Below are 55,673 nucleotides of genomic sequence, written 5' to 3' on the forward strand. Positions count from 1 at the left end.
CAGCACCGAACGGAGGTGCGCCGCGAGCGAGCGCACCTCGGCGTCGGCCGTGGCCCCGGCTGTGACGACCACGAACTCGTCACCCCCGAAGCGCCCCACCACGTCGACTGCGGCGGTGGCGCGGCGCAGGCGCTCGCCGACGATTCGCAGCACCTGGTCGCCGACGGAGTGGCCGAGGGAATCGTTGATGATCTTGAATTTGTCGAGGTCGAGGAACAGCACCGTGGTCGGGCTGACGCGGTCGCGGCGATCGAGCCGGTCGAGCACGAGCGTGCGGTTGGCCAAGCGCGTCAACGGGTCGTGGGTCGCGTCGTGCGCCAGGCGGGCGCTGATCGCGCGCCGCTCGGTGATGTCGGTGAACGACGTGACCACCGAGACGCCGGCGGGGTCGTCCGGGTTGAGCAGCCGCGACGTCAGCGCCACCCACACGTCACGGCCGTCGGCGCGGCGCAAGCGCAGGACTAGGCCATTCTGCGTGATCCCGGTGCGGCGCGTGGAGATCGATGGCAGCTCGTCCTCGGGCAGCCGGTGTCCGGACTCGTCGAAGAGCACGAGAGACGAGCACGGCACGCCGATCAGCTCGTCGGCCGGCACGCCGAGGATGCGGCTCGCCGCGGGGTTCACCGACTCGATCAGGCATTTCGGGCCCACGACCAGCACGCCTTCGTCGAGCGCGGCGACCACCGTGCGGTAGTGCTGCTCCGCTCGGCGGCGGGCGGTCTCGTCTGCGCACACGAGCACGTGGCCGTCATTCATCTCAGCTGCGGAAATGCGGATCGAGAGCGGAGCCCCTTCGCGATGGTGGTGCGTCTGCTGCACCACGCCTCCCGCGAGCTGGATCGCCGCGGGATCGGGATCGGCGCCGAGCACCTCGCGCGCCGGGCGGCCGACGGCCTCCCCGGCGGTCCACCCGTACACGGTCTCGGCCGCGGGGTTCCAGCTCGTGACGATGCCGTCCCCGGTCACCGCCACGATCGCGTCGCTCACCTGCGACACCAGAGCGGCCTGTGCGGCGGCGGCCCGGCGCGTGGCGACGTCGCGGATCACGACCTGGATCGCCGACGCGGCCTCGTCGCCGGTGCGCAGCGACACCGTCTCGACGGCGAACGTGCTGCCGTCCACCCGTTTCACGACCGTTTCGACCGGTTCGCCCCCGGGCTTCTCGTCGCGATCGCGTTCGGTCACCACGAAGTCGGTGACCGGCCGGCCCACGACCTCAGTAGTCGACTGCGCGCCGAAGAGATCGAGCGCCGCGGGGTTGGCGTAGGTGATCACGCCGCTTTCGTGCACGCAGGTGGCGTCGGCGCTCAGTTCCACGAGCCGCCGGTAGCGTTCGGCCAGCTCCGCGAGCTGCGCCTTGGCTAGGGCGTCGGCCTCCATAGTGCGTCCGGTCCCCCTGTATCGGCGTGTGGCCCGTCGATTACACCACCAAGGGATCTGTCGTGTATATGCGCCGGGGAACCTTCGTATATCACGTGCCGTCGGGGCCTGGCTCCGCGAATTCCCTAGGTGTCGCGCCCGGCAGGCGCCGATTCGCGCCGGGCGCGAAGCCGCGGGCCCCAGTAGAAGAGGCCGAAGTGCGCCGCGCACGCGTGGCCGAGCACGGTGACCACGGAATCGAGGCTGCCGGGCGAATCGAACACCCAGACCGCCGCGATGAACAGCTCCATGACCACCAACGCGACGATCCGCGGCCGGCCGCGCAGGAGGAAAACGAGCGCGCCCGCGGTGGTGAAGAAGCCGTAGCTCACGCCGATGTCGAGCCAGCGGCTCGCGGTCGTCGGCAGCACGCCGCCGCTGATCAGCAGCATCACGGGCACTTCCGTGGCGAGCGTGGCCAGCACGTGGCCGCTGAAGAACACGATCGCCGTGCGGCCCGGCCCGAATCGGCGTTCGAGCGGGGCGAGCGCGATGGTGAAGATGATCGCGTAGGCGAGCCAGCCGCCGTCTTCGAGCCACAGCGCGCTGCTGAGGAGGGAGACGAGGGGGCGGCGCCAAAGGTTGTGGGCGTCGGTGCTGGAGAGCTGCAGCAGCTTCGCCGTGACGACCGGGTCTGCGAAGCGCAGCACGAGCGTGGTGCCGAGCAGGACGATGAGGTAACCGAACGTGAACGGTGTGGACCGCGGGGTCGGCAGCGCCCGCGCAAAGCTGCGGACCACGGCTCGCCAGGTCAGCGTCACCCGGGCAGGCGCGGCCTCGCCCACGAGCCGGTGGGTCCACCAGTCTCGGAGGGTGACCGGCTGTCGGGCTCGCAGCAGCATTACTCCAGGCTCTCCGGGCATCCTGGGAGTTTCGCTAAGGGCAGCTGTGAAAGCGCTGTGATTCTCACCCGCTAGAGTGACGCACACTGCGTAGAACTTTCTGTCATTGTTCACCCGTTCGGTGGCCCGGTGCGGTATGAATGGCCCACTCCTGGTGAAAGGCCCGCTGGTGGACGAAGAGGTTTCGGTCGCCGAACTACTCGTGCGCGAAGGTTGGGGCGAACGTCTGCCACCGCCTTCGCGCTCGCGCTGGCGCATGGTCGCGGTGATGGCGGCCGTCGTCGTCGGGTGTGGCGCCGCGGCGATCCTGGTGTCGTTCGGCACCACGACGAACGACGAGGCCACGCGCCTCACCGAGATGAAGGTCATCGAGATGCCCGACCGCACCGACGGTGCGGGTGGCGTCTCGGAGTCGAGCCCGCCACCGGCCTCGATCGCGGCGTCCGGAGACGGTCAGGACTCGGACTCCGGTTCGTCGAGCGACGACGAGACCACCGAGGCCAGCGCCCCGAAGATCACGTCCATCATCGACCCGCTCAACCCGCGCGGCGGCGGCGAGCCCGGCACGACGTCGAGCAGTGACCCCGGCACCGCGACCAGCGGCTCCGACTCGCCGACCTCGCCCACCGACTCGCAGCCCGGCTCGGGTGGTGGCTCGTCGGACAACCAGCCGCCGCCTCCGCCTCCGTCGACCACGACGACGCCCAAGCGGCCGTGTGTACTGGGCATCCTCTGCATCTGAGTCCGTCTGCTCCGACGCGTCGATTTCGCAACTCCGCTGTGCGTCCCCGTGGCGCGGGAAGTGTTGTGGTGCGCGGAATCCGGCCGGGCGACCGCTCGTGGGTCAGCTGTCGTCGTCCGGCATCAGTGGGCGCATGAAGCTGCGGCGGTACCGCACGACGCAGCCCGATTCGTCGCGGATGCGGTCGGCCGCGACGAAGTCCGGGTCGACGCCGAAGAGCGCGCGGTACTGCTCGTACGCGGCGAGGCTTTCGAAGCTGAACAACGCCCTGGCCTCGTCACTCGCGCCCTCCGCGGGCAGGAAGTAGCCGTGGTGCACGCCGCCCTCGCGGGTGACCAGGCGCATCCACGCCTGCGCGAAGCGTTCGAATTCGGTGATCTTCGCGGGATCGATGACGTAGTCGATCACGCAGGTGATCACCGGCCCCACACACGTTCCGCGGTCGAGACGATGAGCTCGAGCTTGCGCAGCTGGTCGTCCGTGGTGAGCTCGTTGCCCTCCTCCGTGGAGGAAAAGCCGCACTGCGGCGAGAGGCAGAGCTGGTCGATGTCGACGAACCGCGCGGCTTCCTCGATGCGGCGCACCAGATTGTCCGCGTCTTCCAGTTCGGGTCGTTTCGTGGTCACCAACCCGAGCACCACGCGCTTGCCCGGCGGCACGAAGCGCAGCGGCTCGAACCCGCCGGAGCGTTCGTCGTCGAACTCCAGGAAGAAGCCGTCGACGCCGAGCTCGCCGAAGAGGGCCTCGGCCACGAACTCGTAGCTGCCCGAAGCCGCCCACGACGAGCGGAAGTTTCCGCGGCACAGGTGGGTCGTCACGCTCATGCCCTCGGTCCGGCCGCGCAGCGCCGCGTTGATCTGCTGGATGTTGCGCAGGTGCAAGGTGTCCGGGTCGCCGCCCATGCGCGCGACGAGCTCGCGCTGCGCCGGGTCGTTCAGGTACGCGAGGCTGGTGTCGTCGAGCTGCAGGTACGTGCAGCCGAGCTCGCCCATCGCCGTGAGCTGCGCCGCGTACGCCGTCGCCAGGTCGGCGAAGAACTCCTCCAGATCCGGGTAGACGGTCTCGCTCACCGCCGCCCGGCCGCCGCGGTAGTAGATCATGCTCGGCGACGGGATCGTGAGCTTCGGCGTGATGCCGGAGTCCACGTGGGACTTCAGGAACTCGAAGTGCTCGGCGAAGATCGGCTGGTCCAGCCGCACACGGCCGTCGACCTGCAGGCCGGGCGGGCTGAACTCGAGGTCGCCAGCGAGGTTGTGGAACTTCACGTGCAGGCGCTCGTCGCTCTGCGAGATGCCGCCGAGCGAGTAGATGAAGTCCATGTGCCACGACGCGCGGCGGAACTCGCCGTCGGTGGCCGAGGACAAGCCGGCGACCTTCTGCATCTTGATCACGTCGCGGATCGCGTCGTCTTCGACGGCCTTCAGCTGTTCGGAGGTGATCTCACCCGAGGTGTGCCGGCGGCGGGCGTCGAGCAGAACCGGCGGCCGCAGCAGGCTCCCGACGTGATCGGCGCGGAAGGGGGGACGCGGAGTCATCCTCGCATCGTCACACACAAACCGGCGGTATGCGTCGTGAGAAGATGCGCGATCGGATCCGCGTGAAAGGGCTGCCCCCATGACCAAACACCCGGTCGACCAAGGACTGCCCGCCGGGCGGCTGCTCCTGCTGGGCCTGCAGCACATGGCGATCATGTACACGGGGTCGGTCGCCGTGCCGCTGATCGTCGGCAGCGCCCTGAAGCTCGACGCGGCGACGATCGCGTTGCTGGTCAACGCAGACCTCTTCGTGGCCGGTATCGCCACGCTGGTCCAGTCCATCGGCATCGGCAAGCTCATCGGCGTGCGGCTGCCGGTGGTCGCGGGCGCGACGTTCACCGTGGTCAACCCGATGATCCTGATCGCCTCGCAGTACGGCCTCACCGCGGTGTACGGCTCGATGATCGCCTCGGGTGTGTTCGGACTCCTGCTGGCGCGGCCGTTCGCGAAGATGATCCGGTTCTTCCCTCCGCTGGTCTCGGGCACGTTGCTGCTGGTCATCGGCGTCTCGCTGCTCGGCCCGGGCGCGGCGATGATCGCCGGCCACGACACGGAGGCACCCGACTACGCCACCCCGTCGCACATCGCCATCGCCCTCGGCGTGGTGGCGCTGATCGTGCTGCTCACGCGGGTGTTGCGCGGGTTCGTCGCGCAGATCGCGCCGCTGGTGGCGCTCGCCGTCGGCCTGATCGTGGCGATTCCCCTTGGCCTGACGCAGTTCGGCGGTGTGGGGCAGGCGAGCTGGTTCGGGCTCGCGTCCCCGCTGCACTTCGGCGCGCCGACGTTCCCGATCGCCGCCGTGCTGTCGATGTGCGTGGTCATGCTGGTGACGTTCACCGAGTCCACCGCCGACATAATCGCCGTCGGCGAGATCACGGGCCGCCCGGCCACCGGCGCGGACGTCGCCCGCGGCCTCGCCACCGACGGCCTGTCGGCGATCCTCGGCGGCTTCATGAACTCCTTCCCCGACACCGCGTTCGCCCAGAACGTCGGCCTCGTCCAGATGACGCGCGTGCGCAGCCGCTGGGTCGTCGCCGTGACGGGCGGCCTGCTCGTGGTGATGGGCCTGATCCCGAAGGTCGGCGCCGCCATCGCCGCGATCCCCGAGCCGGTCGTCGGCGGCGTAGCGGTGATCATGTTCGCGATGGTCGCCGCGGTGGGCGTGCAGAACCTCAAGAAGGTCGAGTTCTCCGGCAACCACAACACGTTCATCGTCGCGGTAGCCCTCGGCGTCGGCCTCCTGCCCGCCTTCGCCACCGACCGCTTCGGCACGTCCATCTTCTTCCAGCACTTCCCCGCGTGGCTCCAGACCATCTGCGGCAGCCCGATCACACTGGCGTCGATCCTGGCGTTCCTGCTGAACCTGCTGTTCAACCACCTGGGGGCGAGGAAGGATCCGGATCTGCTGTCGGCGCCGTAGGGGTGCTTGACTGATACCCATGCGGCACAACGCGCAGCGGCCACCGTCGGTCGTGGAGCGGGTGTTGGACGTGCTGGGCGCGTTCACGTCCGAGCGACCGGTGTTGACGCTGTCCGAGCTGAGCCGGCGGGCCGGGCTGCCGTTGTCGACGACGCACCGGCTGGCGGGCGAGCTCGTGCGGCGCGGGGCGTTGCAGCGTGACGAGCAGGGGCACTTCCGCGTCGGGCTGTGGCTGTGGGAGGTGGCGTCGCTCGCGCCGCACGGGGCGCAGCTGCGGGAGAGCGCGATGCCGTTCCTCGAGGATCTCTACGAGGCCACGCACCAGAACGTGCAGCTCGCCGTGCTCGACGGGGCCGAGGTCGTGTACCTCGAACGCCTTTCCGGGCGCCGCGCGGTGAACGTGATCTCGCGCGTGGGCGGGCGGCTGCCGTTGCACGCGACGGGGGTGGGGTTGGTGCTGCTGGCGCACGCGCCGGCCGAGGTGCAGGAGCAGGTGCTCGGGCTGCCGCTCAAGCGCTACACCGGCAAGACCATCCACTCGCCCGAGCAGCTTCGCCGCGTGCTCGCCGACGTCCGGCGCAACGGCTACGCGGTGAGTGACGGCCAGATCGAGCTGCCCGCCCTCTCCGTCGCGGCGGCGGTGCACGGCGCGTCGGACACGGTGGTCGCGTCGATTTCCGTGGTCGTGCCGGCCGAGGGGACGGACCCGCTGACGCTGGTGCCGGCCGTGCGGGCGGCGGCGCGCGGTATTTCACGGACGCTCGGCGCCACGCTGCGGCTTTCCGAAGACGCGCATCGCGAGACGCACTGAGCCTGAAACCACGCTTTCTTCCACTCAGTGGAAGCCATGCTGTGCTGAAGGGTGCCGACGCAGCACCCTGAGGGCCATCCCGACGATGTGAGGAGGCCCGGTGATCACGCTCGACGACGACCCGTTCTCCGACGAAGTCCTCGCCGACCCCGTGCCGCTGCACCGCCGGCTGCGCGACGCCGGTCCCATCGTGCGCCTCGGCCGCTACGACGTGTGGGCTATGGCCCGCGCCGAAGAGGTCACGCAGGCGTTGAACGATCCCGAGACGTTCTGCTCGTCGGCCGGCGTCGGGCTCAGCGACTTCCGCAAGGAGACGCCGTGGCGCCCGCCGAGCCTGCTGCTCGAGGCCGACGCGCCGGAGCACGACCGGGCCCGCCACACCGTGACGAGCGTGCTCACGCCGAAGGTCGTGAAGACCTACCGGGACACCTTCGCGCGTGAAGCGGAGAAGCTCGTGGCCGCGCTTGTGGCGCGCGGCGAGTTCGACGCCGTCTCCGACTTCGCGGAGGCCTTCCCGCTCAAGGTGTTCCCCGACGCCGTCGGCCTGCCCGCCGAAGGCCGTGAGCACCTCCTGCCGTACGGCGCGATGGTGTTCAACGGCTTCGGCCCCCGCAACCACCTCTTCACCGAGACGATGGAGCGCGGCGCGGTGGCCCGCGAGTGGATCGCCGAGCACTGCCGGGCCGAGAACCTCGCGCCGGGCGGGCTCGGCGCGCGGATCCACGAAGCCGCTTCAGCGTTCACCGAGGAAGAGCGCGCGCTGCTTGTGCGCTCCTTCCTGAGCGCCGGCGTCGACACGACCGTCCACGCGCTGGGCAACGCCGTGCTGTGCTTCGCGTCGTATCCCGGCCAGTGGGCCGCCCTGCGCGAGAAGCCAGAACGCTCGCGCGCGGCGTTCGAAGAGGTCGTGCGGTTCACGTCGCCGGTGCAGACGTTCTTCCGCACCACCACGCGCGACGTCGAGATCGGCGGCGTGCGGATCCCGGCGGGGGAGAAGGTGCTGCTCTTCCTGGCCGCCGCCAACCGCGACCCGCGGCGCTGGCCCGACGCGGACACGTTCGACATCACGCGGCGCGCGGCCGGGCACGTCGGGTTCGGCTCGGGTGTCCACGCGTGCGTCGGCCAGATGTTCGCACGGCTCGAAGGCGAGGTGCTGCTCGCGGAGCTGGCCCGGCGCGTGACGACGATCGAGCTCGCCGGCGAGCCGCGGCCCCAGCTGTCCAACACGCTGCGCGGCCTCGCCTCGCTGCCGGTGCGGGTCCGGTGACCGGGATGCCGAAGGTCACCTACGTACAGTCCGACGGGACCTCCCGCACCGTCGAGGCCACGGTCGGTCGCTCGCTGATGCAGGTGGCGATCGACTACGGCGTCGACGGGATCGTGGCCGAGTGCGGCGGTAACGCCATGTGTGCGACCTGTCACGTCTACGTCGACCCGGCGCGTCTCGACGATCTTGGGCCCTTGTGCTCAGATGAAGAGGAGATGTTGGACTGCACGGCCAGCCCGAGGGTGGCCACCAGCAGGCTGTCCTGCCAGCTTCCGGTGACCGAAGACCTCGACGGTCTGGTCCTGCGCTTGCCGGAGGAGCAGTTATGACCACAGGATCCTCGCCCGAGACCGTCCTCGTCGCCGGCGGCGGCCAGAGCGGCTTCCAGGCCGCGGCTTCGTTGCGGGACAAGGGCTTCACCGGACGGGTGGTCCTGGTCGGCGACGAGCCGGGTGTGCCGTACCAGCGGCCGCCGCTGTCGAAGGCCTACCTCAAGGGCACGGCGGGCGACGAGCAGCTGCGGCTGCGGCCGGAGGACTTCTTCGCGGAGAAGGGCATCGAGCTCGTGCCGGGGAGGGTGGCTTCGGTGGATCGGGCTGCTTCGCGGGTGGTTCTCGAGTCGGGCGAGGAGCTTTCCTACGACCACCTCGTGCTCGCCACCGGCGCGCGGAACCGGGTCCTGCCGGTGCCCGGCGCGGATCTCGACGGCGTGCTGATGCTGCGGACGCGGGACGACGCGGATCGGCTGCGGGCTTCGCTGGAAGCGGCCTCGAACGTTCTGGTCATCGGCGGCGGCTTCATCGGCCTCGAGTTCGCTTCGCACGCCGGGCGGCCCGTGACGGTCGTCGAGGCGCAGGACCGGCTGCTGGCGCGCGTGGCGTCGCCGGAAGTGTCGTCGTTTTTCAAGGAGCTGCACGAAAAGGCCGGGCACACGGTGCTGCTCGGAACAGGCGTTACGGCTCTGCACGGCGACGGGCACGTCTCGTCGGTCGAGCTGGCCGACGGCTCGCGGCTGCCGGCCGACCTGGTGGTGGTCGCCGTGGGTGTGGTGCCCGAGACGACGCTCGCTTCGCAGGCCGGGCTGACGGTGACCAACGGTGTGGTCGTCGACGAGCACCTGCGTACCGAGGACCCGAAGATCTTCGCGATCGGCGACTGCGCCAACTTCCCGTGCGTCCACGCGGGCGCGGCGACGCGGCTGGAATCAGTGCAGAACGCTGTTGACCAGGCCCGATGCGTCGCCGCCGCGATCACCGGCGACGCCGCGCCGTACGACAGTCTGCCGTGGTTCTGGACCGACCAGACGGGCGCGAAGCTGCAGATCGTCGGCATCCTCGCGAACGCGGACAAGACCGTGGTGACCGGCGACCGGGCCGAGGGACGGTTTTCCGTGCTGTCCTTCCGCGACGGCGTGCTGATCGCCGTCGAGTCCGTGAACCGCCCGCCCGACCACATCGCCGCGCGCCGGCTGTTCACGGCGGAGCTGCGCCCGTCGTACGCCGACCTCGAAGCCAGCTCGTTCGATTTGAAAGCCCATGTGAAGTCGCGTTCCGCGGCTTGACGTTATTCGTTCGGAGGTACCCCCGTTGCGCACCCAGGTCGCTGTGATCGGCGCCGGCCCGGCCGGTCTGCTGCTTTCGTACCTGCTCCACTCCGAAGGCGTGGACGCCGTCGTGCTGGAGGCGCGTGACCGCGAGTACGTGCGGCAACGCGTGCGCGCGGGGGTCTGCGAACAACCGACGGTCGAGCTGTTGACGGAGATCGGCCTCGGCGACCGGCTGGCCCGGGAAGGCCTGCCGCACGAGGGTTTTTCGCTGCGGTTCGACGGCCAGGACCACCGCATCGCGCTGACGGAGCTCACCGGGCGGTCGATCACGGTGTACGGGCAGCAGGAGATCGTCAAGGACCTCGTGGACGCGCATGAGCGTCAGGGTTTGCCGTTGGAGTTCGAGGTTTCGGACGTCGCTGTGTCTGATGTGGACACTTCTCGGCCGGTGGTCCGGTATGTGGATTCCGCTGGTGTTTCGCAGGTTCTCGAATGCGACGCCATTGTCGGCTGCGACGGTTTCCACGGTGTGTCTCGTCCGTCCATTCCGGACGGTGTGTTGCAGTTCTTCGAGCGGGAATACCCGTTCGCGTGGCTGGGTGTCCTGGCGCAGACGCCGCCTTCGCACGAGGAGCTGATTTATACCCATCACCCGCGTGGCTTCGCCTTGCACAGCATGCGTTCTCCGGAAATCACACGCCTCTACCTGCAGGTCGACCCTGGTGAGGACCTCGCGGCCTGGTCCGACGACCGCATCTGGTCCGAGCTGTCCGTGCGCCTGGCGGTCGACGGCGAATTCACCCTGCGCGAAGGTCCGATCCTCGACAAGGGCATCACGCCCATGCGCAGCTTCGTCGCCGAACCCATGCGCCACGGCCGGCTCTTCCTCGCCGGCGACGCCGCCCACATCGTGCCGCCGACCGGCGCGAAGGGCATGAACCTGGCCGTCGCGGACGTCCGCGTGCTCTCGCGTGCTCTGGTCACCCTGCTCAAAGGCGACCCTTCCCTGGCCGACGCCTACTCCGACACCTGCCTCCGCCGCGTCTGGCGCGCCGAACACTTCTCCTGGTTCATGACGACCATGCTCCACGTCGACCCGGGCGCCGATGCTTTCGCCCGCCGGTTGCAGCTCTCGCAACTTCGCTACACGGCTTCGTCGCGTGCCGCGGCGACGAGCGTGGCGGAGAACTACGTGGGGTTGCCGTTCGGCGCCTGATGCCTCACCGATTGCGAACCACCCGCCAAGCGCGCTTGACTCTGACACCGTGTGAGACCCGAACGTAGGTGGTGTCATGTTCAGCATCGGAGAGTTCGCCAAGGTCGGCCGCGTGTCCGTGCGGATGTTGCGGCACTACGACGCGCTCGGGCTGCTGAGGCCGGCGCGGGTGGATCCGCACAGTGGGTACCGCTACTACGCGGCGGACCAGCTCGCGCGGCTCAACCGCATCCTGGCGTTGAGTGATCTCGGCATCGGGCTCAAGCAGGTGGCCGAGGTGCTCGACGAGCGGCCCAGTGCGGAGCAGCTGCGCGGGATGCTCAGGTTGCGCCGCGGGGAGCTGGCGGAGCGGGTCGCGGCGGAGACGGCGCGGCTGGCGCGCGTCGAGGCGAGGCTCCGGTTGATCGAAGTGGAGGACGCCATGTCCGAAGTGGACGTTGTGGTCAAGCCGGTCGAGGGCGCTCGTGTTGTTGCCGTTGGGGGGATTGCCGAGTCGTTCGAGTACGACGACATCGGGCCCGTGGTCAGCGGGCTGTGCGGGAGTCTCGCCGAACGGATGGAGCGCGCGGGCCTGAAGTTCGCCGGGCCGGCCATCGCTTGGTACGAGCCGGCCGACGATCGGGTGCACGTACAGGCGTGCGCGCCCTACGTCGGGTCGTCGGAGGGCGCCGGGCTGGACGAGGTGGAGCTGCCGAGCCTCGCCCACGCCGCGACGCTCGTGCACCGCGGCACGATGGCCACCATCGCCGAGTCGTACCAGGCTCTCGCGCGCTGGATCGACGACAACGGCTACCGCGCCGAACCGGGCCACGCGCGCGAGGTCTACCTGCACACCGACGGCGACGAGACGGGCTGGGTCACCGAACTTCAGATCCCGGTGACGCAGTTCGCCGCGACCTGACCTGGTCAACTGTGGGTTGACGACACCAGATCGTCAACCTACAGTTGACGGTATGACCTCTCCAGTGAAGCTCGACGACCTCATCAGCGCCATCAAGGCGAACAATGACAAAGACGCCCTCGCGCAGCTGTCCGACGCGGTGTACATGGGGGAGCACCTCGGTGAGCTGGCCGACCACCTCATCGGGCACTTCGTGGACCAGGCGCGCCGCTCCGGCGCGTCGTGGACGGAGATCGGGGTGAGCATGGGGGTTTCCAAACAGGCCGCGCAGAAGCGGTTCGTGCCGAAGGACGACGCGGCGGGCAACATCCAGCGGGTGTACGGGCGCTACACCCTTCTTGCGCGAAATGTGGTCGTGGCGGCGCAGAGAGCCGCCAACGAGGCGCGCAGCCCGGGAATCGACACCGTGCACCTCGTGCTCGGGCTGATCACGGAGCCCTCCGCGCTGGCTGCGGGGATCATCGTTTTTCAGGGCGTGACCCTGGAAGCCGTGAAGGAAGCCGCGGAGGCGAAACTGCCCGAACCGGTCGATCCGGTGCCGGACCCGATGCCGTTCAGTGCCGGCGCGAAGAAGACACTGGAGCTGACCCTGCGCGAAGGCTTGCGGATGGGCCACAACTACATCGGCACGGAGCACATCCTGCTGGCGCTCCTGGAACAGGGCGAAGGCGCCGGCTACGAGGTACTCACCGGGCTGGGCATCACGAAGGAACCGGCCGAAGCGAAGATCCAGGAGGCCCTCGCGGAGATCGTTTCCGCGCGGGAGCAGTGAGGTTCCTGCTTCTGGCGGTCATCGTCGCCGGTTTCCTGGTGACGATGACCGCCTGACCCCTAGGCTGGCGCGATGGCCGACCCGTTCATGGAGGAGTTCCGCCGAGCGTTCGAAGACGCCCAAGGCGACGGCCCTCCCGCCATCCAGAGCTTCGAAATCGTGGACACCCCGCCGCCGGACAACGACGAAGCCCTCGCCGCCGAAGCGAGCCGCCTGCTGGAGCCGATCGTGCAACAGCTGGCGCTTCTCGGCCCGCAAGGCTGGGAATGGTTCTCCGCCGAGTTCTCCTTCACCGTCTCAGCCGAGATCGCGCTCCTGCGCTTCTTCGCCGGCAACCAGCAGCGCGACGCCTACGTCCCCGAACCCATCACCGCCATGCTGCGCAACCAGCGCCACGTCGCCGCGCAGATGTCCGCCGGCCCGTGGTGGCGCCTGATCCTGAGCGTGCTCAACAGCGGACAGCTCAGCGTCACCTACGACTACGGCGACGAACCCTTCCCGCCGCACCAGCTCCTGCCGCCGCAGCACTACCGCGACGACCTCAAGACCTACCGCCGGCCGCAGGTCCCGCCCTGGCTCACCCAGTACACGCAATGAAAAAGGGACCCCTACCCAGAAACGGCGGGGGTCCCTTCACCAAAGATCAAGCACCGACCTCGTCACGAGAATCCGTGGCCCACAGGGTGTGGAACGAACCCTCGCGGTCCACCCGCCGGTACGTGTGCGCACCGAAGAAGTCACGCTGGCCCTGCACCAGCGCCGCCGGGAGCCGGTCGGCGCGCAGGCCGTCGTAGTACGCCAGCGCGGTGGAGAAGCCCGGCGTCGGGATGCCGAGCCGCACCGCCGTGGAGATGACCGAACGCCAGGAGTCCTGCGCGTCCTCGACGGCCTTGCGGAACGCGCCCGCGGTCAGCAGCGTCGGGAGAGCCGGGTCCTCGGCGTAGGCCGCGGTGATGTCGTTCAGGAACTTCGCGCGGATGATGCAGCCCCCGCGCCAGATCGACGCGACGGCGCCCAGGTCGATGTCCCAGCCGTACTCCGTGGCGCCGGCCTGGATCTGGTTGAAGCCCTGCGCGTACGCGACGACCTTCGACGCGTACAGCGCCTGCTCGACGTCGTCGGCGAAGGTCTCCAGCGCGGCGCCCTTCAGCGGCGTACGCGCCGGCCCCGCCAGCCCGCGGGCGGCCGCGCGAAGCGGCTTCGAGCCCGAAAGTGAACGTGCGAACACGGCCTCGGCGATGCCGCTGATCGGCACGCCCAGGTCGAGCCCGATCTGCACGGTCCAGCGGCCCGTGCCCTTCTGCTCCGCCGCGTCCTCGACGATGTCGACGAACGGCTTGCCCGAACCGTCGACGTGCTTGAGCACCTCGGCGGTGATCTCGATGAGGTACGACTCGAGCCTGCCGGTGTTCCACGTCGAGAACACGTCGGCGGTCTCCGCGGGCGAGTAGCCGGCGGCGCCGCGCAGCAGGTCGAACGACTCCGCGATCAGCTGCATGTCGGCGTACTCGATGCCGTTGTGGACCATCTTCACGAAGTGGCCCGCGCCGTCCGCGCCGATGTGCGTGCAGCACGGCTCGCCGTCGACCTTGGCCGAGATGTCCTCGAACAGCGGGCCGAGCGACTCGTACGACTCCTTCGACCCACCCGGCATGATGCTCGGGCCGTTGAGCGCGCCCTCCTCGCCGCCGGACACGCCCGTGCCGACGAAGTGCAGCCCGCGCTCGCGCAGCGCGGCCTCGCGCCGGCGGGTGTCCGCGAAGTGCGCGTTGCCGGCGTCGACGATCACGTCGCCCGGCTCCAGCAGCGGTGCGAACTCCTCGATCACGGCGTCGGTGGGTCCACCGGCCTGCACCATGATCACGATCTGCCGCGGCCGCTCCAGCGCGTCGACGAACTCCTGCGCGGAGTACGCCGGGATGAAGTCGCCCTCGTCGCCGAACTGCTCGACGAGCGTGCGCGTCCGCGCCTCGGAGCGGTTGTGCAGGGCGACCGTGTGCCCGTGCCGGGCCAGGTTCCGCGCCAGGTTGCGGCCCATGACCGCCAAGCCGGTGACCCCGATGCTCGCCTTCTTGCTCATCCGAACCCTTTCCGAAGTCTCTTCTCCGGTGCGAGCCTAGCGTCGTTCGGGCCGCGGCGAACCTGCGAGAACATTCACCGGGAGTTCGGGAATGGCCCGTCCTCGGCCGTTGTCGCCGGGGGCACGGTCTGTGCCCACTCGGCCCAGTCGGCCATCGCCTGGTAGATCCGGATCGCCGCCTCCACGGCCACGCGCATCGCCTTCGTCTGCGGGCTCGTGCCGAAGTCACCGCGGTCCTTGGCCGCCGCGTAGGCGCGCATGGTTTCGGCGGTCTCGCTGAAGAACTCGTGCTCGCGACGCAGGTGCTCGGTCAGGTCGTCCTGCTCCATCAGCCAGAAGAAGAACGACCGCAGCACCGACTCCGTGCGCAACGTGTGGTCGACCTCGCCTGCGGCCAACCACGCACGCACGGCAGTGAGCCCGGTCTCGGTTATCCGGTACGCCTTGCGCCCGCGCGGGCCGTGGCTGTCGACCTCGATCAAGCCGGCCTCGGCCAGCCGGGACAGCTCGGTGTAGATCTTCGGATGCTGCGCCGGCCACACCGGGCCGAGCGCCTCTTCGAACCGCCGGGCCAGGTCGTAGCCGCTGGCCGGCCCCTCGGCGAGCAGCCCGAGCAGCCCATACCGCAACGACAAGGCGACACCTCCGGCCCGGAGCCTACCTTGACATGTCCCTGGGGACATGTGGAAGATCCGTCGTGTCCTGGGGTACATGTCCTCGAGTACATGTGGAGACGGTGATGCTGGAACAGAAGGCATTGGTGACCGGCGCGACCGCCGGGCTCGGCCGCGCGGTGGCGCTGGCGCTCGCGGAGCAGGGCGTGCACGTCGTCGTGCACGGGCGCGACGCCAAGCGCGCCAACGCGGTCGTGGAGCGGATCGCCGAGGCCGGCGGCAAGGCCGAGGCGTGCCTCGCCGACCTGGGTTCGCTCGCGCAGGTGCGCGACCTCGCCGAGCAGGTGGGCGAAGTCGAGTTGCTCGTCAACAACGCCGGGGTCGGCGCGGGCCGGCCGCCGTACCGCAAGCGGGAGCTCAGCGCCGACGGCCACGAGCTGCGGCTGGCGGTGAACTACCTCGCGCCGGCGCTGCTCACCCGGCGGCTGCTGCCCGGGCTGGGCTCCGGCGCCCGGATCGTCAACGTCGGCTCGGTCGGCCAGGCGCCGGTGGACTTCGCGGACCTGCGTCTGGACCGTGGCTACCGCGGCTCGGAGGCGTACTTCCGCAGCAAGTTCGCGCTCGCCGCGTTCACCTTCGACCTCGCCGCCGAGCTCGACGGCAGCGATGTCACCGTCAACTGCGTGCACCCGGCGTCGCTGATGAACACGCACATGGTCCGCGAGTCGCTGATCCCGCCGATGTCGACCGTCGGCACCGGCACGAAGGCCGTGCTCAACGTCGCGACAGGCGCGGCCGGCGAGCGCAGTGGCCGGTACTTCGACGGACTGAACCCGGCCCGCGCGCACGAAGGGACTTACGACCTCGCAACGCGCGCACGGCTGCGCGAGGCCACAGCGGAGCTGCTCGCGTCTTTCCTGTGAACGTCAGGAGAAACAGCGGATGGGCGCGCCGTTGTAGGCGACCATGTCGGTGATCGCGGCGACCAGGTCGATCGGCGCGCCCCACTCCGCACCGTCCAGCTCGGCGTACGCGCGGTGCAGGTTGCCGGCCAGCCGTTCCTGTTCGGACAAGTCCGAAAAGGTCCCGAGGTCGGTCTCCTTCGCCAGCTGCAACGGGGAAAGCCCCGCCGCCTTGCCGCGTTCGGCCGTCTCCTGGACGAACTTCAGGTACGCGTCGACGACGTCCACCGTCTCAAGTCCGCACGGGCCGCCGTGGCCGGGCAGGATCAGCGCCGGCTCCAGCTCGCGGATCACGTCGAGCGCCGCGCGCCAGCCGGCGACCGAGCCCATCAACGCGAACGGGCTGCCGCCGTGGAAAACCAGGTCGCCCGCGAACAGCACGCGCTGCTCGGGCAGCCAGGCGAGCACGTCGTTGGTGGTGTGGGCGGCGTGGCCGGGGTGCACGAGCTCGATCACGGTGTCGCCCGCGTGGACGGTCAGCCGGTCGTCGAACACGACGTCGGGCGCCCGCAACTCCAGGTGGCCCCAGTCGTTGCCGACGAGCGCGCCTTCGTAGGTCTCGATGCCGGCGGCGAGCATCGCGTCGCGCGTCTTGCGCTGGCCGATGATCGTCGCGCCGCCGACGAGGTAGTTGCCGTTGGTGTGGTCGGAGTGGTGGTGGGTGTTCACGAGCGTGGTGACAGGTCCCGTCGTGGCCTCCGCGGCGGCCAGCAGAGCGCGCGTGCGCCGCTCGGTGGCACAGGTGTCGATGAGCACGGTGTGGTCACCGGCCGCGACGAACCCGCAGTTGTTGATGAACCAGGAACCGTCGGGCTGCACGTAGCCGAAGACACCGTCTGCGAGGCGCTTGACCTTCGCGGCGCCGGGGGAGCGATCGATCACGTCCGCCACTATGCCTCAGAACCGAGCGTCGCAGCACCGGGCGCCGATGTAGTCCGGATGGAGCAGTGCCAGTGTCCGAAAGGCGCTGGATAGCCTGGTCCAGGCGAGTGATACCCGGGGTGACTGGCTTTTCGGATCATTTCCTGGAACGCTGCGCGGTGTCATCATCGAACCCCGTTGGGTAAAGGTACTAACCTGGGTGGTTCGAACGTTCGCGCGTCGGCAGTGGTCGAGAGACTGCTACGGCGGTTAGTGGTCCGGGAGAGCAAGGCTGATGGCGAGCACCGTCACCTCGCGCCGGAAGCAGCTCGGAAACGAGCTCCGGCATGCTCGAAACGCCGCGCGGATGACACAGCAGCAGGTCGCCGAAGTTCTCGGCTGCACCCAGGGCAAGGTCAACAAGATCGAGTCCGGAGCAGTGGGGGTCAAGCTCGGAGATGTGCGATCGATGCTGAACGCGTTCGGGATCAACGGCGAAGAAGCCGACACCCTGATGAATCTGGCCCGCGCCGCCGCCGGGCAGCGCGGTCACTGGTCGGGCTACCGCTCGGTGGTGCCCCACTGGTTCCGCACCTTCACCGACCTCGAGCCGGCCGCCGCGGAGATCCTCACCTGGCACGGTGAGCGCATCCCGGGCCCGCTGCAGTCCGAGCACTACATGCTCAAGCAGTTCACGGAGGCGGGTGCGACCGACGTCACGTCGCTGGTGCGCAACCGGCTCGACCGCAAGGCCGTGTTCGACCAGCAGCAGCCGCCGTACTACCGGTTCATCGTGAGCGAGGGCGCGCTGCGCCGCGCTCCGGGCGGGATCGCGCCGGCGGTGATGCTGGACCAGGTCGAGCACATGCTGGCGCTCGACCGCTACCCCCGCGTGTACGTGCACGTGCTGCCCTTCGGCGCGAAGCTCGCCGCGGTGCCCAACGACTTCACGATCATGCGCTTCCCCGACCGCACGCGGGACTTCGTCTACATCGAACACTCCGCGGGCGGCCTCTACCTCGACGACGTCAAGGACTTCAACATCTTCGTCGACTCGTGGGACCGGCTGCGCGGTGCGGCGCTGGAGCGCGCTGAGACGCGGCAGTTCCTCAAGGAGCTCGCAGAGGGCTACCGGGCGCAGATGTCGCAGTGATTTCCAGCAGTGGCACGGTTTCTGCCGCGCCGGGCTGGCCGTTGATCTCCTCCTGTACGCGCTGAGCCGCCTCGCGCCACCGAGGTTCGGTGAGCAGCCGCACCGCCGTTTCGTGGATTTCCTCCGGCGTCGCGGTTTCCGGGTCCAGCGCGACGCCGGTGCCGAGCCGGGTCGTCTGGCGGGCGTTGCCGGGCTGGTCGGCGCCCATGGCGAACACGAGCGACGGCAGCCCGTGGGCCAGCGCGCCCAGCAGGCTGCCGGACCCGCCGTGGGACATCACGAGGTCGATCGACGGCAGCAGCTCGGCTTGAGGCACGAAGCGTTCGACTCGCATGTGCGCGGGTTGCGGCCCGAAGACGGCCGGGTCGAGCTGGGTGCCGACGGTGGTGGTCACGTTCGCGTTCAGCCGGGCGAGCCCCGCCAGCGCGCGCTCGAAGAGGTCGCCGGACGCGGTGTTGAAGTCCGTGCCGAGCGTGAAGTACACGCCGGGCGGCTCGTGCGGTGGCCGTGGCGGGATCGGGTCGCCCTGGCGGAAGGAGAACGCGCCGGGCGGAAACGGCGAGGCCGGGTCGCGGACCGACGGTGGGAACGGCGACAGCACGAGCTGCCCCTCCAGCATCGTCAGCTCCGGGTCCGCCGGCAGGCCGTGCGCGGCGCGGATCTCGTGCAGTGGTTCGGCCACGAGGTCCTTGCGCAGCAAGGTTCCCGCGGCGAGCACGAGGACGTTCACGCACGGCACGCCCAGCCGTTCGGCGGCGATCGCGGCACCGAAATCGACCTCGTCGCGGATCACTACGTCGGGCCGCCAGCCGCGGATGATGTCCAGCAACGCGGCGGCGCGTTCACGGCCGGCGCGGCGGGCGAAGAGCTCATGGATCTCCCAGTCGTCGCGCGCCGGGTCGACGGGCGGCAGCGGCTCGCGCACCGGCGCCACCTCAGCCCTGGGCGCGCTCGTGGCCAGCGCCGTGAACCCCCCGCGTTCGATCGCCGGCATGTGGCTGCCCGCCCCGGCCACGGCGACGGTGTGCCCGCGCGCCGCGGCGGCCCGCGCGACGGGTGCCATCGGATCGAAGTGGCCCCGGCCGCCGACGAAGGTGAAGAGGAAGCGCATTCCCGGCAAAGTAGTGGTTGACGACGGGGCTGGTCTCGTCGTTTTCCTGGGTGCTCGTCACCACAAGCCCCGATCGGGTGTCACTCGATCAGGGGTCGGCTGCGGGACGGGCCGGGAGATCGGCAGACTGGTCCGCACCAGCACACCGCGGGTCGGAAAGGGACAGCTGATGACACAGGTACCGGATTCCGAAGCCCCTGAGGGCATCGACCTCGATCGGCCCAACGCGGCCCGCATCTACGACTGGTTCCTCGGCGGCACGGCCAACTGGGCCATCGACCGCGAGTTCGGCGAACGCGCGGTCCAGACCTTCCCCATGATCAAGACCATCGCGAAGTCCGGGCGCGAGCTGCTCGGCCGCACCGTGCGTTACATGGCGCGCAACGGCATCGACCAGTACCTCGACCTCGGCTCCGGTGTTCCGACGGCGGGCAACGTGCACCAGATCGCCACGTCGGTGAACCCTGACGCGCGGTGCGTGTACGTGGACAACGAGCCCGTGGCCGTCGCCCACTCCCAGATCCTGCTGGAGCGCGAGGGCGTCGCCGACCGGCACGCGGTGCTGCAGGGCGACCTTCGCTACCCGGGTGACATCTGGCCGCGTGCGCTCGACACCGGCGTGCTGGACCCGAAGCGCCCGATCGGGTTGATCATGTCCGGCGTCCTGTACTTCATCGGCCGCGAGGAGGGGGCGCACGAGATGGTGCGCAAGTACCTCTCGCTTGTGCCTTCGGGCTCGTTCTTCATGGCCTCGCACATCACGCTCGACGGCGTGCCGGAGTCCGACGGCGACAGCCGCGAGTCGATCCACGAGCAGTACAAGCAGTCGAGCACCCCGATCCACTTCCGCTCGCGCGCGGAGTTCGCGGAGTTCTTCGACGGTCTGGAGCTCGTGGACCCCGGGGTGGTCTGGGTTTCGGAGTGGCGGCCGGAGGAAGGCGAGTCGCGCAACAGCGACCGCATGGCCGCCGACCCGTCGTTCAGCGGCGGCATCTGCGCCGTGGGACGGAAGCCGTAACGACGAATGCGCGCCCCGGGAGGGTGATGGCCCGGGGCGCGCTGGTTCGGTGGTCTGTGTCGCGCCTACGCGCGGGAGGGGCCCAGTCCGTGGACGAGCGGTGCGAGGTCGACGCGCGCCTCCAGCGGCCTCGTGGCGCGGACCAGGTCCGGCTGGCGCGGCGCGGGCACGTCGAGGTCGGTGTCCCAGGTGACCGGGCTGCGCAGTGGCGCTTGGATCAGGCTGAAGCCGAAGCGGCTGCGCAGCTCGTGGTTGATCCCACGCCGGCCGTGAGTGTGTTCATCCTCACGACGAAAGAGCGTGGTGAGCCGGACGGCCATGAGATCACACCCCCAGTTCCGATAGCGGTGACCGGGGCAGATCCGCTCCGGCCAGACCGAGACAGCTTTCGCACGGCATACCCACGCCCGGCGCCAGCCACTCGACGTGCGTCCGGGGAAGTGATTCCCCGCACCGCGCGAGCACCACAGTGGAAGAACCCGCGGTGTCCACCTCGAACACGTGCACGACACGGCGGGATTCGCCGGCCCTGCCGGGAGCGAGCCTGCCCGTCATGAGCACGTTCGCCGTCATGCTGTCCTGGATGATCACGCGGTCCCTCCCCCCGAGGTCGGCGACGGTTCGTGGGCTCCGTTGGCGGGCTGGGCCGAATGCAGCAAGCCATTCACCCACCACCGGCGCCCCGATCGATGCGATTAATCCTACTCCTGGAATAATCTTCATGTCGAGATCGGGTCGAGTTGATCACCCGCTTGGCCCTGCGGTTTGCTCCGTAGTGACAGAAAGAAGCCGGGGACGTGCGTGGCGACCGCACACCCTGCAGGAGGCTCGGAGGTACGACCCATGACGGATTATCCGTCGCTCCAGGATTACGACCCGGACAAGGCCGAGGGGCTGTTCGAGGACGCTGCCTGGGAGAAGTCGTTCGCCAGTGAGCCCAATGGCGGCAGCTGCGTCGAGGTCAACCTGGGCCGTTCCGACCTCGTCGGCGTCCGCGACACGAAGCTCGCGTCCAGTCCGGTCTTCGTGTTCGACCGGGGCGAGTGGGAGGCCTTCCTGGTCGCGGTGAAGGCCGGGCAGTTCGACCTGCCGCCCGGCGCCTGACGCTGGGTTCGCGATTTACGCAAGAGTCCGCGTGCGGGCCTTGACGTGAGTGGTTCACCAACTGTCACTCGAACGAGTGAGTTGCGCTGACCCAGGGTGGTCGCCCGGGCGCGAAGCGCCCCAATGTGGCGTTCGGTGCGTTGAGCGCACCGAACGCCACATTGGGGTGGTCGGGTCGGGGTTCAGCGCTTGGCCGAGTACGAGTGCGCACCCGTGCCGGCCAGGTTGCCGCCGTCGACGATGAGGTACTCGTCGCGGATCGGCGTACCGGCGAACCACGACTCGAGGATCTCCCGGGTGCCTGCCGCGTAACGCGTCTGGGCCGAGAGCGTGGAGCCCGAGATGTGCGGCGTCATGCCGTGGTGCGGCATGGTCCGCCACGGGTGGTCGGCCGGCGCGGGCTGCGGGAACCAGACGTCGCCGGCGTATCCGGCGAGCTGACCGCTCTCCAGGGCCCGCACGATCGCGTCGCGGTCGGCGATGCGGGCGCGGGCGGTGTTGATCAGGTACGTCCCGCGCTTCATCGTGGCGATGAGCTTGTCGTCGAACAGACCCTCGGTCTCCGGGTGCAGCGGCGCGTTGATCGTCACGACGTCGCAGTGCGGCACCATGTCCGCGGCGCTCTCGTGGAACGTCAGGCCCAGCTCCTGCTCGACCTCGGCCGGCAGGCGGTGCCGGTCGGTGTAGTGCAGGTGCACGTCGAACGGCTTGAGGCGGCGCAGCACCGCGGTGCCGATACGGCCGGCGGCGACCGTGCCGACGTGCATGCCCTCGAGGTCGTAGGAGCGCGCGACGCAGTCGGCGATGTTCCAGCCGCCGTCGAGCACCGTCTGGTACGAGGGCAGGTAGTTGCGCACCTGCGAGAGGATCATCATCACGACGTGCTCGGCGACGCTGATGCTGTTCGAGTACGTCACCTCGGCCACGGTCACGCCGCGGGCGATCGCGGAGTCGAGGTCGGTGTGGTCCGAACCGATGCCCGCGGTGATCACGAGTTTGAGGTTCTTCGCCTTCTCGAAGCGCTCGGGCGTGAGGTAGGCCGGCCAGAACGGCTGCGAGATCACGATGTCCGTGTCGGGAAGCTCCTGGTCGAAGACCGAGCCCTCGCGGTCCTTGTCGGACGTCACGACCAGCTGGTGGCCCTGGCTCTCCAGGAACTCCCGCAGCCCGAGCTCACCGGAGACGCTGCCGAGCAGGGCGCCGGGCGCGAAGTCGATCGCCTTCGGAGACGGGAGGGTCTGACCGCCGGGGAAGCCGTCGAGGTGGGGAAGATCGTCGCGTGCGTAGGTCTTGGGGTACCCGTCGACCGGGTCGTCGTACAGCACGCAGAGCACCTTTGCCATGGTCTGTCTCCCGAGGTTTTTCGTTGGCAGCTAACGATTTTCAGCTTCCTCCGGTGCCCGGGAGGGGTCAAAGCGTTAGTGCCTATGCCGACATAGGCCCCGGCTATCGCGCGGGCGCGAGGAAACCCGCGAGGACGCGCTCCAGCACTCCCCGGACGTCGACCTGCGGCGTCACCTCGAGCAGGGCGCGGGCGAGGATGGGCTCCGGGTCCCGGTCGGCCATCACCAGCCCGATCTGCGGCGGCTGGGCGGGGTTTTCCAGCGGTACCACACGCATGCCCGGCGGCACGCCGAACATGTGCAGCCACGCGTGGGAGATCACGCTCGACCAACGCCGCGAGGCGACGTGGGCGTAGAGCCCCGACACGGTGTCGGTCTCGATCGCCGGGACGACCGACGCGCCGGCCTCGGCGAAGAGCCCGTCGAGGATGCGCCGGTTGCGCATCTGCTGCCCGAGCAGGCACAGCGGCACGGTCGCGACCTCGGCCCAGCGGACGCGCTCGCGCCCGGCGAGCTCACCGTCGCGCGGTGTCAGGAGCAGGTAGCGCTCCTCGTAGAGCGGATAGGTGCGGACGGCGCCGAGCTCCTCATCGTCCACATAGGTCAGAGCGATGTCCAGTTCGTACTCGGCGAGGCGGCGCGTGATCTCGCGTGACGGAAGGGATTCCAGCGTCACGCGGGCGTGCGGGTGGCGTTCGCAGAACGGGGTCGTGAGCAGCGTCGCGGCGGTCAGCGACGTCGGGATCGTACCGACGCGCAGGACACCCGAGAGGCTGCTGCGCATCGTGGAGAGATCCTGGCGCAGGCCGTCGCACTCGGCGAGGATCCGGTGCGCCCACAGCAGCACGCGCTCGCCTTCGGGCGTCAGGCCCTCGAACCGCCGCCCGCGACGCACGATCGGCGCGCCCAGCTCGTGCTCCAGCTTCCGGATCGCGGCCGACAGCGAGGGCTGCGAGACGTGACAGGCGTCGGCGGCGCGGGCGAAATGGCGTTCTCGCGCGAGCGCGACGAGGTACTCCAGTTGGCGTAGCAGCACATCTCATCATGGCGCACGCCCGGGACCGGGGAAAGGCCTTGCGGCGTCAGGTCAGGTGCCGCAGCACGGCCGCCACCGCCGGCGGGGGATCACCCGCCGGACGGGTCACGGTGATGTGCCAGGTCGGGCCGCCGCGGGAGAAGGGCCGTGCGGCGAGATCGGCGAACCGCGCGGCCACGGACGCGGGCAGGATGCACGCGCCGAGGTCGTGGCGGACGAGCTCCGCCGCGGCGGCGACGTCGGTGACCTCGTGGGCCACGGTGCGGCGCACCTGCGCGGTGTGGAACGCGCGGTCGGTCGCCTCGCGGTTGGCCCAGCCCGGAGCGAAGTCGACGACCGCCGCCGCGGCCGCGTCGGCGGCGGTGACCGGCCGGTCACCGCCGCGATCGCCCGCGGGAGTCACCAGCACCATGGCCTCGCGCCGCAGCGGCCGGCTGACCAGACCGTCCCCGGCCACACAGTCCTCCACGGCGACGAGAGCGTCCACACTGGACTCGTGCACCGCCGAGCGCAACTGCCGCGGCGGGACCAGGAGGACCTGCACCTGCACCCCGGGGTGCTCCCGGCGCAGCGCCGCCAGGGCGCGGTGCGGGTCGGGCCACGCGCCGGGCATCACCCCGATCCGCACGCGGCCGTCGAGTTTCCAGCGCGCCCCGTCCACGGTCGCCCGGGCTTGTTCGGCCGCCTTCAGCGCGGCGCGGGCGGCGGGCAGGAACGCCCGTCCCGCCGGCGTGAGCGCGACGCGGTGGGTGGTGCGCTCGAACAGCGAGGTGCCGAGGTCGCGTTCGAGCGCGCGCACCACCGTGGACACCGTCGACTGCACGGTGTGCAGGCGGTGCGCCGCGGCGGTGAACCCGCCCTCCTCGGCGACCGCGACGACGATCTCCAGCTGCCGCAGGTCCATCCGTCCTCCTCTTCGTCGCGGTCAGGGCAGGGACAGCAGTTCGACGTCACCGCCCCGCCAGCCCGGCGGCACCACGGCGAGGGCGTCGGCGAGCGCCGCGCCCCACAGCGAACCGGGCCGGTCGTGGCCCACCGGGGTGACGTCGCCGCCCGAGCGCACGACGGGCACGAGCCGGGTGTCGCTCGGGTGCGCCGGCAGGGGTTCGGCGGCCCACGCCGTGACGGGCGCCGGCTCGCGGTGCCCGCCGAGCTCGGTCAGCAACGGCATGAGCAGCGTCAACCCGGCCCCGAGTGCCGCGAACGGGTTGCCCGGCAGGCCGACCACGCACCGGCCGTCGGGCAGCACCGCCAGCAGCTGCGGGTGCCCGGGCCGGACCGCGACGCCGTCGACGCGCACGTCGGCGAGTAGCGCGCGCAGCACCCCTCGCAGGTGGTCGGCCGGTCCCTTCGAGGTGGCGCCGCAGACGACCACCACGTCGGCATCGTCGTCGGTCAGCGCCGCGGTGAGGGCGTCGGGCTGGTCGGCGAGCCGGACGAGGCCGTGCTCGTCGGCACCCGCGGCGCGCAGCAGGCCGGGCAGCAGCGGCCCGATCGCGTCACGCACGCGGCCCGGCTCCGGCAGGCCCGAGGTCTGGACCTCGTCGCCGGTCACGACCACCGACACGCGCGGCCGGCGGTGCACCAGCAGCGTGTCGTGCCCGACGGCCGCCGCCGCGCCGAGCACCGCGGCCGTCACGGTGGTCGACGTGGTGAGCAGCTCCTCGCCCTCGGGACAGTCCTCACCCCGGCGGCGGACGTGCTTGCCGGTCACCACGGTGCCACTCACCCGCCGTCCACTGTGGACGGCGTGCTCCACCGGCAGCACCGCCCGCGTGCCGGTCGGGACCGGCGCGCCCGTGGCGATCTCGAGCGCCGTGCCATGGGCCAGCACCCCGGCGTACGGCGCGCCGCCGGCCCGGACCGCGCCCACCACGGTCCACGGTCCGGGCCCGGCGACGGCGTACCCGTCCATCGCCGAGTTGTCGTACGCCGGCATCGGCACCAGGGCACGGACCGGGCTCGCCAGCGCCCGGCCCAGCGCTTCGCCCAACGGCAGCTCCACCGCCTCGAGCGGCTTCACCGCGTCGCGGGCGATCCGGCGGGCCTCGGCCCATCCCCGGTGCATGGCGTACCTCCTAGTCCGGCCGGCCCGCGGCGCCGACCTCGGTCATCGCCCCGGTCCGCTCGTCGTACACGAACCCTCGCACGGACGCGGTGTGCGGCAGGAACGGACTGCTGCGCACGCGGCGCAGGCACTGGCGCACGTCCTGCTCGGCGTCGGTGAACGCCTCGGCCGACCAGGGCGGCCGGATCCCGGTTCCCTGCTCGACCTGGCGGGCGAACTCTGTGTCCGTGAAGGTTCGCATGCCGCAGTCCTCGTGGTGGACGAGGATGATCTCCCGGGTACCCAGCAGCCGCTGGCTCACCGCCAGGGACCGGATCGCGTCGTCGGTCACGGCGCCGCCGGCGTTGCGGATCACGTGCGCGTCGCCCTCTTCCAGGCCCAGCAACCGGTAGACGCTGATCCGCGCGTCCATGCACGCCACCACCGCCACGCGCCGGCGTGGCCGCTTCACCAGCCGGGTGTGGTCGAGACCGCGGTGGTAGCGCCCGGCGTTGGCGACCAGCGCGTCGATCTCGCCCACGGCTACGGCGTTCCCGCGAGGACTTCGCGCACCAGCCGCGCGGTCTCGCTCGGGGTCCGGCCGACACGGATGCCCGCTGCCTCCAGCGCCGCCTTCTTCGCGACGGCCGTGCCCGCGGAGCCGGAGACGATCGCGCCGGCGTGGCCCATCGTCTTGCCCTCCGGCGCGGTGAACCCGGCGACGTAGCCGACGACGGGCTTGCTCACGTTCGCCTTCACGAAGGCGGCCGCGCGTTCTTCGGCGTCGCCGCCGATCTCGCCGATCAGCACGATCACGTCGGTCTCCGGGTCCTTCTCGAAGGCCTCGACCGCGTCGATGTGCGTGGTCCCGATCACCGGGTCGCCGCCGATGCCGACGCAGGTGGAGAAGCCGATGTCGCGCAGTTCGTGCATGAGCTGGTAGGTGAGCGTGCCCGACTTCGACACCAGCCCGATGCGGCCGGGGCCCGTGATGTCGGCCGGGATGATGCCGGCGTTGGACAGGCCGGGGGAGACGATGCCGGGGCAGTTGGGGCCGATGATCCGCGTCTTGCCGCCCTTGGCCACGGCGTGCGCCCAGAACACCGCCGAGTCGTGCACCGGCACGCCCTCGGTGATGACCACGGCCAGGCCGATCTCGGCATCGACGGCCTCGATGACCGCGTCCTTCACGAACGGCGGCGGCACGAACAGCACCACCACGTCGGCGGCGGTCTCGGCCATCGCGTCGGCGACGCTGCCGAACACGGGCAGCTCGTGCTCGCCGACCGCCACCTTCTGGCCGCCCTTGCGCGGGTTCACACCGCCCACCACGTTCGTGCCCGCGGCGAGCATCCGCTTGGTGTGCTTCATGCCCTCGGCGCCGGTCATGCCCGACACGACGACACGGCTGTTCTCGTCCAGGAAGATCGCCACTTCTCAGGCCTCCGCGCTAGCAGTAACGGTCGCGAGCTTGGCCGCCTCGCGGGCGGCGTCGTCCATGGTCTCCACCACGGTCACGAGCGGGTGGCCGGCTTCGGCGAGGATGCGCCGGCCCTCGGCCACGTTGTTGCCGTCGAGGCGCACGACGAGCGGTTTCGTCGCGCGGTCGCCGAGGATCCCCAGCGCCTGCACGATGCCGTCGGCCACCGCGTCGCACGCGGTGATGCCGCCGAAGACGTTCACGAAGACGCTGCGCACGTCGGGGTCGCCGAGGATCACTCCGAGCCCGGCCGACATGATTCCGGCCGACGCGCCGCCGCCGATGTCGAGGAAGTTCGCCGGTCCTCGCGCGCCCAGCTCGGCGGCCGCGGCCGCGACGACGTCCAATGTGGACATCACCAGGCCGGCGCCGTTGCCGATCACGCCGATGTCGCCGTCGAGCTTCACGTAGTTGAGCCCCTGCTCGGCGGCTTCGCGCTCCAGCGGGTCACCGGCGTCCGGGTCGGCGAACGCCGCGTGGTCGGTGTGGCGGAACTCGGCGTTGGCGTCGAGCGTGACCTTGCCGTCGAGCGCGATGACCGCGCCGCCCTTGGTGCGGGCCAACGGGTTGACCTCGACGAGGGTGGCGTCTTCGGCGACGAAGACCTCCCACAGCCGCACCAGCGCGTCGGCGATGTCGCCGGCCACCTCGGCCGGGAACTGCGCCGCGGCGACGATCTCGGCCGCCTTGGCGCGGTCCACGCCGGTGAGCGCGTCGACCGGGACCTTGGCCAGCGCCTCGGGCCGCGTTGCCGCGACCTCTTCGATCTCCATGCCGCCGGCCACCGACGCCATGGCGAGGAACATCCGCTCCGCGCGGTCGAGCAGGTAGGACACGTAGTACTCCTCGGCGATCTCGCTCGCCTCGGTCACCAGCACCTTGTGCACGGTGTGGCCCTTGATGTCCATGCCGAGGATGTCGTCGCCGACCTGTTCCGCGTCGTCCGGCGTGGCCGCGAGCTTGACGCCACCGGCCTTGCCGCGGCCGCCGGTCTTCACCTGGGCCTTCACCACGACGGTGCCGCCGATCACCACGGCGGCCGCGCGCGCTTCTTCCGGGCTCGTGGCGACACGGCCGCGGGGGACCGGTACGCCGTGCGAGGAGAACAGCTCGCGCGCCTCGTGTTCGAAGAGATCCATCTGAGTCCTTCCTGGCGGGCCCGGGTGGGCCGCGAACGGGACTGGGGAGAAAAGGGCCGTCGGGCGTGGCGTCATCCGCAGCGGCTCCGGCGAAAAAAACCTCCGGACAAACCTGCGGATGGCCCTGGACAGCGGGTCGCTCGGAGAGTAATTCTAATGCCTACCTCATACGGTATGCAATCTACAGTTTTCGGTGAAGGTGCCGCTGACCTGGAGGGATGCCCTTCGCCGCGGCTGTGGACCGACGGCAGTGCAGACCGGGGAGCGCACCGGAACGAGCGCCCGGATCAGAGAGGTCCGGCGTGAGACCAGAGGAGTTGAGCAATGGCGCCAACCACGACCGGCCAGAACGTCGACAAGGACCGGGCCGCCCCTGCGACGAACGGCGGCCAGCCGGCTCCGGACACGATCTCCGGCGGGCACCTGGTGGCCAAGGCGCTCAAGGCGGAGGGCGTCGACACGATCTTCACGCTGTGCGGCGGGCACATCATCGACATCTACGACGGCTGCGTCGACGAGGGCATCAACGTCATCGACGTACGCCACGAGCAGGTCGCCGCGCACGCCGCCGACGGTTACGCGCGCATCACCGGCCGGCCCGGCTGCGCGGTCGTCACCGCGGGCCCGGGCACCACGGACGCGGTGACAGGTGTGGCCAACGCCCTGCGCGCGGAGAGCCCGATGCTGCTGATCGGCGGTCAGGGCGCGCTGAGCCAGCACAAGATGGGCTCACTGCAGGACCTCCCGCACGTGGACATGATGAACCCGATCACCAAGTTCGCCGCGACGGTGCCCTCCACCGCCCGCGCGGCCGACCTCGTGTCGATGGCGTTCCGCGAAGCCTTGGCGGGCGCGCCCGGCCCGGCGTTCCTGGAGATTCCGCGCGACGTGCTCGACGCCCGCGTGCCGCTGTCGGCCGCGCGGATCCCCGAGGCGGGCCGCTACCGCGCGTCCACCCGCAGCGCCGGCGACCCGGCCGACATCGAACGCCTCGCCGACCTGCTCGTGCACGCGAAGAAGCCGGTGATCCTCCTGGGCAGCCAGGTCTGGACCACCCGGGCGGCCGAGCCTGCGGCGGAACTCGTGCGCACGTTGAACATCCCCGCGTACATGAACGGCGCGGGCCGCGGCACCCTGCCGCCGGGCGACCCGCACCACTTCCAGCTCTCGCGCCGGTACGCGTTCGACAACGCCGACGTGATCGTGATCGTCGGGACGCCGTTCGACTTCCGCATGGGCTACGGCAAGCGGCTTTCGCCCGAGGCCACGGTGGTGCAGATCGACCTCGACTACAAGACCGTCGGCAAGAACCGCGACATCGACCTCGGCCTCGTCGGCGACGCCGGCCAGATCCTCGCCGGGGTGTCGCAGGCCGCGTCGGGCCGCGTCGACAACGGCGCGCCCGCCCGCAAGCCGTGGCTGGAAGAACTGCGCACCGTGGAGGAGAAGGCGAAGGAGAAGCGCCTGCCGCAGCAGCACTCCGACGCGAACCCGATCCACCCGTACCGGCTCGTGCACGAGATCAACGAGTTCCTCACCGAGGACTCGATCTACATCGGCGACGGCGGCGACATCGTCACGTTTTCCGGCCAGGTCGTGCAGCCGAAGTCGCCGGGACACTGGATGGACCCGGGCCCGCTGGGCACCCTTGGCGTCGGCATCCCGTTCGTGATGGCCGCCAAGCACGCCCGTCCGGACAAGGAGGTCGTCGCGCTCTTCGGCGACGGCGCGTTCTCCCTCACCGGCTGGGACTTCGAGACCCTGGTGCGGTTCAACCTGCCGTTCGTCGGGATCGTCGGCAACAACTCGTCGATGAACCAGATCCGCTACGGCCAGGCGCAGAAGTACGGCCTGGCGCGCGAGCGCATCGGCAACACCCTGGGCGACGTCCCCTACGACCAGTTCGCCCGCATGCTCGGCGGCTACGGCGAAGAGGTCCGCGACCCCAAGGACATCGCGCCGGCGCTGCAGCGCGCTCGCGAGTCGGGCAAGCCGTCGCTGATCAACGTCTGGGTCGACCCGGACGCGTACGCCCCCGGAACCATGAACCAGACGATGTACAAGTAGTCGGGAGGCAGGAAAAATGGGAAAGGCACTTGAGGGCGTCCGCGTCCTCGACATGACCCATGTCCAGTCGGGACCGTCGTCGACCCAGATCCTCGCCTGGCTCGGCGCGGACGTGATCAAGGTGGAGACGCCGGGACGCGGTGACATCACGCGCGGCCAGCTGCGGGACCTGCCCGGAGTGGACAGTCTCTACTTCACGATGCTGAACGGGAACAAGCGCAGCATCACGCTCAACATGAAAAGCGAAGAGGGCAAGGAGATCTTCACCAAGCTGGTGTCCGGTGTGGACATCCTCGTGGAGAACTTCGGTCCCGGTGTGGTCGACCGCTTCGGCTTCTCCTGGGAGAAGCTGCAGGAGATCAACGAGGGCCTCATCTACGCCTCCATCAAGGGCTTCGGGCCGGGCCGCTACGCCGACTTCAAGGCCTACGAGGTCATCGCGCAGGCCATGGGCGGCTCGATGAGCACCACCGGCTTCGAGGAGGGCCCGCCCACCGCGACCGGTGCGCAGATCGGCGACTCCGGCACCGGCATCCACCTCGTGGCCGCGATGCTCGCCGCGCTCTACCAGCGCACGAACACCGGCCGCGGGCAGCGGGTGCAGGTGGCCATGCAGGACGCCGTGCTCAACCTCTGCCGCGTCAAGCTGCGCGACCAGCAGCGCCTGGCGCACGGCCCGCTCGGCGAGTACCCCAACGAGGTGTTCGGCGACGAGGTGCCGCGCTCGGGCAACGCCTCCGGCGGTGGCCAGCCCGGCTGGGCGGTGCGCTGCGCGCCCGGCGGCCCGAACGACTACATCTACGTGATCATCCAGCCGGTCGGCTGGCAGCCGCTCACCGAGCTGCTGGGCCAGCCCGAGCTCGCCGAGGACCCCGAGTGGGCCACGCCCGAGGCCCGGCTGTCCAAACTGGACAAGGTGTTCGCGCTCGTGGAGCAGTGGACCGAGCGCCACACCAAGTGGGAGGTCATGGAGAAGCTCAACGCCCACAACATCCCGTGCGGCCCGATCCTGTCCACGAAAGAGCTCATCGAGGACGAGACGCTGGCCGAGCTGGGCACCGTGGTCGAGATCGACCACCCCGAGCGCGGGAAGTTCAAGACCGTGGGCTGCCCGCTCAAGCTGTCCGACTCCCCGGTGGACATCGGCCGTTCGCCGCTGCTGGGCGAGCACAACGGCGAGGTGCTGAGCGAGCTCGGCTACGCGACCGACGACCTCGAGCGGCTGCGCACCGCAGGCGTGATCTAAGGAGATTCTGGATGACCACGGGAACCGGCCGCGAAGCGGTCGAGAAGATCCTGGCACAGGCGGCGGCCGAGGGCCGGTCGTCGCTCACCGCCCCCGAAGGCCGCGCGGTCTGCGAGGCCTACGACATCCCCACCCCGCAGGAGCGTCTCGCGACCTCGGCCGACGAGGCCGTGGCGCAGGCGCAGGAGATCGGCCTGCCGGTGGTGCTGAAGATCGTGTCGCCCGACATCCTGCACAAGACCGAGGCCGGCGGCGTGCTCGTCGGCCTGCGCACGGCCGAGCAGGTGGCCGACGGGTACGCCACGATCCTGGCCAACGCCAAGGCCTACAACGCCGAGGCGAGCATCATCGGCGTGCAGGTGCAGCAGATGCTGACCACGGGGCAGGAGGTCATCATCGGGTCGGTCACCGACCAGACCTTCGGCAAGATCGTGGCCTTCGGGCTCGGCGGCGTGCTCGTCGAGGTGCTCAAGGACGTGACCTTCCGGCTGGCCCCGACCAGCGAGGACGAGGCACTGTCCATGGTGGACGGTATCGCCGCGGCCGAGGTGCTCAACGGCGTGCGCGGCAGCGAGCCGGTGGACAAGAAGGCCCTGACGGCCATCATCCACAACCTCTCGCAGCTGGTCAGCGACTTCCCGCAGCTCGCCGAGGTCGACCTCAACCCGGTGCTCGCCACGGCCGACGGCGCGACCGCGGTCGACGTGCGCATCCTGGTCGACCCGGACGCGGCGAAGGAGCCGGTGCGGTTCACGCAGGAGGAGATCCTCGCGTCGATGAACCGGATCATGAAGCCGGCCGCCATCGCGGTGATCGGGGCTTCGGCCGAGGCCGGCAAGATCGGCAACTCGGTCATGAAGAACCTCGTCAACGGCGGTTACGCGGGTGAGATCTACCCGATCAACCCCAAGGCGTCGGAGATCCTCGACCGCAAGGCGTACGCGAGTATCTCCGACGTACCCGGAGACGTGGACGTCGCGGTGTTCGCCATCCCGGCGAAGTTCGTGGCGGCAGCGCTGGAAGAGGCCGGGGCGAAGGGCGTGGCCGGGGCGATCCTGATCCCGTCCGGGTTCGGCGAGACCGGCAACATCGAGCTGCAGAACGAGGTCGTCGCGATCGCGCGCAAGCACGGAGTGCGCGTCCTCGGCCCCAACATCTACGGCTACTACTACACACCCGAAAACCTGTCGGCGACGTTCTGCACGCCGTACGACGTCAAGGGCGGTGTCGCGCTCTCCTCCCAGAGCGGCGGCATCGGCATGGCGATCCTGGGCTTCAGCCGCTCGGCGGGCATGGGTGTGTCGTCCATCGTGGGCGTGGGCAACAAGGCGGACATCGACGAGGACGACCTGCTCACCTTCTTCGAGCACGACGAGAACACCCAGCTCGTCGCGATGCACCTCGAAGACCTCAAGGACGGCCGCTCGTTCGCCGAGACCGCCAAGCGCGTGTCGGCGAAGAAGCCGGTGGTCGTGCTCAAGGCCGGGCGCACCTCCCAGGGCGCCAAGGCGGCGAGCTCGCACACCGGCGCGCTGGCCGGCAACGACAAGGTCTACGACGACATCCTGCGCCAGAGCGGCGTGATCCGGGCCCCCGGGCTCAACGACATGCTCGAGTACGCCCGTGGCATCCCGTTGCTGCCCACGCCGCAGGGCGAGAACGTCGTGATCATCACCGGCGCCGGCGGCTCGGGCGTGCTGCTGTCCGACGCCTGCGTGGACAACGGTCTTTCGCTGATGGAGATCCCCGGCGACCTCGACGAGGCGTTCCGGAAGTTCATCCCGCCGTTCGGCGCGGCCGGCAACCCGGTGGACATCACGGGTGGCGAGCCGCCGTCGACCTACCGGAACACGATCGCGCTCGGCCTTTCGGATGAGCGCATCCACTCCTTGATTCTCGGCTACTGGCACACGATCGTCACGCCGCCGATGGTGTTCGCCGAGCTCGTGGTGGACGTGGTCGAGGAGTTCCGCCGCAAGGGGATCCACAAGCCGGTGGTGGCGTCGCTCTCGGGCGATGTCGAGGTGGAGCAGGCGAGCGACCACCTCTACGCCAACGGGATCGTCGCCTACCCGTACACGACCGAGAAGCCCGTGGCGGTGCTCGGTGCCAAGTACCGCTGGGCGCGGTCGGCCGGACTGCTCGGCTGATCACTTCCGGCGAGAGGGAAGGAGGCGTATCTTGCCGGACACCTAGCCGTCGGCCAAGCGGGGGACACGAGCACACGCACGAAGCGCCGGGCGCGCGGTCGCGCCCGGCGGGGGGCAAGGAGCCACCCCACTCAGAGGGAACCGAAGTCAACGTTGACGAAAGAGAACTCTCATGACCGCAGCCTTACCGACGTACCAGGAGATCGTCGACGACAACGGACGCAAGTACCGGATCGGTGAGAGTCCCAGAGACATCATGGGCCGCTCACGCGCATTCATGGTCTGGCTGCCGTGGGTCGCCATGATGGCGGTGAGTGTGTTCGAGTACGGCTGGGGAGCCGTCGAAGGCACGCTCGAAGACAAATATGGCTGGTCGCTGTCGGACGCGTTCTGGCTGGCCAGCATCTGGGCCGTGTTCCAGGCCGGGGTCGCGTTCCCGGCCGGGCGGCTGCGCGAGAAGAACATCGTCTCGGCGAAGACCGCCATGCTGTTCGGCGCGCTCTTCTCCGGGATCGGCTACTTCACCATCGCGCACAGCGGGAACCTGGTGCTCGCCTTCATCGGGTACTCCGCGCTCGGCGGCACCGGCGCCGGGTTGGTCTACGCCACCTGCATCAACATGGTCGGCAAGTGGTACCCCGAGAAGCGCGGTGCCCGCACCGGCTTCGTGAACGGCGGTTTCGCCTACGGTTCGGTGCCGTTCATCTACCTGTTCAGCGCGTTCCTCGGCCACGAGAACCTGACCATCACGCTCGACGCCATCGGCCTCTACATGCTGCTGGTCGTCGGGATCTGCGGGTTCCTGTTCAAGGACCCGCCGAAGAACTGGTGGCCCGCGGAGGTCGAGCCCATCGCGTGGCTGAAGGGAAAGGCGACGGGCAGCGCCAAGAGCCTGGAGAAGAACCCGCCCGCCGTCCGGCAGTTCACGCCGATGGAGGCGATCAAGACCGGCATGCTCCCGCTGATGTGGGTCACGCTGATCGTGATCGGCGGCGTGTCGTTGTTCGGCATCAACTTCCAGGTGCCGTTCGCCGAGGAGAGCCACTTCGGTGCGTTCGTCGCGGCGTCTTCGGCGGGCATCCTCGCGATCGTCAACGGCGTCGGCCGCGGCCTGGTCGGCTGGGCGTCGGACCGGATCGGCCGCAAGGCCACCCTGTTCTGGGTCCTGGTGATCGCGGCGGTGGCGCAGTTCGGCGTGATGTGGTCGGGCAACACGCACAGCCTGTTCTGGTTCATGGTGTTCGCGGTCCTGACCGGGTTCGGCAGTGGCGCGTTCTACCCGCTGTTCGCCGCGCTCGTGCCGGACTACTTCGGCGAGAACCACAACGCCACGAACTACGGCCTCGTCTACAGCGCCAAGCTCATCGGCGGTGTCGGCGGTGGTGGTCTCGCCGCGGGCGTGATCGCGGCGTGGGGCTACACCGGTGCCTACGTCCTGGCCGGTTGCATCGCGTTGCTGTCGGCCTTCATGGTGCTGTTCCTGCGCCAGCCGGGCCGCCGCAGCGGCCCGACCGCCTCGGAGCAGACCGGCGTGGTCGCGCAGGCCTCACCGGCCGCCGGGACCGCCGGCAGCTGACGCCTGCCGGGGTTTTCGGTACAGGGCCCGGGAGTGAGGGGGCGGCTGACGCCCGCCCCCTCACTCCCGGGCTGCTTCGGGCCGCTCGTGGAACGCCCGGCGCGTGCGTTCCGTGTGGTGGGCCATGATCTTCTCCGCCTTGTCGACCTCGTGCGCCGCGACGGCCTCGATGAGCTCGGCGTGCTCGTGCCAGGCGTCGTGGCCGCGGGGCCGGGCGATCGGCGTGTAGTACCAGCGCACGCGGCGGTCGACGAGCCCGATCAGCTCGGCCAGCACGGCGTTGCCGGTCAGCTCGGTGAGGAACGAGTGCAGGTCGGCGTTGGCCGAGACCAGGCCTTCGCTGTCGTCGGCGGCGAGCGCTTCGAGACCGGCGTTCTGCAGCTCCCACAGCCGGGCCACGTCCGCCTCGGTCGCGCACGCGGCGGCCAGGCGGGCCGAGTGGGTCTCGAGCACCGCGCGAACACCGAGCAGCTGGTCGGCCTCCTCGTCGGTGGGCATGTGCACGAACGCGCCCTGCGCGGGCCGCAGGTCGACCCAGCCCTCGGTCTGCAGGCGCTGCAGCGCTTCGCGTACCGGCTGTCGGCTCACGCCGAGGTACTCCGCCAGGTCGGCCTCGACGAGGTGCTGCCCGGGCTCGAGCGTGCGGTTGATGATGAGCTCGGCCAGCGCGTCGTACACGACCTGGCGAAGCGGCGCCGGCCGCTCCACACGCTGGGCGGACTTCGCCGCGAGGGACCCCTTGGCCGTTCGCCGACCGGTGGGCCCGCGCTCGGGCAGGGGAGAGGCGGGCTGGGTCACGGGGCACCTCTGGTCTGAGTAGACGCGGTCCGCGGGAACGCGGGGAAACCGCGGGATTTCGTGGAGCTGATCCGAGAATACAGGTTTTGGTATGCAAAATCCCAACTCTTCACTCTGTGGCCTGGATCTCACCCGAAGTGGATCAATCGGACGGGCGTGAAATGACAATCAGTATCGGGTCCGCCTGCTCCGCCCGGGTGTCATCGGCGAATTCCATCACCGGATCCTGGTGCCTGAGCGCATCTCGGGATACTGTATGCAATCGCTGTGTTCGACCGAGCGGGAGGCACACAATGCGGGTTGCTGTTCTGGGCGCGGGCGCGATCGGCGCCTACGTGGGTGCGGCTATGCACCGAGGCGGCACCGAGGTCCATCTGGTCGCGCGCAAGGCGCACCTCGAGGCGATGCGCGAACACGGAGTGCGGGTGCTCAGTCCCCGCGGAGACTTCACCGCGCGTCCCCACGTCACCGACGACCCGGCCGAGATCGGCCCGGTCGACTTCGTTTTCCTCGGGCTCAAAGCCCATTCCTACCCGAGCAGCGGTGAGCTGCTCGAACCACTGCTGGGCCCGGACACCGCGCTCGTCGCGGCGCAGAACGGCATCCCGTGGTGGTACTTCCACGGCCTGGCCGGACATCCGCTGGAGGGTCACCGGGTCGAGACCGTCGACCCGGACGGCGAGACCAGCCGGGTGATGGCGGTCGAGCGCGCCATCGGGTGCGTCGTCTACTGCTCCACCGTGATCGAGGAGCCGGGCGTGATCCGGCACCTCGAGGGCACGCGGTTCTCCCTCGGCGAGCCGGCGGGCGGGGTCTCACCCCGCTGCGTCGCGCTGTCCGAGGCGATGATCGAGGGCGGCCTCAAGGCGCCCGTCGAGCCCAACCTGCGCGACGACATCTGGGTCAAGCTCATGGGCAACGTCGCCTTCAACCCGTTGAGCGCGCTGACCCGGGCGACGATGGCGCAGATGTGCGAGCACCAGGACACGCGCGAACTCGTGGCCACGATGATGACCGAGACCCTCGCGATCGCCCGGGCCGCGGGGGCGGATCCCCAGGTCTCCGTGGAGAAGCGGATCGACGGCGCCTGGCGCGTCGGCCACCACAAGACGTCGATGCTGCAGGACCTCGAGGCCGGCAAGCCGCTGGAGATCGACGCCATCATCGGCGCCGTCGTCGAGCTGGCCGAGCTCACCGGGGTGCCCGCACCCGCGCTGCGCCACGTGCACGCGGCCATCGGCTTGCTGAACCGGACGGCCACCGCCGTGCCGGTCGGCTGACACCCATCCCACCACCTCCTGGAGGCAGAAGATGAAGCGCAGGAAGGACACCACGCCGTACGCCCGGCTGACGGAGCCGCTGGTGCGGGACTCCGGTGTGCTGCGGCCGGCGACGTGGGAAGAGGCGCTCGACCGCGCCGCCGCGGGGTTCCGGCGCACGCTGGAGACGAAGGGCCCCGAGGGCTTCGGCATGTTCTCCTGCGCGCGGTCCACGAACGAAATGAACTACGTGGCCCAGAAGTTCACCCGCGCGGTGATGGGCACCAACAACGTCGACTCGTGCAACCGGACCTGCCACGCCCCCAGCGTGGCGGGTCTGGCGCGGGTGTTCGACAGCGGCGGCGGCACGTCGTCGTACGCGGAGATCGAAGACTCCGACGTGATCGTGATCTGGGGCGGCAACCCGCGCGAGGCGCACCCGATCTTCTTCCAGCACGTGCTCAAGGCCGTCCACAAGGGAGCGAAGCTCTTCGTGGTGGACCCGCGCCAGACGAGCACGGCGAAGTGGGCGCACCGGCAGCTGCAGCTGGAGGTCGGGACCGACATCCCGCTCGCCAACGCGATCGCGCGGGAGATCATCCACTCCGGACTGGCCAACACCACGTTCATCGAGCGGGCCACGGAGGGCTACGAAGAGTTCGCCGCCTCCGTGGAGCCGTGGACGCTCGAGGTCGCCGAGCAGGTCACGAAGGTGCCGGCCGAGCTCATCAAGGAGCTGGCCCACACCTACGCGCGCGCCGACCGCGCGCAGATGTCGTGGACGCTGGGCATCACCGAACACCACAACGGCACCGACAACGTGCTGTCGCTGATCAACCTGTCGCTGCTGGCCGGGCAGGTCGGGCGCTACGGCGCCGGGCTGAACCCGTTGCGCGGGCAGAACAACGTGCAGGGCGGCGGCGACATGGGCGCGATCCCGGACCGGATGCCCGGGTTCCAGGACATCCTCGACCCGGCCGTGCGCGCGAAGTTCGACGAGGCGTGGGGCTCGCACATCCCGGCGTACAAGGGCAAGAACCTCACACAGATGCTCGAGGCGATGGAGGACGGCCTGATCACCTGCGTGTACGTGATCGGGGAGAACCCGGTGCAGTCCGAGGCCGACTGCGAGCACACGATCAAGCGCCTGTCGAACATCGAGCACCTGGTGGTGCAGGACATCTTCCTCACCAAGACCGCGCAGCTGGCCGACGTGGTGCTGCCCGCGTCGGCCGCGTGGTGCGAGAGCGACGGCACCTTCACCAACAGCGAGCGGCGCGTGCAGCGCGTGCGCAAAGCGGTGAACCCGCCGGCCGGCGCGCGCGACGACATCGAGGTGCTCTCGGAGCTCGCCCGCCGCCTCGGGCACGACTGGCACTACAGCGGCGACGACGGCCGTGAGGTGTGGGACGAGCTGCGGTCGCTCTCGCCGATCCACACCGGCATGAGCTACGAGCGCCTCGAGGAGCTCGGCGGCATCCAGTGGCCGTGCTACAGCGAGGACACACTGGAGCCGTCGTTCCTGCACGCCCGCCTGTGGGCCGAGGACCCGGCTGAGCGCGGCCGGCCGGCGCCGTTCACCGTGCTGCGCCACAGCCCGCCGGTCGACGTGCTCGACGACGAGTTCCCGTTGCGGCTCACCACGGGCCGGCGGCTCGACTCGTACAACACCGGTGTGCAGTCCGGCGGGTTCCCGTCACCGCGCCGGCGCGGCGAGACGCTCGACCTGTGCTCGGCAGACGCCGCGCAGCTGGGTGTGGTGGAGGACGAAATGGTGCAGATTTCCTCGCGGCGGGGCGCGATCGTCGCGCCGGTGCGGATCGACGAGGGGCTGCGCCCCGGCCTGGCGTTCATGACGTTCCACTTCCCGGACGAGGTCGACGTCAACGTGATCACCATCGAGGCGACGGATCCGGTGGCGGGGACGGCTGAGTACAAGGCCGCCGCTATCCGGGTGGATAAATTGTCTTCGGGGGGTCCAGGGGGGCTTGCCCCCCGGCTGGGGTCTGGGGCTCGGCCCCAGAAGACACAGCTCGACGCGGTCGCGGGCTGAGGGGGCAGGGATGGATCTTCAGTTCCTCGACGCGAAGGCCACCTTCGAAGAACGCGCGGCCGTGGACGCGTTGCCCGAGGGTGCGGCGCGAGACCAGTTGCTGCCCGCGCTGCACGCCGTGAACGACCGCGTCGGCTGGATCAGCCAGGGCGCGCTGAACTACATCTGCGAGAAGCTGCACGTGCCGCCGGCCGACGCGTACGGCGTGGCGAGCTTCTACTCGCTGTTCTCGCTCACCGAGCGACCGGAACGGGTGGTGCACGTGTGCACCGACCTGGCGTGCCGCGTCAGCGGGGCCGACACGGTGTGCGACACGCTCACCGAGCACGTCGGCCCCGCGGGCAAGGCGCGCGGCGGCGTGACGTGGCTGCGCAGCCCGTGCCTGGGTGTGTGCGAGAAGGCGCCCGCGGCGCTGGCGTTCGAGGCCGGCGACCCGGCGGGCAGCGAGCTGCTCGCGCCCGCCACCGGCGCGGAGGTCGTGCTGGCCGCGGGCCGCTCTCCGGCCACGGAGGAGGGTGCGGCGCCGGTGCTGCACCAGACGGACCGGGAGTCGCTCAAGCTGCTGCACCGGGTCGGGGCTGTCGACCCGGAAAGCCTCGACGACTACCGTGCCACCGGCGGCTACGCGGCGCTGCGCAACGCGTTGCAGCTCGGCCCGAACGGCGTGATCCGCGAGGTCACCGACTCCGGGCTGATGGGCCGCGGCGGTGCCGCGTTCCCGACCGGGCGCAAGTGGGAGGGCGCGGCGCGCCAGCCCGCCCTGCCGCACTACCTGGTGTGCAACGCGGACGAGAGCGAGCCCGGCACGTTCAAGGACCGCGTGCTGCTGGAGGGCGACCCGTTCGCGCTGGTCGAGGCGATGACGATCGCCGGGTTCGCGACCGGCGCCACCCTCGGCTACCTGTACCTGCGCGGCGAGTACCCCCGGGCGCGCCGGCTCGTGCAGAACGCGATCGACGTCGCCCGCGAGCGCGGGTTCCTCGGCACCGACATCATGGGCCACGAGGGGTTCTCGTTCGACATCGAGATCCGCCGCGGCGCCGGCGCCTACATCTGCGGCGAGGAGACGGCGATCTTCAACTCGATCGAGGGCTTCCGCGGGGAGCCGAGGTCGAAGCCGCCGTTCCCGACCGAGCAGGGCCTGTTCGGCAAGCCGACAGTGGTGAACAACGTCGAGACGCTGGTCAACGTGCCGCCGATCCTCACCGCCGGTTACGCGGCGTACCGGAAGATCGGCACGGAGAAATCGGCCGGGCCCAAGCTGTTCTGCCTGTCGGGCAACGTGCGCAAGCCCGGCGTCTACGAGGTCCCGTTCGGCACCACGCTGCGCGAGCTGCTGGAGCTGGCCGGGGGAGTGCCGGAAGGCCGCGAGCTGCGGGCGGTGCTGCTGGGCGGCGCGGCCGGCGGGTTCGTGCGGCCCGACGAGCTCGACCTGCCGCTGACGATGGAGGACGCGCGCGCCGCCGGCACCACGCTCGGCTCCGGCGTCGTCCTGGCGCTGGACGACAAAGCCGACCTCGGCGGGTTCCTGCTGCGCATCGCGTCGTTCTTCCGCGACGAGTCGTGCGGGCAGTGCGTGCCCTGCCGGATCGGGACGGTCCGGCAGGAGGAAGCGGTGAGCCGCATCGTCGGCGGCCGCAAGCTGAGTACCGGCGCGGACGATCTCGCGCTGCTGCGGGAGGTTGGGCAGGTGATGCGGGACTCTTCGATCTGTGGGCTGGGGCAGACGGCGTGGAACGCGATCGAGTCGGCCGTCGAGCGGCTGGGTGCGTTGGACGGAGCGGAGTCATGACCACCGACGACACACTCTTTACCGTGGAGGAGCCATGACGATCGTCGAACTGGGACTGCCGAAGCGTCTCGTCGAGTTCACTGTGGATGGTCAGACCGTCAGCGTGCCCGAAGGCGCGACGATTCTCGACGCCTGCTCGGCAGTGGGGAAGGAGATCCCCACGCTGTGCTACGGCGACACGCTCAAGCCCGCCAACGCGTGCCGCGTGTGCATGGTGGAGGTCGAGGGCTCGCGGACCCTGGTGCCTTCGTGCTCGCGCAAGGCGGAGCCGGGCATGGTCGTGCACACGGATTCCGAGCGCACGCGGACCAGCCGCAAGGTGGTGCTGGAACTGCTCGGGTCGGCGACGGACCTGTCGACCACGCCCGGCGTCGCCGAATGGATGGCGGAGGCGGGCGCCGACCCCGAGCGGTTCGGCCCGCCGGCGCCGCCTTCCGACGATCGCGACGACGCGCTGCCGGGCGAGCACGAGCCCGTCGACGGCCTGACCGCGGCCACCGTGCGTCAGCCGGTCAAGGTGGACAACGCGCTCTACGTGCGGGACTACGGCAAGTGCATCCTGTGCTACAAGTGCGTGGACGCGTGCGGTGACCAGTGGCAGAACTCGTTCGCGATCTCCGTGGCCGGGCGCGGGTTCGGTGCGCGGATCTCCACGGAGTTCTCGACGCCGCTGCCCGACAGCGCGTGTGTCTACTGTGGAAACTGCGTCGAGGTCTGTCCCACGGGCGCGCTCAGCTTCAAGGCCGAGCACGACAAACGCGAGGACGGCACCTGGGACGAGTCCGCCCAGACGGAAACCACGACCGTGTGCACGTTCTGCGGGGTCGGCTGCAACCTCACGCTGCACGTGCAGGACAACGAGATCGTGAAGGTCACCAGCCCGCACGACAGCTCCGTGACCCACGGAAACCTCTGCATCAAGGGCCGCTTCGGCTGGCAGCACGTGCAGAACACCTGAGGGCGGTCCCGTACCGCCTTCCCATGGACCCGCCGTCTCCCGTCCCGGCCGCCTTCACCGCGGACGTGCGGGGACGGCGGGTCCCGCGCGCTCTTTTCCTCGCGGCAAACCCCGAACGAAGGGGGCAATGGTGCCTTCTGTCGAAGAAATCTCCCGGACCGTGGCCGCAACCGTCGCGCCGGCCGCGGCCGAGGCCGACCGGCTCGCGCGGTTCCCACGAGCGGCGGTGGCCGCGTTGAGCCGCAAGGGTGTGCTCGCGATGACGGCGTCGCGGCGCCTCGGCGGCGGTGGCCACGGGCTGGCGGAAGCCGCGCGGGTGGTCGAAGTGGTGGCGCGTTCGTGCGCGAGCACGGCCACGGTGCTGCGTTCGCACTTCGCGGCCGTCGCGGTGCTGGAGGCGCACGCCGACCAGTCCGTGCGCGGGGACCTCGCCGCGGGCCGCCACCTCAGCACGCTGGCGCTGTCCGACGCGGTGCCGGGCAGCCGACTGCTCGCGCCCGACGGCGTGGCCAGTGCCCACGGCGGGGTCGTCGACCTGGCGGGCCGGAAGGCGGGTGTGATCGCGGCGGGCGAGGCCGACAGCTACGTGTGGTCGACCCGGCCGGCGAGCGGCCGGGGCGCCGCGACGCTCTGGTTCGTGCCCGGTCACGCGCCGGGCTTGTTCGTGCCCGCTTCGGGCGGCGGCCTGGGGTTGCGGGCGTCCGCGGCCACCACGGTGTGCGCGGATCCCGTGCAGCTGCCGGAAAACACGGTGCTCGGGCGCGACGGCGACGGCGCTGAAGTGATACTGGATCTGGCGCTGCCGTGGTTTCTCGGCCTCGGCGCGGCCGTCGCGCTGGGGCTCGCGGAGGCGTCGATCGAGCGGGTCGCCGCGGGTGGTACGGGCGCGGCGCGCACGGAACTGGCCCGGATGCGCCTGCGGGCTTCGGCCGTGCGGGTGCTGGCCGCTGACGCGTTCGCGACGTACAGCTGGGACCCCGCCCACGCGTTGGCGACGTTCTTCCACCTCTGGCTGTCCGTGGGGGAAGCCGTCACGGCCATCACCGAGGCGGCGCTGCGGTTGTCCTCGGCCTACCCCGGCGACGCCGTGCTCGAACGGTGCTTCCGCGACGCACGGGCGCACTGCGCGCTGGAGCCGACCGTCGACACCGTGGTGGACCTCGCGGCCCGTGCCGACGGTGCCGCGGTGCCGCAACTGCACTCGGCCCTCTAATTGCGTGCTCTTTAACTGCGTGCCCTCTAGCCGTGTGCGCTCGGGGGCGTGCGCTCTAATCCGTGGCCGTTGACCGCGTACCCGTCGGGCGGCTAGTCTCGATATACGGAAGAAAGCTTCCGCGATGCGAAATGAAGAGGTCAGAGCAATCCGATGAGCCGAGGTATCCGATGACCGGTCCCGCCGGGGTGCGGCACTCGCTGCCCTACACCGCCAACCTGTCGATCCTGTTCACCGAGCTCCCGCTGCTCGAGCGCGCGCAGGCCGCTCGGGCAGCGGGCTTCACCGCCGTCGAGTACTGGTGGCCGTTCGACAGCGCCGACCCGCGGCCGGTCGAGGTCGAGAAGTTCGTGCGCTCCATCGAGCAGGCCGGCGTGCGGCTGACCGGGCTCAACCTGTACGCGGGCGACATGGCCGCGGGCGAGCGCGGGCTCGTGTCGTGGGTCGGGCGCGAGGCCGAGTTCGCGGTGAGCCTGACGATCGCGATCGGGATCGCGGACCGGCTCGGCTGCCGCAGCTTCAACGCGCTGTACGGCAACCGGATCGACGGCGTCGCACCGTCCGAACAGGACTCGCTGGCGCTGGAGCACCTGGCCACGGCTGCGGAGGCGGCGGGCAAGATCGGGGCTCAGATCGTGCTCGAGCCGCTGTCGGGTACGCCGGCGTACCCACTGAAAACGGCGGCCGACGCCGTCGCGGTGGCCGACCGGCTGGGGCTGGACAACGTGCTGCTGCTCGCGGACCTCTACCACCTGGCGATGAACGGCGACGACCTCGACTCCGTGATCGCCGGGTACACCCCGCGCACCGGGCACGTGCAGATCGCCGACGCGCCGGGCCGGCACCAGCCGGGCACGGGGGAGCTGGACCTCGAGGGACACCTGGAAAAGCTGGAGGCGGCGGGCTACCGCGGACACGTGGGGATCGAGTACAAACCGGACGGTCCCACGCTCGCGTCGCTGGCCTGGCTGCCGGAAGAGCGAAGGGGAGACAAATGAGCAAGGTGGGATTCATCGGCCTGGGCGTGATGGGCACGCCGATGGCCGCGCACCTGGCCGGTGCGGGACACGACGTGAGCGGTTTCGACCTGAGCGCCGACGCGCTGGCGAAGCTGACCGCCGCGGGCGGGCGCGCGGCGTCCGACGTGGCCGATGCGGTGGCCGAGGCGGACGTGGTCGTCACGATGCTGCCCGACCACCCGCAGGTCGAGCAGGTGGTGCTGGCGGCGGGCGGGGTCCTCGACGTCGTCAAGCCGGGCACGCTGCTGGCCGACATGAGCACCATCCGGCCGGAGACGTCGATCGCCGTGGCGAAGGCCGGTAGCGCCAAGAGGATCCGGGTGCTCGACGCGCCGGTCTCCGGCGGCCAGGCGGGCGCGGAGCAGGCCGCACTGTCCATCATGGTCGGTGGCGAGGCCGGGGACTTCGAGGCGGCCAAGCCGATCTTCGAGGTGCTCGGCAAGACGATCGTCCACGTGGGACCCCACGGCGCCGGCCAGGTCGTGAAGGCGGCCAACCAGCTGGTGGTCGGCGGCATCTACGGGCTGGTCGCCGAGGCGATCGTGCTGCTCGAAGCGTCCGGGGTGGACGCCGGCACCGGGCTCGACGTGCTGGCGGGCGGGCTCGCCGGCAGCCGGATCCTGGAGCTCAAGCGCAAGTCGATGGTCGCGCGGCAGTTCCAGCCGGGCTTCCGGATCGACCTGCACCACAAGGACATGGGCATCGCGCTCGCGGCCGCGCGCCAGGCCGACGTCGCCCTGCCGCTGACCGGGCTGGTCGCCCAGCTCGTGGCCGCAGGGCGCGCGATGGGTCACGGCTCGCTGGACCACTCGGCGCTGCTGAAGGTCGTCGAAGAGCTCTCCGGACGCGACTGACGAGGAGAGCTGACGATGGCCCGAGTCCCCGCCACGCAAGCGGTCGCCGAGGAGGGCACCACGCACACGGCCGGGTGGTCGCGCACGACGGGTAACGTCGGCGTTGCCTCCGGCTCCCCAGCGCGACAACGTGAAGATCATTCCGGCCCCCGCGGCTGCTCCGGCACCCGTGTGGTCGACCCAAGCGAGATCCGGCTGTCGCTGGAGTGGGCTCGTACGGAAGCTGAGTGCACGCGCCGGCCGGTGCTCGTCGAGATCGTGATCGAGCGTGAGGCGAGCGCGGCGATGGGCGCGGCGCTCGGCGCAGTGAAGGTGTTCGAGAGCGCGAGCTGTGCTTCTGCCGCGGGCGGGTCCGGGTGTGCGGGACCCGCCTGCGGCAGTGCCTTCTACTTGCTGTCGACGAGGTTGGCCAGCGACGCGAGTGTTTCGGCGTGGCGGCTGCCCGGGACGGCGTGGAAGACCACCAGCGACAGCGCTTCCGGGCCGGGGAGGGTGAGCTTGTCGCTGTGCAGGTCGAGGGGGCCGGCGGCCGGGTGGCGGAAGCGGGCGAGGTGGCCCGTGCGGGGCTTGATGTCGTGGCGGGACCACAGTTCGCGGAAGCGCTCGCTCTTCGCGGAGAGCTCGGTGACGAGTTCGGTGGCGGCGGGGTCGCCGACGTCACGGCCGAGCGAGGCGCGCAGGCCTCCCACGCCGTCGGCGGTCATCTCGTCCCAGTCCACGCGGAAATCCTGCTCGGCGGGGTCGAGAAACACCGCGCGCAGGAGGTTGTGGCCGGGCGCGTAGTGGGGCGAGAGCGCGGTGGCGATGGCGTTGGCGGCGAGGACGTTGGTGAGGCGGTCCTGCACGTACGCGGGCGTGGTCGGCCAGGTGCCGATCAGCTCGGCGATGCTCGCTGGCACCACCGGCGCCGGCCCTGCGGCCGTGGCGGGCGCAGGGGCGGTGAGGCTGTGGAGGTGGTTCGTGGCGTCGTCGTCGAGGTCCAGCACGCGAGCCAGCGCGTCGAGGACCTGCGCGGACGGGTTCTGGTCGCGGCCCTGCTCGAGGCGCATGTAGTAGTCGCTGCTGATCCCGGCCAGCAGCGCCAGCTCCTCGCGGCGCAGGCCGCGCACGCGCCGACGCCCGCCGGCGGGCAGGCCGACGTCTTCGGGCGACACGAGCTGGCGCCGCGCCCGGAGGTAGTCGCCGAGGAGGTTGTCCACGCCCGACAGTCTACGAGAGCGCGGCCAGGAGTCCGAAGTAGACGGCGCCGCCCACCACCACGCCCACGAAGACGCCGCTGGTCACCTCGGCCGTCGTGTGGTCACCCAGCTCCACGCGCGACCACGCGACCCACAGCACGAACGGCATCAGCAGGAGCAGCCACGGCCCGTACACCCACACGAGCATCACCGTCGCGCCCGCGGCGACCTCGGCGTGGATGGAGATCTTGAACTTCAGCCCGAACGTGATCGCCACCGCCACCACGAGGCACGCCAGCTCGGTCGCCGTGAGCGCGATCAGTTCTTCAGGTGCCCCACCGACGATCAGCGCCACGAACCCCGCCGCCAGCGAGGCCAGGCACACCGCGAGCGGCACCACCCGACCCGCCCGGTTGGTCACGTGGTGCGAGTCCCACTTCCCGCGCCGCGCCCCGCGCACGATGACGGCCATGGGAATCAGCGACCCCGTGACTCCCACGACGAGCCCCCACAGAACCGTCGCCCCGACCCGGTGGCCGGTCACCTCCCACGCCACCGCGAGCGGCAACCCCAGCACCCACACCCACGGCGCCAACACCTCCGTCGCGACGCGCGCCGCGCCCCGCCGAACCCCACTGGACGCCGAGACGGTCGAGGACATCGGTCTCCTTGCGTTGGGGATCCGCGGGTTCCGCGGGCAGCCTAGAGATCTTACGGCGTTCCGCGTTGGCCTTTGCGGAGGTCTTCGGTTCAGGGTCTGTCAAAGAGATCGTACTTTTCAGCGCGCATGCGGAGCTGTGAAAACCCGCTAACCAGCCCTCGCCCGAGCTGGCCGCGTCCCGACAGACCCGACGCCGTGCCGCATCCTCATCGCCGTCCTGACGGCGTCGCCTGCCCGGCGCGCTTAGCCGAGACGCACGGGCTGAGCAGGCCCGACGAGCCGCGGCTCGCGCCGGCGGCTGTCGAGGCAGTCGGGTGCTATTCGGCTGGTCTTCCGCTGCGCCGGAGGCTTCAGCCAAGCGGCAACGCGTGGTTGAGGGTCGGTTGTGGGCGACGACCTACTCGGCACGGAGGTGGCGTGATGAGTCACGAGGCGCGGGTCGAACCCACGATTGCCGACGAATGGTGCGGCGGGGCCGATTGCTGTGCGCCCGAGCCGGCGTCCTCGGCGATCGGCGGCGGTTTCGGGGAGCGGGGGCGCGTGTTCGCGCGCCGGGCGCGGTGGCTTGGCCGATGGCGCACAACGTGGTCGCCGCCGTGGTCGCGCGGGAGGCGGCGGGCTCGGGTGCGCTGATGGCGTTCGGGCTGGGATTCAGTGGTGGAGGCGGCGGTGGCATGGCAGTTCGTCCGGAACGGCGGGAGCCGGCGACGCTGAAGGCGATCGGTGTGTCGTTCTTCGCGTTGGCGGCGTACGTCGTGGCCGACGCCGTGGGGCGCTGGTGTGGGGGCGCGAGGCGGGGCGCTCGACCGTCGGGATAGTGCTGGTCGCGATGTCGCCGGCAGTGATCCCGGTGCTGTCGGGCGCGCAAGACAGGGCCGGCCGCGAGCTCGGCTCCGGGCTGGTCGCGGTGTCGCCGACAAGTGATGCCGGGGGTGTCGGGCGCGCAGCGCAGCGCCGGCCGCGAGCTCGGCTCCGCGAGCGCCGTGGCCGACTCCGAGCAGACCCTGCTGTGCCCTTACCGCTCGGCGGTGTTGCCGGCCGGGCTGCCGCTCAACACGCTGTTCGGCTGGTACTGAGCCGATCCGGTCGTCGCGCTGGTCATCGCGGTGGTCGCGGTGCCGGAGGGCCGCGAGGCCTGGCGCGGGCCGCACTGCTGTTGAGTGTGCGCCAGCCCGCGGTCGCGGCCGAGCCACCACTGCAACCCCCGCAGCACCACCGCGAACGCGATGAACACGCCCACCAGCAGCACCGAACCGTCGAGATCACTCACCGCACGCCCTCTTCCCACGCATCACCCTGACGAACCCCAGCGTGCGGCGCCGCCGCTCGGCTTGCCTCCGGCGCTCACGCTTCCTTGACGCCCGCGGGAACGACGTTGACGTCACGCGCCGGGTGCGCGTGGATCAACGCCCGCGCGAGCCGCGGCAAGGCCGTCGCCATGCGCTGCTCGGCGGTGTGCGCGATGCCGTGCGCCTCGGCCAGCGTGCGGCCGGGGTCGACCGACACCTCTGCCTCGGCCGCGAGGGTGTGGCCGATCCAGCGCAGCCGGATCACGTCGACGCCGAGCACGCCGGGCGTCTCGGCGAGCGCGTGCTCGGCGTCGTCCACCAGGTGCGGGTCGACGGCGTCGAGCAGCCGGCCGAACACCTCGCGCGCGGCGTCGCGCAGCACCAGCACGATCGCCACCGTGATGAGCAGGCCCACCACCGGATCGGCCCACGTCCAGCCGACGAGTGCCCCGCCCGCCGCGAGCACTACGGCGAGGCTGGCGAACCCGTCGGTCCGCGCGTGGAGCCCGTCCGCGACGAGCGCCGCCGACCCGATCTGCCGCCCGACGCGGATGCGGAAGCGCGCGACGAGCTCGTTGCCCACGAAACCGATCACGCCGGCGAGCGCCACCCACCCGGCGCCCGTCATCGGGCGCGGGTTCAGCAGACGGTCGATCGCCTCGTATCCCGCGAGCGCCGCGGACCCGGCCATCACCACCAGGATCACCAGGCCGGCGAGATCTTCGGCGCGCCCGAGCCCGTGCGTGAAGCGGCGCGTCGCCTGCCTCCGCGCGAGCAAGAACGCGACCGCGAGCGGCGCCGCGGTCAGCGCGTCGGCGAAGTTGTGCAACGTGTCGCCGAGCAGTGCGACCGACCCGGTGAACCCGACCACCACAAGCTGGGCGACCGCCGTCGCCAGCAGCCCGGCGAACGACAGCCACAACGCGCGCATCCCGGAGCGGCTCGCCTCGAGCGTGTCGTCGACGAGCTCAGCCGACTCGTGGCTGTGCGGTTTCAGGGCGTGCCTGAGCCGGGTCCAGTGCCCGTGGCCGTGCCCATGCCCGTGTCCTGCGCTTTCCATGTCCGGAACGGTAGCAGAACGAATGAAGATATGTTCATGTCTCCTGCGGTGTTCTAGTCTCCTCTCCATGGGACACGGGGTCGAAGGGCGCCGCCGCCCCGCGGGACCGCTCGACGCGACCACCGCGGCCGCGGTGGCCACCACGCTGCAGGCGCTCGCGACCCCGAGCCGCTTGCTGATCCTCAGCGCGCTGCGCGAACAGCCTCTCGCTGTCGGCGACCTGGTGGCCGCGGTCGGGATGGAGCAGTCGGCCGTGTCGCACCAGCTGCGGCTGTTGCGCAACCTCGGGCTGGTCGTGGGCACCCGCAACGGCCGCAGCATCGTCTACAGCCTGCACGACAGCCACGTCGCCCAGCTGCTCGACGAAGCCGTCTACCACAGCGAACACCTGCGGCTCGGGGTCGCGGACCGCGCGGGCGAAGCCGGGTAGGTCGCGCCGGATTCGGGGTGTGTCTCGGGCGGTGGGTGCTCCCTTCGTTCGCCTAGACTTCAGGTGTGAGTGAGTCTTGCGATGCCGTCGACGAGGTCATCGCGCAGTGGCGGCAGGAACGGCCGGACCTGGACCTGTCCGCCATGGACGTGTTCGGCCGGCTCGCCCAGCTGACCCGGCTGGTCGAGTCCGCGGTGGAGCGCGTGTTCACCGAGCACGGCCTGCGCCCCGGCGAGTTCGACGTGCTCGCCGCGCTGCGCCGCACCGGCTCGCCCTACACGCTCACCCCCTCCGAGCTCTCGGCCGCGCTGATGACCTCCCGCGCCGGCATGACCAACCGCCTCGACCGCCTGGAGGCAGCGGGGTACGTCGAGCGCAGCCTCGACCCGGCCGACCGCCGCAGCTTCCGCATCACCCTCACCCCCGCCGGCCGCGACGTCATCGACGCGACCCTCACCGACCACGCCGCGGGTCTCGCGAAACTCCTTTCTTCGGCCACCAGCCCCGACGACGCGGCGAGATTGAGCCGCATCCTCAAGGCCATGCTCGCCGAACTCGGCTGACGCTCGGCAGGCGACACCCTGATTCGTCCTTTGTGGACGGACACGGGGAGGTCGGACCTCTGCCACCAGCGACGACGGTGGCGAGGCGACCGCCGCGAACTGGCCGCAGTGCCGCCGCGACAACTGGCACGGCGTTCCGACGCGGCGGCCACCAGGCGGGCTCGACCGCCGTGCCGGCGGCGCTGATGGCCATCCGCGCCATCCCGTGCCGACGGACAAGTGACAACGGTGCAGGCCGCCGCGACTGCAGTGGACCGAGTGCCATCAGTTGGCCGCTGCGCTTTCGCGACGGCCAGTAGTGGGCGTGCTTCACCGTGCGCCGGCGGGCAAAGTCAGAACGGCGGATCCCCCGCACCCGCCGCGGCCGGCATCCCGGCGGCGGCCTGGGACCACGGGCTGTCGGAACCGCCCGAACTCTCCGGGGAATCACCAGCAGGCGGCCCGGAACGGTTGGCGCGGTTGACTTTCGCCGTGGCGTAGCGCAGGGAGGGGCCGATTTCGTCGACCTGGAGTTCCACGACAGTGCGGCGTTCGCCTTCCTTGGTGTCGTAGGAGCGTTGGGTGAGGCGGCCCTGGACGATGACGCGCGCGCCGCGGGTGAGGGATTCCGCGGCGTTTTCCGCGGGCTGGCGCCAGAGTGCGCAGCGTAAGAAGAGGGCTTCCCCGTCTTTCCATTCGCCGGAGGCGCGGTCGAAGGTGCGCGGGGTGGACGCGACGGTGAAGTTGGCGACTGCGGCGCCGGACGGGGTGAAGCGCAGTTCCGGGTCGGACGTGAGGTTGCCGACGATGGTGACGACCGTGTCTCCGGCCATGGTGTTCTCCTCGGGTTCCGGCGGCGCCCCGGGGTGGGGGCCGCTTCCGGGATTCAGGAGACCATCCGGGTACGACAGTTTCTCCGACCGTGGCCGTCACCCCATCAGGTGGTGTGTCGGAACCCTTCCTTCGGCCGTGGCCGGATCGGCGCCGCCACGGCACGATGGGCGGCCGAGGCTGCGGAGAGGGAGCGGATGAGGACCTGGAAGAAGGCGCGTGCGGGAGTGCTGGCGCTGGCGTTGGTGGCGGGCATCGCGGCAACCCCCGCGAGTGGCACCGCGACCGACTGCTGCGGTGGCCCCTCGTCCTGGACCACCGGGGACAAGTCCGCACTCGGCACCTCGGCGACGACGCAGAGTCCCGTCTGGTTCACCGTCGCGAACGGCGTGACGTCCGAGGTCTTCTACCCGCGCGTGGACGTCCCCGAGACGCAGGACATGCAGTACGTGATCACCGACGGCTCCTCCTTCGTCGACCTCGAACGCGACGCCACGAACCACGTCGTCTCGATGCCCGACGAGAAGTCCCTCGAATACACCGTCACCAACACCGCGAAGAGCGGCCGCTACCGCATCACGACCACGTATGTCACCGACCCGGCCCGCGCGACGCTCGTGACCCGCACGCGGTTCCAGTCGCTCGACGGTGGCACGTATCGGCTTTACCTGCTCGCCAACCCGTCCATGGCGGGTGGCGCGGGCGGGGACACGGCGTCGTGGGACGGCAGTGGGCTTGTGGCGAGTGGCACGGAGAACCTCTTCGGCACGACGACCACCATTGTGTCCTCGCTGCGGGTGTCGACCGGCTTTTCCGCGCACGACAACGGATACTCCGGCGCCGCCAGCGACTGTCTCGTCGACTTGCGCGCCGATCATGCGCTGGACAATGGGTTCGACTCCGTCTCCGGCGCCGGCAACGTCGTCCAGTGTGGACAGATTCCGGTCGGCGCGGACACGACCTTCACCGCCGCCCTCGGGTACGGCTCGACCGCACAAGCCGCGACGAGTGCCGCAACCGGTTCACTGACCGTGGGGTTCGGCTCGCTGGAATCCGGCTACCGCACGGGCTGGAACTCCTACGTCGGCAGCCTCAAGGCCGCGCCCGTCAGCGTCTCGGGGGATCAGCAGCGGCGCCGCGCGTATTACGTCGCCGCGATGGCATTGCACGCGGCCGAGGACAAGACGTTCCGCGGAGCCAGCGTGGCCGGGCTCGCGACGCCGTGGGGCGACGTCGTCAACGGCGACAGTCTCGGCGACGGTTACCACCGCGTGTGGGGCCGGGACCTCTACCAACAGGCCACCGGTCTCCTGGCCGCCGGCGACACCGCGCAGCCGAAACGCATGGCACAGTTCCTGTGGGGCTCGCAATGGATCGGCTCGCCGACCGCCGGCGACGGCACGACGTACCCGGCCGGCGCCTTCCCGCGCTACAGCCCCGTGAGCGGCGTTGCCGGCGCCAGTGCTCAGCAGCTCGGGTGTTGCGAGCAGCTCGACCAGGACGCCGACGCGATCGTGCTCGCCTGGCTGACCGGTCTCACCGACGCCGCCACGTACGCGAAGGTCAAGGTCACCGCCGAGCACCTGCGCACGAGCGGTCCCGCCACGACCGAACGCTGGGAAGAGCAGTACGGCCGGTCGCCGTCGTCGATCGCCGCGGAGATCGCGGGACTCGTGACGGCCGGCGCGATCGCCCGCGCGAACGGCGACACCGCGAGCGCCACCACGTGGGAGTCCACAGCGGACTCCTGGCGGGCGTCGCTCGACACGTGGACTGTGACGAAGTCCGGTTTCTGGGGCGGCCACACGTACTACGAACGGCTCGACAAGGGCACCGACCCCGACGACGGCGGCCAGATCTGCTTCGACGAAGGCTGTTTCTACGAGCACGACGTGGTCGACTTCGGCTTCCTCGACCTCGTGCGGCTCGGCGTGCGCGCGCCGTCCGACCCGACGATCGCCGCCTCGATCGCCCCGACGGCCGCCGCGTCGGACGGCAACGCGCCGATGCAGGTGACCCTGCCCGACGGGGACGTCTACTTCCACCGCTACCCGCACGACAGCTACGGCGAAAGCACCTCCGCCTGCACCGGCTGGCCCGCCGGCGGCCCGCAACGCTTCGGGCGGCTGTGGCCCGTGCTGTCCGGCGAACGCGGCGAGTACGAGCTCGCCAACGGCCGCTCGGCCGCGGTCTACCTCAAGTCCATGGCCGACGCCGCCAACGACGGCTACTTCATCCCCGAGCAGGTGTGGGACCGTTCGAGCGGCTGTTTCGCCCTCGGCCGTCCGACGGGCAGCGCCGCGCCCTTGATGTGGGCCGAGGGCCAGTACCTGCGGCTGGCGCAGAGCATGGACGCGGGCCACAACCTCGACACGCCTTCGGTGGTGAAGGACCGCTACGGCAGTTGAGGCCCGCCGAAAGAGGCGGTGGCTCGCGGAAGGCGCGAGTGGCGCAGATGACGCGGAGCCTGGCATCGGCCGCTGATGCGCGGCTCGTACGCGACCGATGGCGGAGGTCCGGCAAAACGCGGCCGGCGTCGAGCATCGAGGGCCGGCCACACCTCACGCGTCTTCGGTGGTGAAGCGCCGGCACCGAGGGTGAGGCGGTGACACCGGAATGCCTACAGGTCCGTCGAGAACGCCACGCTCTTCTGCTCCCGCACCTCCGCGAGCCGTGCCTCCAGCGCGTCCGTGATCGCCGTCCACGCGTCGCTGCCCAGGACCAGGCGACGGGGCGCCGGGGTCTGGTCCACGGTGGCGATCATGGCCGCCGCCATGCGGGCGGGGTCGCCGATGGCGAGGCTGGTGCGTTCCTCCAGGACCTGGCGGATGCGGGACGCCGGGGACACCGCGTAGGCGTCGATCTTGGGCGCCAGCTGCGAGTTGCCGTAGCGGAACTCGGTGCGGGCGCCACCTGGTTCGACGAGGGTGACGCCGATGCCGAAGGGCGCGACTTCGTCGGCGAGGGCGTCGGCGAAGCCTTCGATGCCCCACTTCGTCGCGTGGTAGAGGGAGCCACCCGGCCAGGCGACCTGGCCGCCGACCGAGGAGAGCTGCAGGATGCGGCCGCCGCCGTCGGCGCGGAGGTGGCTCACAGCGGCGCGGATGAGCTGGATGGAGCCCAGCAGGTTGGTGTCGAGCTGGTGGCGCACCTGCTCGTCGGTGAGCTCCTCGGCGGCGCCCATCAGGCCGTAGCCGGCGTTGCTGACCACGACGTCCAGGCGCCCGAAGTGGGCGTGCGCGGCGTCGACGGCCGGGCGGATGGCAGCGGTGTCGGTCATCTCCAGCAGGGAGACGTGGAACGCGGAGCCGTACGACTCGACGAGGTCGGCCACCGAGTCGAGGCGGCGGACGGTGCCCGCGACGCGGTCGCCGGCGGAAAGCAGCTGTTCGGCGAGGTGCCGGCCGAAGCCGGTGCTCACGCCCGTGATGAACCAGGTTCGTGTCATGCCTCCAGCCTGGGCCGCCACAACACGACCAACCAGTCCCCGCCGACAGGGGTGCCGGCAGGGCCACCTTCGGCGAATTATCGTGGGGAACATGGCGGGAAACGTGATCGGCGAGTACCTGCGCGCGCGGCGCGAGCAGGTGCGGCCGGAGGACGTCGGGATCACCGTGAACGGCCACCGGCGCGTGCCGGGTCTGCGGCGTGACGAGCTGGCGATGCTCGCGGGCATCAGCACGGAGTACTACACGCGGCTGGAGCAGGGCCGGGATCGCCACCCGTCGGCGCAGGTGCTCGACGCCGTGGCGCGCGGCCTGCGCCTCGACCGCGAGGCGACCGCGTACCTGCACGACCTCGCCGACCCCGCGCCACGCCGTCGCCGCGCTCCGGAGAGCCAGGAGAACGTCCGGGCCAGCGTCGCGCGGCTGATCGCGTCGTGGGAACAGACGCCGGCGTACGTGCAGGGCCGCTACCTCGACGTCCTCGCCGCCAACCCGATCGCCGCCGCGTTGTCGCCCGTGTACACACCGGGCACCAACCTGCTGCGCGCCGTCCTCCTCGACCCCGCCGCGCAGGAGTTCTTCACCGGGTGGGAGGCGCGGGTGGGCGGTCTCGTCGCGAGCTTGCGCGCCGCCGGCGAGCCGGATGATCCGCGGCTGGTCGGGCTGGTCGCGGAGCTGTCGGAGGAGAGCGAGCTGTTCCGCCGCCTCTGGCCCCGCCACGACGTGCGCCCGCAGCCGGGCGGCGGGACCCACCACCTGTGCCACCCGCGGGTCGGCGAGCTGGAGCTGCAGTACGACAAGTTCGCGGTCAGCGGCGCCGAAGACCAGCTGA

General features: G+C 70.5%; 52 protein-coding genes and 2 pseudogenes (2 of these 54 cut by a window edge). 31 read left to right on the forward strand and 23 right to left on the reverse strand.

What is annotated here, in order from left to right:
* Positions 1-1,380 carry the 5' portion of an EAL domain-containing protein gene (locus ABZU76_RS23700; protein ID WP_354873135.1) on the reverse strand. It extends 948 nt beyond the left edge of the window, so only the first 1,380 of its 2,328 coding nucleotides appear in the window; its start codon is at positions 1,378-1,380; its stop codon lies off the left edge, out of view.
* A 125-nt stretch (positions 1,381-1,505) separates the two neighbouring features.
* Complete coding sequence (locus ABZU76_RS23705; RefSeq protein WP_354873136.1) at positions 1,506-2,261, reverse strand: rhomboid-like protein; 756 nt, start codon at positions 2,259-2,261, stop codon at positions 1,506-1,508.
* A 136-nt stretch (positions 2,262-2,397) separates the two neighbouring features.
* Here ABZU76_RS23705 and ABZU76_RS23710 point away from each other — a divergent pair, with 136 nt between their 5' ends.
* Positions 2,398-3,003, forward strand: a complete 606-nt coding sequence (locus ABZU76_RS23710; protein WP_354873138.1) for a hypothetical protein — start codon at positions 2,398-2,400, stop codon at positions 3,001-3,003.
* 102 nt (positions 3,004-3,105) lie between these two features.
* Here the strand turns inward: ABZU76_RS23710 and ABZU76_RS23715 are convergent, their stop codons facing one another.
* Positions 3,106-3,423 carry an NIPSNAP family protein gene (locus tag ABZU76_RS23715; RefSeq protein ID WP_354873140.1) on the reverse strand — a complete coding sequence of 106 codons (318 nt, stop codon included), beginning with the start codon at positions 3,421-3,423 and terminating at the stop codon, positions 3,106-3,108.
* A complete protein-coding gene (locus tag ABZU76_RS23720) occupies positions 3,420-4,538 on the reverse strand; it encodes a 5-methyltetrahydropteroyltriglutamate--homocysteine S-methyltransferase (RefSeq protein ID WP_354873142.1) in 1,119 nt (372 codons plus the stop codon). Before ABZU76_RS23720 ends, ABZU76_RS23715 begins: the two co-directional genes overlap by 4 nt.
* Before the next feature lie 79 nt (positions 4,539-4,617).
* On the opposite strand from ABZU76_RS23720, the gene ABZU76_RS23725 reads away from it, so the two are divergent.
* The 9 genes from ABZU76_RS23725 (at position 4,618) to ABZU76_RS23765 (ending at position 13,068) form a co-directional block, all read left to right on the forward strand.
* The gene (locus ABZU76_RS23725; RefSeq protein ID WP_354873144.1) at positions 4,618-5,958 is read left to right on the forward strand and encodes a nucleobase:cation symporter-2 family protein; all 1,341 of its coding nucleotides are present in this window, start codon (positions 4,618-4,620) and stop codon (positions 5,956-5,958) included.
* 19 nt (positions 5,959-5,977) lie between these two features.
* Positions 5,978-6,769 carry an IclR family transcriptional regulator gene (locus tag ABZU76_RS23730; protein ID WP_354873146.1) on the forward strand — a complete coding sequence of 264 codons (792 nt, stop codon included), beginning with the start codon at positions 5,978-5,980 and terminating at the stop codon, positions 6,767-6,769.
* A 100-nt stretch (positions 6,770-6,869) separates the two neighbouring features.
* Positions 6,870-8,036, forward strand: a complete 1,167-nt coding sequence (locus tag ABZU76_RS23735; RefSeq protein ID WP_354873148.1) for a cytochrome P450 — start codon at positions 6,870-6,872, stop codon at positions 8,034-8,036.
* Between the two features lie 5 nt (positions 8,037-8,041).
* Positions 8,042-8,365: a 2Fe-2S iron-sulfur cluster-binding protein gene (locus tag ABZU76_RS23740; RefSeq protein ID WP_354873150.1), complete on the forward strand. Its 324-nt coding sequence runs from the start codon at positions 8,042-8,044 to the stop codon at positions 8,363-8,365.
* Positions 8,362-9,597 (forward strand): FAD-dependent oxidoreductase, encoded by a 1,236-nt coding sequence (locus ABZU76_RS23745; RefSeq protein WP_354873152.1) that lies wholly within the window; start codon positions 8,362-8,364, stop codon positions 9,595-9,597. Before ABZU76_RS23740 ends, ABZU76_RS23745 begins: the two co-directional genes overlap by 4 nt.
* Before the next feature lie 25 nt (positions 9,598-9,622).
* Positions 9,623-10,798: a 4-hydroxybenzoate 3-monooxygenase gene (locus tag ABZU76_RS23750; RefSeq protein ID WP_354873154.1), complete on the forward strand. Its 1,176-nt coding sequence runs from the start codon at positions 9,623-9,625 to the stop codon at positions 10,796-10,798.
* Between the two features lie 76 nt (positions 10,799-10,874).
* Positions 10,875-11,699 (forward strand): MerR family transcriptional regulator, encoded by an 825-nt coding sequence (locus ABZU76_RS23755; RefSeq protein ID WP_354873156.1) that lies wholly within the window; start codon positions 10,875-10,877, stop codon positions 11,697-11,699.
* 52 nt (positions 11,700-11,751) lie between these two features.
* Positions 11,752-12,471, forward strand: a complete 720-nt coding sequence (locus ABZU76_RS23760; protein ID WP_354873158.1) for a Clp protease N-terminal domain-containing protein — start codon at positions 11,752-11,754, stop codon at positions 12,469-12,471.
* A 72-nt stretch (positions 12,472-12,543) separates the two neighbouring features.
* On the forward strand, positions 12,544-13,068 hold the full coding sequence (locus tag ABZU76_RS23765) for a hypothetical protein (RefSeq protein ID WP_220245868.1): 525 nt from the start codon (positions 12,544-12,546) through the stop codon (positions 13,066-13,068).
* Positions 13,069-13,114: 46 nt separating this feature from the next.
* Here ABZU76_RS23765 and gndA read toward each other — a convergent pair whose 3' ends face one another.
* Complete coding sequence (gene gndA, locus ABZU76_RS23770) at positions 13,115-14,551, reverse strand: NADP-dependent phosphogluconate dehydrogenase (protein ID WP_354873160.1); 1,437 nt, start codon at positions 14,549-14,551, stop codon at positions 13,115-13,117.
* 74 nt (positions 14,552-14,625) lie between these two features.
* Positions 14,626-15,186, reverse strand: coding sequence for a PadR family transcriptional regulator (locus tag ABZU76_RS23775; RefSeq protein WP_354873162.1), 561 nt, complete (start codon positions 15,184-15,186; stop codon positions 14,626-14,628).
* Between the two features lie 104 nt (positions 15,187-15,290).
* Between ABZU76_RS23775 and ABZU76_RS23780 the strand changes: the two genes are divergently transcribed.
* Positions 15,291-16,088 (forward strand): SDR family NAD(P)-dependent oxidoreductase, encoded by a 798-nt coding sequence (locus ABZU76_RS23780; protein ID WP_354873164.1) that lies wholly within the window; start codon positions 15,291-15,293, stop codon positions 16,086-16,088.
* A gap of 3 nt (positions 16,089-16,091) precedes the next feature.
* Here the strand turns inward: ABZU76_RS23780 and ABZU76_RS23785 are convergent, their stop codons facing one another.
* The gene (locus ABZU76_RS23785; RefSeq protein WP_354873166.1) at positions 16,092-17,009 is read right to left on the reverse strand and encodes an MBL fold metallo-hydrolase; all 918 of its coding nucleotides are present in this window, start codon (positions 17,007-17,009) and stop codon (positions 16,092-16,094) included.
* 274 nt (positions 17,010-17,283) lie between these two features.
* Between ABZU76_RS23785 and ABZU76_RS23790 the strand changes: the two genes are divergently transcribed.
* Positions 17,284-18,141 carry a helix-turn-helix transcriptional regulator gene (locus ABZU76_RS23790; protein ID WP_220245873.1) on the forward strand — a complete coding sequence of 286 codons (858 nt, stop codon included), beginning with the start codon at positions 17,284-17,286 and terminating at the stop codon, positions 18,139-18,141.
* Here ABZU76_RS23790 and ABZU76_RS23795 read toward each other — a convergent pair.
* Entirely contained in the window at positions 18,098-19,252 is a 1,155-nt protein-coding gene (locus ABZU76_RS23795) for a glycosyltransferase (RefSeq protein ID WP_354873168.1), read from the reverse strand. The genes ABZU76_RS23790 and ABZU76_RS23795 overlap by 44 nt on opposite strands.
* 169 nt (positions 19,253-19,421) lie before the next feature.
* On the opposite strand from ABZU76_RS23795, the gene ABZU76_RS23800 reads away from it, so the two are divergent.
* Positions 19,422-20,270 (forward strand): SAM-dependent methyltransferase, encoded by an 849-nt coding sequence (locus ABZU76_RS23800; protein WP_354873171.1) that lies wholly within the window; start codon positions 19,422-19,424, stop codon positions 20,268-20,270.
* A 65-nt stretch (positions 20,271-20,335) separates the two neighbouring features.
* Here the strand turns inward: ABZU76_RS23800 and ABZU76_RS23805 are convergent, their stop codons facing one another.
* Both ABZU76_RS23805 and ABZU76_RS23810 read right to left on the reverse strand, forming a co-directional pair.
* Positions 20,336-20,590: a hypothetical protein gene (locus ABZU76_RS23805; RefSeq protein ID WP_285970871.1), complete on the reverse strand. Its 255-nt coding sequence runs from the start codon at positions 20,588-20,590 to the stop codon at positions 20,336-20,338.
* A gap of 4 nt (positions 20,591-20,594) precedes the next feature.
* Entirely contained in the window at positions 20,595-20,861 is a 267-nt protein-coding gene (locus tag ABZU76_RS23810; protein WP_354873173.1) for a hypothetical protein, read from the reverse strand.
* A 252-nt stretch (positions 20,862-21,113) separates the two neighbouring features.
* Between ABZU76_RS23810 and ABZU76_RS23815 the strand changes: the two genes are divergently transcribed.
* On the forward strand, positions 21,114-21,374 hold the full coding sequence (locus ABZU76_RS23815; RefSeq protein ID WP_220245878.1) for a DUF397 domain-containing protein: 261 nt from the start codon (positions 21,114-21,116) through the stop codon (positions 21,372-21,374).
* Positions 21,375-21,556: 182 nt separating this feature from the next.
* Here the strand turns inward: ABZU76_RS23815 and ABZU76_RS23820 are convergent, their stop codons facing one another.
* The 7 genes from ABZU76_RS23820 to sucC all read right to left on the reverse strand — a co-directional run bounded on the left by ABZU76_RS23820 (position 21,557) and on the right by sucC (position 28,419).
* Complete coding sequence (locus ABZU76_RS23820) at positions 21,557-22,717, reverse strand: NAD-dependent formate dehydrogenase (RefSeq protein ID WP_354873176.1); 1,161 nt, start codon at positions 22,715-22,717, stop codon at positions 21,557-21,559.
* Positions 22,718-22,820: 103 nt separating this feature from the next.
* On the reverse strand, positions 22,821-23,753 hold the full coding sequence (locus ABZU76_RS23825) for a LysR family transcriptional regulator (RefSeq protein WP_354873178.1): 933 nt from the start codon (positions 23,751-23,753) through the stop codon (positions 22,821-22,823).
* 46 nt (positions 23,754-23,799) lie between these two features.
* Entirely contained in the window at positions 23,800-24,657 is an 858-nt protein-coding gene (locus ABZU76_RS23830; RefSeq protein ID WP_354873180.1) for a LysR family transcriptional regulator, read from the reverse strand.
* A 21-nt stretch (positions 24,658-24,678) separates the two neighbouring features.
* A complete protein-coding gene (locus ABZU76_RS23835) occupies positions 24,679-25,821 on the reverse strand; it encodes a molybdopterin molybdotransferase MoeA (RefSeq protein WP_354873182.1) in 1,143 nt (380 codons plus the stop codon).
* 10 nt (positions 25,822-25,831) lie between these two features.
* Positions 25,832-26,341, reverse strand: a complete 510-nt coding sequence (locus ABZU76_RS23840) for a carbonic anhydrase (protein ID WP_304504299.1) — start codon at positions 26,339-26,341, stop codon at positions 25,832-25,834.
* Between the two features lie 2 nt (positions 26,342-26,343).
* Positions 26,344-27,234, reverse strand: coding sequence for a succinate--CoA ligase subunit alpha (gene sucD / locus ABZU76_RS23845; protein WP_354873184.1), 891 nt, complete (start codon positions 27,232-27,234; stop codon positions 26,344-26,346).
* A gap of 3 nt (positions 27,235-27,237) precedes the next feature.
* Positions 27,238-28,419, reverse strand: coding sequence for an ADP-forming succinate--CoA ligase subunit beta (gene sucC, locus ABZU76_RS23850; RefSeq protein ID WP_354873186.1), 1,182 nt, complete (start codon positions 28,417-28,419; stop codon positions 27,238-27,240).
* 324 nt (positions 28,420-28,743) lie between these two features.
* On the opposite strand from sucC, the gene ABZU76_RS23855 reads away from it, so the two are divergent.
* The 4 genes from ABZU76_RS23855 to ABZU76_RS23870 all read left to right on the forward strand — a co-directional run bounded on the left by ABZU76_RS23855 (position 28,744) and on the right by ABZU76_RS23870 (position 35,458).
* The gene (locus tag ABZU76_RS23855; protein ID WP_220240586.1) at positions 28,744-30,486 is read left to right on the forward strand and encodes a thiamine pyrophosphate-binding protein; all 1,743 of its coding nucleotides are present in this window, start codon (positions 28,744-28,746) and stop codon (positions 30,484-30,486) included.
* A gap of 16 nt (positions 30,487-30,502) precedes the next feature.
* Positions 30,503-31,732 carry a formyl-CoA transferase gene (frc, locus tag ABZU76_RS23860; RefSeq protein WP_354873189.1) on the forward strand — a complete coding sequence of 410 codons (1,230 nt, stop codon included), beginning with the start codon at positions 30,503-30,505 and terminating at the stop codon, positions 31,730-31,732.
* An 11-nt stretch (positions 31,733-31,743) separates the two neighbouring features.
* Complete coding sequence (locus ABZU76_RS23865; RefSeq protein ID WP_354873191.1) at positions 31,744-33,882, forward strand: acetate--CoA ligase family protein; 2,139 nt, start codon at positions 31,744-31,746, stop codon at positions 33,880-33,882.
* 172 nt (positions 33,883-34,054) lie between these two features.
* Positions 34,055-35,458, forward strand: coding sequence for an OFA family MFS transporter (locus ABZU76_RS23870; protein WP_354873193.1), 1,404 nt, complete (start codon positions 34,055-34,057; stop codon positions 35,456-35,458).
* A gap of 60 nt (positions 35,459-35,518) precedes the next feature.
* Here the strand turns inward: ABZU76_RS23870 and ABZU76_RS23875 are convergent, their stop codons facing one another.
* Entirely contained in the window at positions 35,519-36,256 is a 738-nt protein-coding gene (locus ABZU76_RS23875) for a GntR family transcriptional regulator (RefSeq protein WP_220240590.1), read from the reverse strand.
* 293 nt (positions 36,257-36,549) lie between these two features.
* Here ABZU76_RS23875 and ABZU76_RS23880 point away from each other — a divergent pair, with 293 nt between their 5' ends.
* The 8 genes and pseudogenes from ABZU76_RS23880 to ABZU76_RS23915 all read left to right on the forward strand — a co-directional run.
* On the forward strand, positions 36,550-37,536 hold the full coding sequence (locus ABZU76_RS23880) for a 2-dehydropantoate 2-reductase (RefSeq protein WP_354873195.1): 987 nt from the start codon (positions 36,550-36,552) through the stop codon (positions 37,534-37,536).
* Between the two features lie 31 nt (positions 37,537-37,567).
* Positions 37,568-39,568: a molybdopterin-dependent oxidoreductase gene (locus tag ABZU76_RS23885; protein ID WP_354873197.1), complete on the forward strand. Its 2,001-nt coding sequence runs from the start codon at positions 37,568-37,570 to the stop codon at positions 39,566-39,568.
* A gap of 10 nt (positions 39,569-39,578) precedes the next feature.
* Positions 39,579-41,360, forward strand: a complete 1,782-nt coding sequence (locus ABZU76_RS23890; RefSeq protein ID WP_354873199.1) for an NAD(P)H-dependent oxidoreductase subunit E — start codon at positions 39,579-39,581, stop codon at positions 41,358-41,360.
* A 34-nt stretch (positions 41,361-41,394) separates the two neighbouring features.
* The gene (locus tag ABZU76_RS23895) at positions 41,395-42,318 is read left to right on the forward strand and encodes a 2Fe-2S iron-sulfur cluster-binding protein (RefSeq protein WP_354873201.1); all 924 of its coding nucleotides are present in this window, start codon (positions 41,395-41,397) and stop codon (positions 42,316-42,318) included.
* 130 nt (positions 42,319-42,448) lie between these two features.
* The gene (locus ABZU76_RS23900) at positions 42,449-43,531 is read left to right on the forward strand and encodes an acyl-CoA dehydrogenase family protein (protein WP_354873203.1); all 1,083 of its coding nucleotides are present in this window, start codon (positions 42,449-42,451) and stop codon (positions 43,529-43,531) included.
* A 170-nt stretch (positions 43,532-43,701) separates the two neighbouring features.
* The gene (locus tag ABZU76_RS23905) at positions 43,702-44,529 is read left to right on the forward strand and encodes a TIM barrel protein (RefSeq protein ID WP_354873205.1); all 828 of its coding nucleotides are present in this window, start codon (positions 43,702-43,704) and stop codon (positions 44,527-44,529) included.
* Positions 44,526-45,404, forward strand: a complete 879-nt coding sequence (locus ABZU76_RS23910; protein WP_354873207.1) for a 2-hydroxy-3-oxopropionate reductase — start codon at positions 44,526-44,528, stop codon at positions 45,402-45,404. Before ABZU76_RS23905 ends, ABZU76_RS23910 begins: the two co-directional genes overlap by 4 nt.
* Positions 45,405-45,557: 153 nt before the next feature.
* Positions 45,558-45,725: pseudogene (locus ABZU76_RS23915) on the forward strand (glyoxylate carboligase); the annotation flags it as partial.
* A 65-nt stretch (positions 45,726-45,790) separates the two neighbouring features.
* On the opposite strand, the gene ABZU76_RS23920 reads toward ABZU76_RS23915, so the two are convergent.
* Together ABZU76_RS23920 and ABZU76_RS23925 are read right to left on the reverse strand one after the other, a co-directional pair.
* Positions 45,791-46,603 carry a helix-turn-helix transcriptional regulator gene (locus tag ABZU76_RS23920; RefSeq protein WP_354873209.1) on the reverse strand — a complete coding sequence of 271 codons (813 nt, stop codon included), beginning with the start codon at positions 46,601-46,603 and terminating at the stop codon, positions 45,791-45,793.
* A gap of 10 nt (positions 46,604-46,613) precedes the next feature.
* Complete coding sequence (locus ABZU76_RS23925) at positions 46,614-47,243, reverse strand: hypothetical protein (protein WP_354873211.1); 630 nt, start codon at positions 47,241-47,243, stop codon at positions 46,614-46,616.
* A gap of 572 nt (positions 47,244-47,815) precedes the next feature.
* Here ABZU76_RS23925 and ABZU76_RS23930 point away from each other — a divergent pair.
* Positions 47,816-48,403, forward strand: a pseudogene (locus ABZU76_RS23930) (cobalt transporter).
* A 184-nt stretch (positions 48,404-48,587) separates the two neighbouring features.
* On the opposite strand, the gene ABZU76_RS23935 reads toward ABZU76_RS23930, so the two are convergent.
* Entirely contained in the window at positions 48,588-49,592 is a 1,005-nt protein-coding gene (locus ABZU76_RS23935) for a cation diffusion facilitator family transporter (RefSeq protein WP_354873213.1), read from the reverse strand.
* A gap of 67 nt (positions 49,593-49,659) precedes the next feature.
* On the opposite strand from ABZU76_RS23935, the gene ABZU76_RS23940 reads away from it, so the two are divergent.
* Both ABZU76_RS23940 and ABZU76_RS23945 read left to right on the forward strand, forming a co-directional pair.
* Positions 49,660-50,022: a metalloregulator ArsR/SmtB family transcription factor gene (locus ABZU76_RS23940; RefSeq protein ID WP_354873215.1), complete on the forward strand. Its 363-nt coding sequence runs from the start codon at positions 49,660-49,662 to the stop codon at positions 50,020-50,022.
* A 65-nt stretch (positions 50,023-50,087) separates the two neighbouring features.
* Positions 50,088-50,585: a MarR family transcriptional regulator gene (locus ABZU76_RS23945; RefSeq protein WP_354873217.1), complete on the forward strand. Its 498-nt coding sequence runs from the start codon at positions 50,088-50,090 to the stop codon at positions 50,583-50,585.
* 332 nt (positions 50,586-50,917) lie between these two features.
* Here ABZU76_RS23945 and ABZU76_RS23950 read toward each other — a convergent pair whose 3' ends face one another.
* On the reverse strand, positions 50,918-51,397 hold the full coding sequence (locus ABZU76_RS23950) for a single-stranded DNA-binding protein (protein ID WP_354873219.1): 480 nt from the start codon (positions 51,395-51,397) through the stop codon (positions 50,918-50,920).
* Positions 51,398-51,592: 195 nt separating this feature from the next.
* On the opposite strand from ABZU76_RS23950, the gene ABZU76_RS23955 reads away from it, so the two are divergent.
* Positions 51,593-53,803 (forward strand): glycoside hydrolase family 15 protein, encoded by a 2,211-nt coding sequence (locus ABZU76_RS23955; RefSeq protein ID WP_354873221.1) that lies wholly within the window; start codon positions 51,593-51,595, stop codon positions 53,801-53,803.
* Positions 53,804-54,015: 212 nt separating this feature from the next.
* On the opposite strand, the gene ABZU76_RS23960 is transcribed toward ABZU76_RS23955, so the two are convergent.
* Positions 54,016-54,843, reverse strand: a complete 828-nt coding sequence (locus ABZU76_RS23960; RefSeq protein WP_354873223.1) for an SDR family oxidoreductase — start codon at positions 54,841-54,843, stop codon at positions 54,016-54,018.
* A 91-nt stretch (positions 54,844-54,934) separates the two neighbouring features.
* On the opposite strand from ABZU76_RS23960, the gene ABZU76_RS23965 reads away from it, so the two are divergent.
* Positions 54,935-55,673: the 5' portion of a helix-turn-helix transcriptional regulator gene (locus tag ABZU76_RS23965; protein WP_354873226.1), read on the forward strand. 134 nt of this gene lie beyond the right edge of the window; 739 of the gene's 873 nt are visible here — the first part of the coding sequence; the start codon lies at positions 54,935-54,937; the stop codon falls past the right edge of the window.

The organism is Amycolatopsis sp. NPDC005232, assembly GCF_040607795.1.
Taxonomy (GTDB): domain Bacteria; phylum Actinomycetota; class Actinomycetes; order Mycobacteriales; family Pseudonocardiaceae; genus Amycolatopsis.

What these genes read in the sequence shown, in the direction of transcription:
- ABZU76_RS23705 (WP_354873136.1), bottom strand. Translation starts at nt 2,261, where the DNA reads ATGCTGCTGCGAGCCCGACAGCCGGTCACCCTCCGAGACTGGTGGACC.
- ABZU76_RS23710 (WP_354873138.1), top strand. Translation starts at nt 2,398, where the DNA reads ATGAATGGCCCACTCCTGGTGAAAGGCCCGCTGGTGGACGAAGAGGTT.
- ABZU76_RS23720 (WP_354873142.1), bottom strand. Translation starts at nt 4,538, where the DNA reads ATGACTCCGCGTCCCCCCTTCCGCGCCGATCACGTCGGGAGCCTGCTG.
- ABZU76_RS23725 (WP_354873144.1), top strand. Translation starts at nt 4,618, where the DNA reads ATGACCAAACACCCGGTCGACCAAGGACTGCCCGCCGGGCGGCTGCTC.
- ABZU76_RS23730 (WP_354873146.1), top strand. Translation starts at nt 5,978, where the DNA reads ATGCGGCACAACGCGCAGCGGCCACCGTCGGTCGTGGAGCGGGTGTTG.
- ABZU76_RS23740 (WP_354873150.1), top strand. Translation starts at nt 8,042, where the DNA reads ATGCCGAAGGTCACCTACGTACAGTCCGACGGGACCTCCCGCACCGTC.
- ABZU76_RS23745 (WP_354873152.1), top strand. Translation starts at nt 8,362, where the DNA reads ATGACCACAGGATCCTCGCCCGAGACCGTCCTCGTCGCCGGCGGCGGC.
- ABZU76_RS23755 (WP_354873156.1), top strand. Translation starts at nt 10,875, where the DNA reads ATGTTCAGCATCGGAGAGTTCGCCAAGGTCGGCCGCGTGTCCGTGCGG.
- ABZU76_RS23760 (WP_354873158.1), top strand. Translation starts at nt 11,752, where the DNA reads ATGACCTCTCCAGTGAAGCTCGACGACCTCATCAGCGCCATCAAGGCG.
- ABZU76_RS23765 (WP_220245868.1), top strand. Translation starts at nt 12,544, where the DNA reads ATGGCCGACCCGTTCATGGAGGAGTTCCGCCGAGCGTTCGAAGACGCC.
- gndA (WP_354873160.1), bottom strand. Translation starts at nt 14,551, where the DNA reads ATGAGCAAGAAGGCGAGCATCGGGGTCACCGGCTTGGCGGTCATGGGC.
- ABZU76_RS23780 (WP_354873164.1), top strand. Translation starts at nt 15,291, where the DNA reads ATGCTGGAACAGAAGGCATTGGTGACCGGCGCGACCGCCGGGCTCGGC.
- ABZU76_RS23790 (WP_220245873.1), top strand. Translation starts at nt 17,284, where the DNA reads ATGGCGAGCACCGTCACCTCGCGCCGGAAGCAGCTCGGAAACGAGCTC.
- ABZU76_RS23795 (WP_354873168.1), bottom strand. Translation starts at nt 19,252, where the DNA reads ATGCGCTTCCTCTTCACCTTCGTCGGCGGCCGGGGCCACTTCGATCCG.
- ABZU76_RS23800 (WP_354873171.1), top strand. Translation starts at nt 19,422, where the DNA reads ATGACACAGGTACCGGATTCCGAAGCCCCTGAGGGCATCGACCTCGAT.
- ABZU76_RS23805 (WP_285970871.1), bottom strand. Translation starts at nt 20,590, where the DNA reads ATGGCCGTCCGGCTCACCACGCTCTTTCGTCGTGAGGATGAACACACT.
- ABZU76_RS23815 (WP_220245878.1), top strand. Translation starts at nt 21,114, where the DNA reads ATGACGGATTATCCGTCGCTCCAGGATTACGACCCGGACAAGGCCGAG.
- ABZU76_RS23820 (WP_354873176.1), bottom strand. Translation starts at nt 22,717, where the DNA reads ATGGCAAAGGTGCTCTGCGTGCTGTACGACGACCCGGTCGACGGGTAC.
- ABZU76_RS23830 (WP_354873180.1), bottom strand. Translation starts at nt 24,657, where the DNA reads ATGGACCTGCGGCAGCTGGAGATCGTCGTCGCGGTCGCCGAGGAGGGC.
- ABZU76_RS23835 (WP_354873182.1), bottom strand. Translation starts at nt 25,821, where the DNA reads ATGCACCGGGGATGGGCCGAGGCCCGCCGGATCGCCCGCGACGCGGTG.
- sucC (WP_354873186.1), bottom strand. Translation starts at nt 28,419, where the DNA reads ATGGATCTCTTCGAACACGAGGCGCGCGAGCTGTTCTCCTCGCACGGC.
- ABZU76_RS23855 (WP_220240586.1), top strand. Translation starts at nt 28,744, where the DNA reads ATGGCGCCAACCACGACCGGCCAGAACGTCGACAAGGACCGGGCCGCC.
- frc (WP_354873189.1), top strand. Translation starts at nt 30,503, where the DNA reads ATGGGAAAGGCACTTGAGGGCGTCCGCGTCCTCGACATGACCCATGTC.
- ABZU76_RS23865 (WP_354873191.1), top strand. Translation starts at nt 31,744, where the DNA reads ATGACCACGGGAACCGGCCGCGAAGCGGTCGAGAAGATCCTGGCACAG.
- ABZU76_RS23870 (WP_354873193.1), top strand. Translation starts at nt 34,055, where the DNA reads ATGACCGCAGCCTTACCGACGTACCAGGAGATCGTCGACGACAACGGA.
- ABZU76_RS23880 (WP_354873195.1), top strand. Translation starts at nt 36,550, where the DNA reads ATGCGGGTTGCTGTTCTGGGCGCGGGCGCGATCGGCGCCTACGTGGGT.
- ABZU76_RS23885 (WP_354873197.1), top strand. Translation starts at nt 37,568, where the DNA reads ATGAAGCGCAGGAAGGACACCACGCCGTACGCCCGGCTGACGGAGCCG.
- ABZU76_RS23890 (WP_354873199.1), top strand. Translation starts at nt 39,579, where the DNA reads ATGGATCTTCAGTTCCTCGACGCGAAGGCCACCTTCGAAGAACGCGCG.
- ABZU76_RS23895 (WP_354873201.1), top strand. Translation starts at nt 41,395, where the DNA reads ATGACGATCGTCGAACTGGGACTGCCGAAGCGTCTCGTCGAGTTCACT.
- ABZU76_RS23905 (WP_354873205.1), top strand. Translation starts at nt 43,702, where the DNA reads ATGACCGGTCCCGCCGGGGTGCGGCACTCGCTGCCCTACACCGCCAAC.
- ABZU76_RS23910 (WP_354873207.1), top strand. Translation starts at nt 44,526, where the DNA reads ATGAGCAAGGTGGGATTCATCGGCCTGGGCGTGATGGGCACGCCGATG.
- ABZU76_RS23925 (WP_354873211.1), bottom strand. Translation starts at nt 47,243, where the DNA reads ATGTCCTCGACCGTCTCGGCGTCCAGTGGGGTTCGGCGGGGCGCGGCG.
- ABZU76_RS23935 (WP_354873213.1), bottom strand. Translation starts at nt 49,592, where the DNA reads ATGGAAAGCGCAGGACACGGGCATGGGCACGGCCACGGGCACTGGACC.
- ABZU76_RS23940 (WP_354873215.1), top strand. Translation starts at nt 49,660, where the DNA reads ATGGGACACGGGGTCGAAGGGCGCCGCCGCCCCGCGGGACCGCTCGAC.
- ABZU76_RS23950 (WP_354873219.1), bottom strand. Translation starts at nt 51,397, where the DNA reads ATGGCCGGAGACACGGTCGTCACCATCGTCGGCAACCTCACGTCCGAC.
- ABZU76_RS23955 (WP_354873221.1), top strand. Translation starts at nt 51,593, where the DNA reads ATGAGGACCTGGAAGAAGGCGCGTGCGGGAGTGCTGGCGCTGGCGTTG.
- ABZU76_RS23960 (WP_354873223.1), bottom strand. Translation starts at nt 54,843, where the DNA reads ATGACACGAACCTGGTTCATCACGGGCGTGAGCACCGGCTTCGGCCGG.